The organism is Vibrio owensii CAIM 1854 = LMG 25443 (assembly GCF_000817815.1).
In the GTDB taxonomy this organism is placed as follows: domain Bacteria; phylum Pseudomonadota; class Gammaproteobacteria; order Enterobacterales; family Vibrionaceae; genus Vibrio; species Vibrio owensii.
Window position 1 is genome coordinate 1 of record NZ_JPRD01000046.1, and the last position, 57,671, is coordinate 57,671.

The following is a 57,671-nucleotide window of genomic DNA, read 5'->3' on the forward strand; positions in this document are numbered from 1 at the left end:
CGCTTCACCCGATTGAACAACTGACTGCCGGGTTTCAAGGCTGGAAAACAGGACTAGCAGCAGCCGACCGCATCAAGCAAGCCGTCAACAAAAGCCAAACAGAGCCTGAACGAATCACGTTACCAGAAGTTTCGGGAGAGCTTCGTTTTGATCAAGTGGCTTGGTCGCCAGAACACCACAAAGGTGAACCTGTTCTTAAACAGCTCAAACTCAGGCTAGAGACAGGAAATCGTGTTGCAATCATTGGGGCCAGTGGTTCAGGAAAAACCAGCTTATGTAAACTCGTTACTGGTATACATAAACCAACCTCGGGCAAAGTGTGCATTGATGGTTTAGACGTTACCCACTGGGATCGGGACCAGTTCAAACACACGGTCGGTTACCTGCCGCAAAACATCCAGTTCTTACAAGGCTCCGTTAAAGAGAATATCGCTCACTTCGATGTAGAAGTAACCGACTCGCAGATCATCAGAGCAGCCATGCGCGCTGGTGTCCATGAAACCATTCTTCAATTACCAAATAGTTACGAGACCATCATCGGAGATGGCGGCCACCAGCTATCTGGCGGGCAAGCACAAAAACTCGCTCTGGCAAGAGCTATTTGTTTCAAACCCAAGTTGTTGGTCTTAGACGAGCCCAATTCACACATGGACAAAGAGGGAGAAGAATACCTCACCTCATTATTGGCTTCTTGCCGCGAAGAAGGCACATCCGTCGTCATGATTACGCACCAACCTCACCTACTACGCCATGTCGATTGGGTAGTCGAACTCAACCAAGGTCAAATCACCAAAGCGGGGGAAGCAAGCAAAGTTTTACGATCCATGATGGATGAACGCTCTCGAACACAACCAAAGTCGGAGGCTTCGAATGAGTAAAACGACATTACAACGCTCCGGCATTGAATTCGAAGATGGACGTAAGCTCTCTTTCACTACCAAACCCGTGGTTCTCATCTCGATGCTGGTTCTATTTATCATGGTAGGCGGGTTCATGACCTGGGCTAGCCTCTCTCCGCTTAGCTCGGCCGCTATTGCCCCTGGCGTGGTAATTGTGGAATCCAAACGAAAACCAGTCCAACACTTAGAAGGCGGGATTATTGAGAAAGTGCACGTCAAAGATGGTGATTGGGTAACCAAAGATGATTTGCTCATAACGTTAAGTGCGACTCAAGCTCAGGCCAACCTAAACCGACTGAGAGCACAATGGCAGAGCGATTTAGCGCGTTTAAATCGCTTGCAATCGGAACTTGCCGATCATCCTGAAATTCAATTCGATAGCCGTTTGCTCTCTAGAAGTGACTCAGCCGATATTCAATCCATCATTCGCACACAACAAGCTTTATATGAAAAACGACGCTCACTGCGCGTTGGTGAGAGCAATATTTTAATTGAGAAGATAGAGCAAGCTCGCCTCGATATGGTGGGTTTACAAAAACGCTACCAAGCAGGAAAAGAGAGTATTCGTTATCTTTCTGAGCAAGTTGCCATGCACAAAAAACTTCTGACATCAGGCAACACATCTAAGTCTCGGTACTTAGATTTGCAACGCGAACATTCGCAATTGGAAGGACAAATTGCCGACCTTAGCGCTCAGATAGGTCGAGCTAAAGGCTTTGTTGCCGAGGCAAAAATGGAGCTCGCAAACGCAGATTTTAACTACGCAAAAACACTCGGTGAAGAGGTTCAAGAGCTTGAACGTAAACTAAACGAAACTCGAGAAGCGATGGTGAATGCGAGTGATGTCTTGGAACGCGTCGAGATCAGAGCTCCCCAAGGTGGTGTCGTTGTTGGGCTGAATGTTGTAGGCGAGCATGCGATTATTGCTCCTGGCGACACATTAATGGAAATCGTACCCCAAGAAGATGAGCTCATTGTGGAAGCACTTGTAAAACCAGAAGATATCGAAGTTCTTCATATCGGACAGGCAACACAAGTACGCCTTACCGCCTTTAGTTTTCGGAAAACACCGCCAATTGAGGGTAAGCTGATTCACGTTTCTGCTGACCGCATTAGCGATCAAGCTACAGGTTCGTCCGCTTATCTAGCGCGAGTGTCACTCGATGCCGACATGTTAAATCAACTCGGCGAGTCGGTCTCTTTATACCCCGGAATGCCCGCTGAGGTTATGATCCTAATAGAAGATCAAACCCCGTTGGACTATTTGCTCAACCCTCTCGCCGTCGCTTCATATAAAGCGATGCGAGAGATGTAAGACTTATTCAAAAAATCATAATCCCTCGACGTTACTGGCTAATTAACTGATAAACAAAAGGATGATAAAGCCAAACCCACTGCGAGGTGGGGACGGAAAGCTACAGATCTCAAATGGCATTGAGATGGCTGAGCTGCCTCTATGTATCTCGCGATATATGAGGATGACACAATGGCGGAAATAGATGTAACTCAGACAAACGCAAGTAACTCTGGAGTGCTACTAGACGGAAACACAGAAAGTCAGGGTGGTAGAGATGAGCCGAATGTACTAATTCGAAATGATGACACTAATTATGAGGTAAGAGCAGGTAAGGATGATGACGTTGTCATAACCGGTAGTGGTGACGACTTTATTGCCGGTGGTCGAGGTTCTGAAGCCATTAAGTCGGGAGACGGTAACGATGTTATCGAATCATGGAACCACAGTATTGATGCAAAAGACGAAGCTGGCGTAAATCCCAACATCGACTTAGCTCGTGATAAAGACGTAGAGCATGTGGGGTGTGTCGATGACATCATTGTTGCTGGCTCTGGCAACGACTATGTCGAAGGCGGTGGTAACAACGACATTATTTATGGTGATCGTCGAGCGAAAACGGATGACAATAACTTACTAGCCAATGGTGATTTTGATGATAGCGTAGGCGATACTCCTGTTGTCGATCATGGCGGCTGGCAAACCTACTCTAGTTATGGTGGATGGGAAGCAACCGAAGGTTTAATCGAAATCCAAAATAATGGTGGTTATGGAGCTAACAAAGATACGGCAAGAGAAAACGTATTAGAGCTTGATTCTCATAAAGATGGCGATAATACCGTAACCAACTCAACCGTCAGTCAAACCTTCACGGTTGATACCGCAGGCACATTCAAACTCTCATTTGATCACACCAACCGCACCTCTAATGCAGACACAAACGGTCTGAAGGTTCTCATTGATGGCGAAGTTGTCGGAACATACAACAACTATGGCTGGGAAACGGTCAATCTAGATCTAGATCTAGGCGCTGGCGAACATACCATTTCATTTATGGCCGATGGTAACGAAGATTCTCTTGGTTCCCTACTCGATAATGTCGCTCTTCACCAATACCAAGCTAACGATGTATTGATTGGTGATGGCACTCCTAGAGACGGAGACAATATCGATGAAAGCTCGAAACCCGGTGATGACTTAATCCGAGGTAACAAAGGCGCAGACGTACTCATTGGTGACAATTTTGATGCCCTTTCTTTCAATGAGCAGTCTGGTAAGTTTGAGTTAGATTTAGACTCCGCTGAGGCACCAGAGGGTGACGGTTTGGGTCTTGATAACGCGACAGCTTACAATCCTGATGGTTCAGAGGGCATGCTTGTCACCAAAGGAGCAGCGAACGGTGAAACCGGATACGGTGTAAAAGGCAACTCGGAAAGCGGTGTTAACTCACAGATCGGCTACTCGTACATCGACAGTGACGGTGCTGGACCAGACACAATAGGGTCAGAGATTCTGTCTGTATGTCTAGAGGAACATACGATGGCAGCCAAAGTGGGCATTTCGAATCTCTACCTCGATGAAGGTAATGATGGCGTTGATGAAACTGGTCATTGGGCAGCTTACCGAGAAGGTATTCTTGTCGCTGAAGGAGACTTCACGGCTGCTGATTTGAAAGATGGCAACAACCACAGCGGCTACTTAGAAATAACACCTGAAGACACGGGCTTCAAAGCTTTTGATGAAATTCAGTTTTCTGCTGTTGGTCCTGAATTTGACAAAGGTAATGGGCAGGACGCGAGTGATTTCTTCGTCACATCGGTAGAAGCGGTTGGTCTAACTGGTGATGGTACAGATAAGTTACACGGTGGACGCGGTGATGATGTTCTACTTGGTGGTGATAACCAAGAAACCTTGCCTACGCCAGAAAACGGCATGTATGACATCAGCGAGTTTAATGGCACTTTTGATGTCGAACTCATAGGATCAGACGCTGGATTCAACAATTCTCTTGGGTTCTATACTGCAGATTCCAATGGGGATGTAGTAAATGTAGGCATCTTGTGGTCTGACGTTAAGAACGTCGAAAGCTCATCGACTTCTATTTCAAAAGAAATGATGGGCGGCGAAGCCTGTAAGCTGGGCTTCTTCATTGTTCCAGACGGTGCCGATAACGGCATTGAATCTGAGGGATTTATTGATGTTTCAGAATTCGATCTAGATGCGCAATTACTCGGTGAAGCTGCATTTGAATTGGGTCTCCCAATCCATGCGCAAGTATCTCCGAACGGTGAAGGAACATCCTTGTTCCAATGGAACGACAATACTGACTTATCAGGTAATGATAACGACTTTAATGATGTTGAGCATACTGTAACGACAGTTGCAGAACCGGAACTACTGAAAGGTGGCCGAGGTGACGACTGGCTAGATGGCGGTGCCGGTGTCGACGTACTTAAAGGCGGCAAAGGCGATGACGTGATCATTGGTGGTAGTGGTGCTGACGAAGTCCGCGGTGGCAAAGGCAACGATACTATTGCTTACGACGCGGACGATACGTTAATCCGAGGAGGTAAAGGATTCGACGTTCTTGTCGCCAACGATAAAGATGGCCCTATCGATATCGACATGTCTAAAGGCGGAGACAATATTAAAGGCATTGAAGCTGTCATTGGTACCAATAGTGATAGTGACTCTGTAACCCTAACTCTAGGCAAAGCCTACCACCAAGGTGGAGCGAGCGATAACACCAAGAGTAAAGACGATGGCCAATCAGAATTCTTTGCACTTGGTGTAGAAGATATCAAGCTCGATGAAAGCAATGGTTGGAGCCTAGAAAGCGATACTCAAGGCGATCCCGATGATGGTGTTACTATGACGGTGGCGGACCTTATGGCGTCATCAGATTACAAGCTAGACCAAGGCATGATTGATTCCTTAGGCCTATCAGGCTCAGATGTATTAACAGCCTACACCTTTACCAAAGGTGGTAAAGAAGTCGTCATTTATACCGACGCAGCCTTTGACGGTGATTTCCAATTTGTATAGGTAAACTCACTCGCCCTTCATCTACCTAAAAAGAGCGCCAATTGGCGCTCTTTCTTTACGTATCCGAACAATAGGCATGTACTAGCTCAATGGTCTTAGATACGCCAAGAAACGTTTCTCGGCAATTTTAAAGCACCAAAGAATAATAAATGTCAACGCCATATAGAACAGGCCTGCCGTCAAGAAGGACTCAAACGGAGCGTAGTATCTTGAGTTCACCAATCGTGCGGCACCAGTTAGGTCCATGATGGTGATGATACCTGCAACCGCACTGCCGTGAAGCATAAAGATGACTTCGTTCGAATAAGCAGGTAACGCTCTGCGAAGCGCACTTGGCAAGATGATACGACGGTAAGTCATAAACTTGCTCATGCCGTATGCTTTTGCGGCTTCTACTTCGCCCTTTGGCAAACCATTGATCGCACCACGAATGATTTCCGCCGTGTAAGCCGAAGTGTTAAGAACGAAAGCCACCAAGGCACAGAACCAAGCATGCTCCCAAAGCGTGTCTTTCACTGGGAAGAATTGGTCCATACCGTAGTAAATGAGATAAAGCTGCACCAGCAATGGCGTCCCGCGGAAAAAGTAAATAAACGCCCATGACGGCAAACTTAACGCGTAATTCGTGCTGTTACGTGCGATAGCTAATGGAATTGATACACATAGACCAATCACAAGCGCTAAAGCAACTAACCATACTGTCGTCCACAATCCATCTAGGTAGACCGGGAAACTTTCAATTATCAATGAAAAATCCATGGCTTACCTCGCGTGAATACTGAATTTACGTTCCACCAGCTTAAGCAAACCGGTCGAAACGCTGGTAAAGAACAAAAAGATGATCGCGACAGCCATATAGAAGGTGAACGGCATTTTGGTTGTACCTGCTGCTAATGAGCTCATACGAACCATGTCTTCCAAACCGATGATGGAAACTAAAGCCGTCGTCTTGAGCAACACTAACCAGTTGTTACCAAAGCCGGGTAAGGCATGACGAATCATTTGTGGTAAGAGGATTCTTCGAAAAGACATTACGGGGCTCATGCCATAAGCTTTTGCCGCCTCCAACTCGCCTTTGTCTACCGCCATGATTGCTCCGCGGAATGTCTCCGCCATATAAGCGCCAAAGATAAAGCCAATGGTCAATACACCGGCAATAAACGGGCTGACATCAATGTAATCTGGCAAGTAAGACGTCCACTCATGATCAGGGTTACTTGAGGTAAACCATTCATTGAGCGTCTCATTGATAGAGTAAAGGCTGTTGTTTAATAGAATTTGACCACCAAAGAAGATCAACATCATCAGAACCAAATCTGGGATACCGCGAATGATGGTGGTGTATAACGTCGCGATTGCTCTCGCCCACTTGTAAGGAGCAAGCTTTGCCAAGGCGCCAAGCATGCCAAGAACAACGGCTAAAATCAGAGAAAGTACGGCGACTTCGATGGTTACTAGCGCCCCTTTTAAAATCGAGGCTTCATATCCTTGTAGATCCAGCATAGGTGAGTTCCTAATCCCTAAAACTCAAAAATCGACCGTTAGCGACTTCTAGGAACAAGCTAACGGTCGCTTAGCTACGGCTTAGTCGCCGTAAACATCGTAGTTGAAGTATTTACCCGCGATTTCTTGGTAAACACCTTTTTCACGTAGCGCGTTAATCGCTGCGTCTAACTTCTTCGTCAAATCTTTATCTTGTTTACGAACGGCAATCCCCATACCTTCACCAAACCATTTAGGGTCAGTTAAAGAAGGACCAACAAACTCATACGCTTCACCGCCCGCTTTGTTTAGTACGCCTTCTTCAAGGGCAGATGCATCACCCAATACAGCAGCGATACGACCGTTAGCCAGGTCTAGATACGCTTCGTCGAATGAACCGTATCGAACGATTTCGACATCGTCACCGTAGTTATCCGTCAAGTACTTGTCATGCGTCGTCGCACGTTGAACACCAACTTTCACATCTTTAAGATTATCAAAATCTAAACCTGCGCCTTTCTTAGCGATGAATTTGTTTGGAATTTGAGCGTACTTACCAGTGAAGTCGACTTTCTTTTTACGTTCTTCAGTGATCGACATTGCCGCGATGATCGCATCGTATTTACGGGCAAGTAGGGAAGGAATGATGCCATCCCAATCCTGAGCAACGATCTGACACTTCACTTGCATCTCTTCACAAAGTGCATTTGCCATATCTACGTCAAAGCCTTTGATTGAGCCATCGGTTTCTGTCCAGCTAAACGGAGGGTAAGCGCCCTCAATACCAAAGCGAACGGTTTTCCATTCTTTCGCTTGAGCCATACCAGACACTGCCGTCGCAGCAAGCGTTGCTGCTAATAACCACTTTTTCATTTCCATACTCCTGTGATTGCTTTTATTTGGTTTTGATTGTTGTGCTTAATAGGTGGCAAAAGACTGCCACCCAAGAAATATTAGTAGATTGATGAGATAAATTGCTGTAATCGTTCCGAATCTGGGTTTGTAAATAGCTTAGCTGGGTCTCCCTGTTCTTCCACTAAGCCTTGATGCAAAAACATCACATGGTTAGATACGTCACGCGCAAAAGCCATTTCATGAGTCACAACCAACATGGTTCGGCCCTCATCTGCCAAGTCTCGCATTACCCCCAAAACTTCACCAACTAGCTCAGGATCCAGTGCGGAGGTTGGCTCATCGAACAACATCACTTCAGGGTCTACTGCAAGCGCACGAGCAATAGCGGCACGTTGTTGCTGACCTCCAGAAAGATGCCCTGGGTAGTAATCTTTGCGCTCATATAGCCCAACTTTTTTCAAAAGCAGCTCTGCGTTTTCAATCGCTTGTGCTTTCGGCACGCCAAGAACATGAACTGGTGCTTCAATCACGTTTTCTAGAACGGTTAGATGTGACCAAAGGTTAAAGCCTTGAAATACCATGGCTAAACGAGAGCGAATACGCTGTACTTGCTTTTCGTTGGCAGGAACGGATTCCCCAGCTCGGTTATTTTTCATTTGGATAAGCTCACCGTTTACCCAAATTTCGCCGGCAGTTGGGGTTTCAAGAAGGTTAATACATCTTAGGAAGGTACTCTTACCAGAACCGGAAGAGCCAATGATGGAGATAACATCTCCTTTATGAGCGGCAAGTGAAATGCCTTTAAGAACTTCATTCTGTCCAAATGTTTTGTGCAGGTCTTTGATATCTAGCGCTGGTACGTCATTCATTGCGCCTTACTCCCTGTGTTTTAATCACTGCAATAAGGGACTCCGCCCTCTTTGAATTGAAACAAACTATCACCACCCTAGAGAAGTTGCAACAAATTATTAACCTAAATAATTCGAATAGATAGCCACAACAATCAAATGAATATGCAATATTTAGCGTTATATTCTTTTATTGTTGAATAATTGACATAAAAAAGCCCCTCAAGTGAGGGGCTAAATAAGATACAAAACTGTTAATTAGTTCTCTCTAAAAGCAGAGTTTTAGTTTGTGCAACTCGGTTTGCCATATCACGAACTTGTTTCTCATTCATAACAATACCAAGCACATCTTCTTTAGTGTCTGTACCATTACCGTTAGCAAAAGCTGTTAAGAAGTCTGCTGCTTGTACATCACCTTCATCTTCAGTGAAAACATAGCTTTGTGTGATCTGAGAGCTATTAGAGATCACAAGATCATCTTCAGCACCAGCAGGTACACTTGAGTAATCCAAATCTGGTACAACAATACTACGTTCAATCAGTGAGTAAACAGAGTGCCTTACCACATATGGCGTAGACCCTACAGTTGTACCTTCTTGGTAGCTTACGCGCTGCAGTCCGTTTTCGTTACCCAGACCGATACTATCTGATAGATCAACAACGCTATTTGACACACCTGGTTTTGTGTTCTGAGTGTTATTTACAGCAAACAGTGAAGCATCATCGACTACGATACTAAAGTTGTCAGAAACCTTGTCTGTGTATGCTGCTTCCCACCCCGGAGTTGAGATTGTGCCATCAACACTGAATGTCCACACATCGCCTTTTAAAGCATCAGGGTGATAAAATGCGCCAGTCTTAGGCACTTCTGCCAATCGGTATGCGAAATTTTTGTAGATGGTATCAATGTCGATGGTAGAGAAGTTAATACCTGATGCATTCACCATTGGAGTAGAAGCAGTTCCAGCAAATACCATGCGATCATCAGCCCAATCTTCAAAACCATATTGGTATAGAGAAGAACGAGTATCTGTTCGGTACTGGGCAACCATCGTTATTTCAGTGCTCACTGCTGGCAGCACTTCGCCTTTAGTAAAGCGTGATTCGTTTGCCGTTACCGTCTCTAGCTGAGAATCAAAGTAGAATGTTGAATATGGGTTACCTACGGCGTCTTCTGCCGCTTTGTAATCGAGGTTTGTTTTATTGACGATCGAGTCGTTGTTTCCTGTTAAACAGGTAGTGTTACTCACATTAGCATCGGCTGAAAGGTACACATTTCGTAACGACGAATCGGCTTCCAACAAATCTTTTGAGAATGTGATTGCGTTAATGATAGTGCCATTCACTTCTTGCACCGTCACGCTGCCGCCATCAGGAATCGACTGTAGAATGATAGTCAGTTTATCGTTGTTCGCTGTTACTAAGTCACCTTCACGGTTTCCTGACGCATCTGAGTAGTAAGCCGTAAGTTGAGTATCAAGAACGCCACCTAGACGATGGTAGTTCAACACTTGCTCTTCATTATTCACGTCAAAACGATCATAAATCGTACATGAACCGTTACTTGCCAGTGCCTGCGTCTTTCCTGCAACAAATGTGAAGTTAAAAGGGGTTTGAGGTACACCACCGCCGCCGCCACCGCCGCCGCCACAACCGATCATTAATCCCGAAATAATTGCCACTAGCGGCAGTACTTTAAGCTGTTTCATGTCTTCTTCCTAAACTGAGCGGCAATGATTAGCCAAAAAATCGTCTCTGCTCCGTACTAAGCAAGAATGAAGCCAGCTTTTTATACAATCTATGAATGACATCAATAAATATTATTGAGCACTATTTCTGCAAAACAAAGTCTAATTTTATGCAACTTGTGTAATCGAATTACACACGAAATAACCATGTTGTTCGCATGCCAGACACTTTCTGTAGTTTTCTTTCACATCTATTCTTAAAGTGATCTAAATCAATCACCCCAAAGGGCTATCTTGCTAGACTCCGCCCCAATGATGAGGAATTTTTTGTGCCTCAACACAACAAGTTATTAGCTATGCTTAGGCACGAGTTGTTCGTGCAACAAAATCTAATAATAGCTAGCATAGGAAGTGCCGCAGGAAGCGGAAAAACACAATTCAATTTAGAATTCATAACTTTTAAATATATGAGGAATCTATGTCAGACGCAGTGAATAAAGCGCACTCTGATTCGGATATCGAGACTAAAAGCTACCGCGAGCTTCACCGTCCATCATCTGAGTTCGCAAGCCGTTCAGACTACCTAGACCACGAACTACAAATCATGAAGCCACGTCGCTATGGTTTGAACTTACCAGGTCGTGACTTCCGCTTTGAGCTTGAAGACCTTGTTCCAGCACTTGCTGGTACTATCGGTATTATCGCAATGTACTCTGCGGTAATGATGTCTTGGGCTGAAGGTCTTACTGCAGCATGGGACCACGTTAACTTAGGCAAAGATTTTGCTATCGAAGTTGCTCGTGTAGAAATGCTTATCCCTGCACTCCTTTTCTGTGTACTTGCTTCTGGTTTTGTTAACCCTAAAGCCAACCTTGCAGGTAACCACGGTCCAATGATCCCTCTTATTGGTACCATCGCTCTAGCTGGTGCCCACCCTCTTGCATTGGCAATTCTAATCGGTGTATTCGGCCTTCTACTAAGTGCCTTGAAAGGCGGCTCCAAACTGGTGAACCTCACCTCAGAAGGTACAGCCGGTGGCTTGCTTATCTTCTTGGGCTTAACAGGTACCATGAGCCAAATTACTTCGATTCAAGAATGGGCGGTTGGTCTACAATCTTCTACTGTCGAAGCGGGCAGCATGGGTTACGTTGGTCTTATCGTACTAGCAGTGACTATCGCGCTATACGCGTTCCTTGCAAAAGTGAACAAGCGTTGGCTAGCAATTCCAGTATGTGCTTTCACAGGCCTTGCAATCGCGCTTGTACTAGGTGCAGGTTTCGATATTAAATTCGTAACTGAAACAGGTCTTCCTAACCTAAACCCAGTTTACTGGTGGGGCAGCACAGAAGAAGGTTGGATGCTAGGTCTTCCTAATATGGAACACTTCATCGCATCACTACCGTTTGCAATCCTAGCAGTAGCAATGTGGTCTCCTGATTTCCTTGGCCACCGTATCTTCCAAGAACTGAACTACCCTAGAAAAACTGAAAAAGTACTAATGGACGTTGATGACACAATGACTATGTGTTCTATCCGTCAGATGGTAGGTACAGCGGTGGGTGGTGGTAACATCACTTCATCTTGGGGTACTTACATGATCCCAGCAGCGATCGCGAAACGCCCTATCCCTGGTGGTGCTATCCTTCTAGGTCTTTTAGTAATGATCATCGCAATCCTTGGTTTCCCAATGGATATCGCGGTATGGCCACCAGTAATGCGTGTTGCTCTTCTTGTAGGTGTATCTCTACCTCTACTTGAAGCGGGTATGCAAATGGTGAAAGACTCGAAAGATTCTCAAGCAGCAGGTATCTGTATCTTTGGTTCAGCAGTTGTTAACCCGGTACTTGCTTGGGCACTGACGATGCTTCTAGACAACAACGGTCTAATTGGTGATAAAGAGCGTGCATCTCGCCTATCATTTGTAGACAAGATTGTGATCCCTGTAGGTGTACTTGTTATCTGTTTAGTCGCTATGCTTGCAGTAGGTATGCTAGAAGGACAATATGGCATTAAAGCTTGGCTATAATGACATTCGTTCAAAAATTGTGTGGGTAGCGCTTGTCGCTACCCAATTTTTATTGAGTTTTTTTAGTATTTATTGATTTAGTTTAAGGTTTGCAATTTTTTTTTAGTGTAACCTTGAATTGTGGTTGGGAAGAACCCACATTGTTAGCAGTGACAATATTTATAGTTTTATGAACCAAACTTTCTTATTTAAGACTATAAATATTGTTATTCATTAAGAGTGTACTGTTCTCCATTTGAAAGTGGAGATAGCTGGCTCAACGGCGAACCAGTACGTATTTTTTTCTACTACAAAGGTAGGTATGTCATGGCAGAGCAATTTGCTAAAGCTTGGGAAGGTTTTGCTGCAGGCGACTGGCAAAACGAAGTAAACGTTCGTGATTTCATTCAGAAGAACTACACTCCGTACGAAGGCGACGAATCTTTCCTAGTTTCTGAAGGTACTGAAGCGACTAACAAGCTTTGGGCTAAGGTAATGGAAGGTATCAAACAAGAGAACGCGACTCACGCTCCTGTTGATTTCGATACTTCAGTTATCTCTACCATCACTGCTCACGATGCAGGCTACATCGAAAAAGACCTAGAAACTATCGTAGGTCTACAAACTGAAGCTCCTCTTAAGCGTGCAATCATCCCTAACGGTGGTATCCGTATGGTTGAAGGTTCTTGCAAAGCTTACGATCGCGAGCTTGACCCACAAGTTAAGAAAATCTTCACAGAATACCGTAAAACGCACAACGCTGGCGTATTCGATATCTACACTCCAGATATCCTAGCATGTCGTAAATCAGGCGTTCTAACTGGTCTTCCAGATGCTTACGGCCGTGGTCGTATCATTGGTGACTACCGTCGTGTTGCTCTATACGGTATCGACCGTCTAATGCAAGACAAGCTAGCTCAATTCAAGTCTCTACAAGAGCGTTTTGAGAACGGTGAAGATCTACAGATGACTATGCAGCTTCGCGAAGAGATCGCTGAGCAGCACCGTGCACTTGGCCAAATGAAAGTTATGGCTGCGAAATACGGCTGTGACATCTCTCGTCCAGCTGAAACTGCACAAGAAGCAATCCAATGGACTTACTTCGGTTACCTAGCAGCTGTTAAATCTCAAAACGGCGCAGCTATGTCTCTAGGTCGTACTTCTACTTTCCTAGATATCTACATCGAGCGTGATATCGCTGAAGGTAAGATCACTGAAGTTGACGCACAGGAAATGATCGACCACTTCGTAATGAAACTACGTATGGTTCGTTTCCTACGTACTCCTGAGTACGATGACCTATTCTCTGGCGACCCAATCTGGGCAACAGAGTCTATGGGTGGTATGGGTCTTGACGGTCGTACGCTAGTTACGCGTTCAAACTTCCGTTTCCTAAACTCTCTATACACAATGGGTCCTTCTCCAGAGCCAAACATCACTGTTCTTTGGTCTGAGCAACTACCTGAAGGCTTCAAGAAGTTCTGTGCGAAAGTATCTATCGATACTTCATCAATCCAGTACGAGAACGATGACCTAATGCGTCCAGACTTCGAGTCTGATGACTACGCAATCGCATGTTGTGTATCTCCAATGATCATTGGTAAACACATGCAGTTCTTCGGCGCTCGCGCTAACCTAGCTAAGACTCTTCTATACGTTATCAACGGCGGTGTGGATGAGAAACTGAAGATCCAAGTTGGTCCTCAAATGCCTAAGATCACTGACGAAGTTCTAGACTTCGACGATGTATGGGGCAAACTAGACCACTTCATGGATTGGCTAGCTAAGCAGTACGTGACTGCACTAAACAGCATCCACTTCATGCACGACAAGTACAGCTACGAAGCTGCACTAATGGCTCTACATGACCGTGACGTTCGTCGTACTATGGCTTGTGGTATCGCTGGTCTATCTGTTGCAGCTGACTCACTATCTGCAATCAAATTCGCGAAAGTTAAACCAGTTCGTGACGAAGATGGCGTAGCAATCGACTTCGAAATCGAAGGCGACTACCCTAAATTCGGTAACAACGATGCTCGCGTAGATGACATCGCTTGTGAGCTTGTTGAAGTATTCATGAACAAGATTCGTCAGCTTAAGACTTACCGTGACGCAATCCCAACTCAGTCTATCCTAACTATCACTTCAAACGTGGTATACGGTAAGAAGACTGGTAACACGCCTGACGGTCGTCGCGCAGGTGCTCCTTTCGCACCAGGTGCTAACCCAATGCACGGCCGTGACGAAAAAGGTGCTGTAGCGTCTCTAACGTCTGTAGGTAAACTACCGTTTGCTCACGCTAAAGATGGTATCTCTTACACGTTCTCTATCGTACCTAACGCTCTAGGTAAAGATGAAGGTTCACAACGTGCTAACCTTGCTGGTCTAATGGATGGTTACTTCCACCACGAAGCTGGCGTTGAAGGTGGTCAACACCTAAACGTGAACGTTCTTAACCGCGAAACTCTAGAAGACGCTGTTAAGCACCCAGAGAAATACCCTCAGCTAACAATCCGTGTATCTGGTTACGCTGTACGCTTCAACTCTCTAACTGCAGAGCAACAAGCTGACGTAATCGCACGTACATTCACTGAGTCTCTATAAGACTGATTGAATTAGCACTTTGAGTGATAGAACAGAGGCCGATGCTGTAAAGCGTCGGCCTTTTTTTGTGTCTTGAACTAAAGTTGTGACATTGCCTAAGATTTTGTTCTCGATCTTCCGTATGATGCGCAAAAAGCTTGCAAACATCCTATATGAAACTTAGTAAATTAATCGTCCTTGCCTTGGTGTCTCCAGCGGCACTTGCAACCACAAAATCCACAGTCTCTTTCACTTTAGATAACGATGGCATCTTCGGCGTAGACCAAGATTACACCAACGGTATTTTCCTTTCTTACGCAACCGACAAATTGCGTGAAGACTCTGAGTGGAAATGGTTTACCTTAAATGGCAACGGTCAAAGCAACGTAGATAAAATTGAGTTGGTACTGGGCCACAAGATGTACACACCTAGTGACATTGAAGCCGACTACCCTCTTGTTAATGACCGCCCTTATGCCGGCTACCTTCATACCGAAATCAACTACATCTCACTGACGCCAGACCAAGCAGTACGTTACAACTTCACCATCGGTGCGACTGGTGAGAGCTCGCTGTCAGAAAAAGCACAGGAATTGGTTCATAGCATTACGGGTTCAACCGACCCTCAAGGCTGGGACTACCAAATTGATGATGAGATCGCATTCAGCGTAGGCTACCGTGCATTCAACAAACTGATGCGCAGCGAAGGCGAAAGTACACAGTGGGAAATCACCAACGTAAACGACATCAACGCAGGTAACTTCCGTAGTGACGTTTCACAAGGCGTGATGTTCCGTTGGGGTACCAACTTAGCAAACAGTATTGGCGCGGCAAACATCAGCGTCGAGAGTCCATTCCACGCGAGTATGCTGGCTAAGAGCACTTCGAGTTGGTTCTTGTTTACCGGATTCGAGGGCCGTTACCGCTTTAACGACATCACTATCGAAGGCGATCGTTCTGGTCTTCCTGAGCCATCAGACCAATACGATGTGACGCTACAAAACTGGCAAGCAAGTGCGGTTGCTGGTGCGACTTGGTACAACCAAAATTATGGCGCAAGCTTAACCTTCACGGTAAAAACACCGGACTATAAAGAGGCTCAAACCGATGTTTACGGCACTGGCTCTCTTTCTTTCTTCGCCTTCTTTTAATTAAATGCCCCTATGCGGCGTGTGAGTTTTCATTCGCCGCTTTCTTTGCTCACTATCTCACCAACGAAAGCCCTCTTAGACTGTTTTAACCCTGCAATTTGTAATAAAATAACGGCCAGAATTTATTAAAAAATGAGAGCAAAAGATGTCAACAACTGGTCGTATTCACTCATTTGAGTCATGTGGTACCGTAGACGGACCTGGTATCCGTTTTATCGTCTTCTTGCAAGGTTGCCTAATGCGTTGTAAGTATTGCCATAACCGTGATACTTGGGACACGCATGATGGCAAAGAAGTTACGGTTGAAGAGATTATTGCAGAAGCAAAAACTTACCGTCACTTTATGAATGCATCTGGCGGCGGTGTAACGTGTTCTGGCGGCGAAGCAATGCTTCAACCTGAGTTCGTTCGTGACTTCTTCCGCGCTGCTCAAGCGGAAGGCATTCACACTTGCCTAGACACCAACGGCTACATCCGTAAACACACTGACGTGATCGATGAAGTGTTGGATGCGACTGACCTAGTCATGCTTGACTTAAAACACATGAAAGACGAAATCCACCAAGACTTCATTGGTGTGTCTAACCGTCGTGTTTTAGACTTTGCTCGTTACCTACATAAGATCGGTCAAAAGACTTGGATTCGTTACGTGGTAGTGCCTGGTTACACTGATGAACCAGAGGCTGCACACATGCTTGGTGAGTTCATCAAAGATATGGACAACATTGAGAAGGTGGAGCTTCTTCCTTACCACAAACTTGGTGCACACAAATGGGAAGCGCTGGGTCTTGAGTACCCGCTTGATGGCGTTAACCCTCCGTCAAAAGAGACCATGGACGAAATCCAATCGATCCTTTCTCAATACCATTCAAATGTGAAATACTAAGCCTCGCTAGGCTATTGAATATTTTGAAGATACCAGCAGATCGCTGGTATTTTTTTGTCTACACATTGCCTAATACACCAAACAAACTACCACTTTCGATGCCCTGTTAAAGCCGTATCGGACGTATATCAAGGTAGTAAACAAGAAGTAAACTCGCAGGAATCAGAGTTGGGATAGTGCACATGGATTGGTTTAATTTTGTCTCGATCATCATCGTTGGTTGGGTATTCATCGCTTATTGCTTGCCAGATTGGCGCAAAGTCGTGTGGCCTAAGATGACACAAGAGAAACCTTTCCAACACTTGGTCTTCGCCACACTCTTTCTGCTCTGTATTTTGTGGTCTGCACAGGCTGGTGTGAAAGATGGCCTTCAGATTCACTTTCTTGCGTTAACAACACTGACCATGATGTATGGCTGGCGAATCGCGTTTCTACTTAGTATCCCAGCTATGCTCGTCAACCATTTGCTGCATGGTATTCCACTGTCGATGCTACCTTCAGCATGGGTGCTTTCAGCACTAGTGCCAATACTCATCAGCTACCTAATTTTTTTGCTCAGCTACCGTTACCTTCCACGTAACATTTTTGTTTTCATTTTTGTGGCAGGGTTCTTCAATGGAGCATTCACCGGCAGCCTGCATTTACTCATCAACTCGTTTTATCATCTTTCTGTGGGTCATTACGACTGGCAAACTATCCAACACAATTACTTTGTTTTCGTTCCGCTACTCGCCTTCCCTGAAGGCCTACTCAATGGGATGTCTCTAGCCGTATTGACCGTATTCAAACCAGAATGGTTGCGAGTATTTTCAGACCTAGACTATATATACAATCACTACCATAAATAAGCTGTCATCACCCATTAACACGGTGTTTGTAAACTGGCTAAATTCGACAATTCTTGCCATTTTTCATATTAAATATGTGTTGAGATCATGTTTCACCTTCGTCCGAAACGTTAACCTAAGCACATTAAAAATGTATTAGATTATTTAGTGAGGTCATCATGGAAATGTCAAACGCTCAACGTTTGATCCTATCAAACCAGTACAACCTAATGTCTCAACTTGACCCTAACAATGCGGCAAAATACAAGCGTCTACAAACTATCGTAGAACGTGGTTACGAGCTGCAAATGCGCGAGTTGAACAAAGATTTTGGCTGCATCACTGAAACAGAATGTCGTGAAATTATCGACATCATGGAGATGTACCATGCTATGCAAGAATCCAACAAAATGCTGGATGATGAAGAGCGTAGTAAAGTTGATCAGCGTCGCCTTCAGTTCCTTGGCTTCGACATCGCAACAGAAGCACAGCAAGTGCATTACGTGCGCTTCCTAGTGGATTCAGAAGGTCTTTACCCTCAATTTGATAAAGCAGACCACCACTTTAACAGCCAAATGCCAACGCTAGAGAAATACCGTCGCATGCTAAAAACATGGCGCAACTGCCCTCGTCAGTACCATCTATGTGCGAACGAGTTAGCGCAAATCTTTAGTGCATAACACAGCAAGTATTTGAAAAGGAGGGCAAAGGCTCTCCTTTTTTCTTTTGCCCTGTCACAATTAACCTCATTCCTGTCAACGCACTTTTGCCTATCTTTCCCCTTGCTTACGTACGAATCACTCATTCCCGTGATTCAAAGCCAAATATCTGATTTCTTAACCTCCTATTCACAGCACAAATTTTTCTCTCTTCAAACAGTGATTCAAATGTCACTTTTGCAATAAATTCATAATTGTTAAGCAAAATTGGAAATCCCCGACTAGGCTTAGAATGAGAAAGGGAGTGATTGAAAGGTACCTATCCATCGTTCTCCGTTGCAGTGAAAAAATGTCCATAAAGCAAAGTCTTTGGTGTTGTCTAGCTTGCATTCAGTACAAACCAAACGAGATAACAGGACGTATAAGTTCATACAACGAAGGGCATATCAAGGATGGATAAGCCTGCGTCAACGTTCGTCGGTAGACTGACTAGTTAAAGGGGAAAGCGACATGAGTATTTTCGACCACTATCAATCAAGATATGAAGCTGCAAAAGATGAAGAGATGTCGTTACAGGAGTTTTTGGCCCTGTGTAAGGATGACAAAAGCGCTTATGCCAACGCGGCAGAACGACTACTGATGGCTATCGGAGAGCCGGAAGTCATTGATACTGCTCAAGACCCAAGATTGAGCCGTATCTTCTCAAACCGAGTTATCTCACGATATGAAACCTTCAAAGACTTCTATGGCATGGAAGATGCGATCGAACAGATTGTTTCTTATCTCAAGCATGCTGCGCAAGGTTTGGAAGAGCGCAAACAAATTCTGTACTTACTCGGCCCTGTGGGTGGTGGTAAATCATCGCTTGCCGAGAAGCTAAAAGCATTGATGGAAAAAATGCCCGTTTATGTATTGAGCGCAAACGGTGAACGAAGCCCAGTAAACGACCATCCATTCTGTCTATTCAATCCGACAGAAGACGGCGAGATCTTGAAGAAAGAATACGGCATCGAACATCGTTACCTACGCTCGATCATGTCACCGTGGGCAGCAAAACGTCTGCATGAATTTGGTGGTGATATTACCAAATTTAAAGTACTGAAAGTTCGTCCATCTATCTTGGATCAAGTCGGTATCGCGAAAACTGAACCAGGTGATGAAAACAACCAAGATATTTCATCGCTGGTTGGTAAAGTCGATATCCGCCAACTTGAGCATTTCTCACAAGACGACCCAGATGCCTACAGCTACTCTGGTGCACTGTGTAAAGCGAACCAAGGCTTGATGGAATTCGTTGAGATGTTTAAAGCGCCAATCAAGGTGCTACACCCACTCTTAACGGCAACTCAAGAAGGTAACTTTAACGGTACTGAAGGTCTATCGGCGATTCCATTCGACGGTATGATTTTGGCTCACTCGAACGAATCTGAGTGGCAAACCTTCCGTAATAACAAGAACAACGAAGCGTTCTTGGACCGTGTATACATAGTGAAAGTACCTTACTGTCTACGTGTATCGGAAGAAGTGAAGATCTACCAGAAACTGCTTGAAAACAGTGAACTGTCTAAAGCGCCTTGTTCACCTAGTACACTCGAAACTCTGGCACAATTCAGTATTCTTTCACGACTCAAAGAGCCTGAAAACTCGTCCATTTTCTCGAAGATGCGCGTGTATGACGGTGAAACCCTGAAAGACACCGATCCGAAAGCTAAGAGTTACCAAGAGTACCGCGATTACGCCGGCGTTGACGAAGGTATGAATGGCCTATCAACACGTTTTGCGTTCAAGATCCTGTCTCGCGTATTCAACTTCGACCAAACCGAAGTGGCTGCAAACCCAGTTCACCTATTCTATGTGATTGAACAACAAGTGGAACGTGAACAGTTCCCTTCTGAAGTGGCAGAAAAATACCTTGAGTTCTTGAAAGGTTACCTAGTGCCTCGTTATGTCGAGTTCATTGGTAAAGAAGTTCAGACTGCTTACCTAGAGTCTTACTCTGAGTACGGTCAAAACATCTTCGACCGCTACGTCACATACGCAGACTTCTGGATTCAAGACCAAGAGTATCGTGACCCAGAAACAGGCCAACTGTTCGATCGCGCTTCTCTCAACGCTGAGCTAGAGAAGATCGAGAAAACAGCAGGCATCTCTAACCCGAAAGATTTCCGAAACGAAATCGTCAACTTTGTGCTTCGTGCGAAAGCCAATAACAATGGTCAGAACCCAGTTTGGACCAGCTACGAAAAACTGCGCACGGTAATCGAGAAGAAAATGTTCTCCAATACCGAAGAGCTACTTCCGGTTATCTCGTTCAATGCGAAAACCTCTTCTGAAGATCAGAAGAAACACGACGACTTTGTCGCTCGCATGATGGAAAAAGGCTATACCGAGAAACAGGTTCGCCTACTTTCTGAGTGGTACCTACGAGTACGTAAGTCATCCTAACCAGTTTGAGTTAGGTCGCTTGTGAAACATGAAGAGGGCTATTTCATGGCGCAATTTATAGACCGAAGGCTCAATGGCAAAAACAAGAGCGCTGTTAATCGACAGCGCTTCTTGAAACGCCATAAAGAGCAGATTAAAGAGTCGGTAGCTGACGCAGTGAATCGACGCTCGATCACGAACACGGAAACGGGCGAAGACGTCGCTATACCGCACAAAGACATCAACGAACCTATGTTTCATCAGGGTAAAGGGGGCGTGCGTGACCGCGTGCACCCTGGTAACGACCAATTTATCACTGGTGATAAGATCGAACGCCCGAAAGGTGGCGGCCAAGGTGGCGGTGCTGGTGAAGGCAATGCCAGCCCTGACGGTGAAGGCCAAGATGAGTTCGTTTTCCAAATTTCAAAAGATGAGTACCTCGATATCTTGTTTGAAGATTTAGAGCTACCGAATCTTGAGAAGAACCAAATTGCCAAAATCACAGAATGGAAAACCCACCGTGCGGGTTATCAAACAGCGGGTATTCCATCCAACATTGCTGTCGTCCGTTCGCTACAGCAATCTTTGGCACGACGCACCGCAATGACAGCAGGTAAGAAGCGTCTTCTAAACGAGTTAGAGGATGAACTTACTCGCATCAAAAACATCGAGCCCGCTCAACAGCTCGAAGAAAATCGTCTGAAGAAGGAAATAGAAGAGCTACGCAAGAAAATCGAAAGCGTGCCCTTCATTGATACCTTCGACTTACGTTTCAAGAACTATGAGAAACGCCCTGTGCCTTCAAGCCAAGCGGTCATGTTTTGTCTAATGGATGTATCTGGTTCTATGGACCAAGCCACCAAAGACATTGCAAAACGCTTCTATGTACTGCTTTACCTGTTCTTAACGCGTACGTACGAGAACGTGGAAGTGGTCTTCATTCGTCACCATACCCAAGCGAAAGAAGTGGATGAACATGAGTTCTTCTATTCGCAAGAAACGGGCGGCACGATTGTTTCGAGCGCACTGAAGTTGATGAATGAAATCGTTCAAGACCGTTACCCTGTGGGTCAATGGAACATCTACGCAGCACAGGCATCCGATGGTGACAACTGGGCTGACGACTCGCCTCGCTGTCGTGAGTTACTCGTCAATAAGCTACTGCCTAACTGCCAGTACTATTCATACATTGAGATCACGCGTCGCTCACACCAAACACTGTGGCACGAGTATGAGAAACTGAGCGAATCGTTTCCAAACTTCGCCATGAAAAACATCCGCTCCGTGGAGGATATCTTCCCAGTCTTCCGTGAACTATTCCAAAAAGAAACGGCGTAAGGAGGCTAGCGATGAATACCGCAACGACAAACCTTTCGGGGGAAGCCTCGAAGAAGCGCAGAGAAAATATGCTTCCAGATGGTCCAGATTGGACATTCGAATTGCTGGAGCGTTACCACAAAGAAATCAAGCGTGTGGCGGAGCATTATCGTCTCGACACCTACCCTAACCAAATTGAGGTCATCACCTCAGAGCAAATGATGGATGCATACTCAAGTATCGGTATGCCCATCAACTACAACCACTGGTCATTTGGTAAAAAGTTCATCCAAACGGAGCAGAACTATAAGCATGGTCAAATGGGCTTGGCTTACGAAATCGTGATCAACTCAAACCCATGTATCGCTTACTTGATGGAAGAGAACACCATCACCATGCAAGCGCTGGTTATTGCTCACGCCTGTTATGGACACAACTCGTTCTTCAAGGGCAATTATCTGTTCCAAACTTGGACCGACGCCAGCTCGATCATTGACTATCTCTTGTTTGCGAAGAACTACATTGCGGAATGTGAGGAGCGCTATGGCGTACACGAAGTCGAACAACTACTCGACTCTTGCCATGCCTTAATGAACTTCGGTGTGGACCGTTACAAGCGCCCTGAGAAGATTTCCATTAACGAGGAAAAAGCCCGCCAGGAAGAGCGTGAAGCTTACCTGCAATCGCAAGTGAACGAACTATGGCGAACGGTTCCACAATCGAAAACCAAAGAAGAAGACATCAAAGTGCGCTTCCCGAGCGAGCCACAAGAGAACCTGCTCTACTTCTTTGAAAAACATGCTCCTCTGCTTGAGCCATGGCAGCGCGAGATTGTGCGTATCGTGCGTAAGGTAAGCCAATACTTCTATCCTCAGAAGCAAACTCAAGTCATGAACGAAGGCTGGGCAACCTTCTGGCACTACACCATCCTGAATCACCTTTACGATGAAGGTTTAGTGTCTGAGAAATTCATTCTCGAGTTTCTGCACAGTCACACAAGCGTGGTTGCACAACCTCCTTACAATAGCCCTTACTTTAGCGGCATTAACCCGTATGCGCTTGGCTTTGCGATGTTCCGCGACATCAAACGCATCTGTGAAGATCCAACGGATGAGGACAAAGAGTGGTTCCCTGAGTTAGCAGGAACAGACTGGCTAGATGCGGTTCACTTTGCTATGCATAACTTCAAAGACGAGAGCTTTATTAGCCAATACTTGTCACCGAAGCTCATGCGTGATTTCAAGTTGTTTGCCATCAACGATGATGATCGTAAGAACTTTGTCGAAGTTGCAGCCATTCATGATGAAATGGGTTACCGACGTATTCGTGAAACGTTAGCAGCGCAATATAACTTGGCAAATCTAGAGCCGAACATTCAGGTGTTTAACGTGGATGTGCGAGGCGACCGTTCGTTAACGCTTCAGTATGTTCCTCATAATCGCATTCCTTTGGATAACAGTTATGAAGAAGTCTTGAAACACGTTTACCGCCTATGGGGTTTTGATGTGATTCTTGAAGAAGTGAAAGATACCGGACACAGAGAAATTCTCTCAACATGTCCGAAACGCAATCAGTACGACACCAATATATAGCTGATACAGCGTCCGAACTATCTTAGATACAAAAAGGCTCCTCAATGAGGAGCCTTTCTAATTCTAAAATCAATACTCACTTATTGTGCTTGGCTCGCGACAATGGCGCGTACTGCTTCTAAATCTTCTGGTGTATCCACACCTGCTGCTGGCGCTTCTTTTGCCACTTCAACATGAATCTTTTCACCGTACCAAAGCACGCGAAGTTGCTCCAGACACTCGATTTGCTCAAGTGCGCTTGGCTGCCAATTCACATAAGTATTGATGAAGCCAGCACGGTAAGCGTAGATGCCGATGTGACGCATCAATGGATTCGCGACGGTTTTGTCTTGCTTGGCAAAGTTGTCACGATCCCAAGGAATCGTTGCACGACTAAAGTACATGGCGTAACCACGCTCGTCCGCAACCACTTTCACCGCATTCGGGTTGAAGACTTCTTCTTCCGATTCAACCTCAACCGCAAGCGTTGCCATTGGTGCATCGCAACCTGCTAGGTTGTCAGCTACTTGGCGAATAATAGACGGCGGAATCAATGGTTCATCACCCTGAACGTTCACCACAATGTGGTCTGCAGGGATTGCCATTTTTTCTACCACTTCCGCTAGTCGCTCAGTGCCAGACTCGTGGTTTGGCGAGGTCATACAAACCTTGCCACCAAACTGCTCTGCTGCCGCTGATACGCGCTCATCGTCAGTCGCAATAATCACGTCTTCAGCGCCCGCTTGTAACGCTTGCTCATAAACCCATTGGATCATTGGTTTACCACCAATGTCTGCCAACGGTTTACCCGGTAAGCGGCTCGACGCGTAACGCGCAGGAATAACAACAATAAAAGACATTAGCGTCCCTCTTCCATGCTCATGGTTCGTGCTTCTGGCTCAAGCAGAACAGGAATACCTTCTTTGATTGGGTAAGCAAGGCGATCCAGTTTGCAGATCAACTCTTGATTATCTTTATCGTACGTCAGCTTACCTTTGCATACAGGGCAAGCTACAATCTCAAGCAGACGGTGATCCATAAGTCGCTTTAACCTCTTTTATTCGATTTAAAATTCGCTCTGCATCGTTAGATTCAAACTGAGCAGAAACGGGCAGATACCACCAATTGTCTTGCGCATAACTGTCGCATTTGACGGCATCCTTTTCTGTCATAATCACATTCGCCCCTTGTTGAGCCAATGCGTGTAATTCTTGCTGATCAAAGTCTTGATGATCGGCAAAGCCTTTCGTCACTTTGACATCCGCATTCATTGCGTTAAGTGTATTAAAAAATCGTGGTGGATGCCCAATTCCCGCAAATGCAACGAGATCACGTAATTCACTGACCTCGACCTGTTGCTTGGTCTTCAGGTTGATCGCCTTTGATGGAGCTAAAGACATTGGCATTTCGCCATGCTGAGCTTCACCACCATTAGTGATGATAAAGTCGACTTCAGCAAGACGCTCTACCCCTTCACGTAGTGGGCCAAGTGGAATAAGGCTTTCATTGCCAAAGCGGCGATTACCATCAACGATAACAAACTCGATATCTCGCTCTAGAGCGTAATGCTGGAGGCCATCGTCAGTAATAATGATGTCAACGCCAGTTTCAAGCAATGCTGTCACCGCATTGGCACGGACCGGATCTACAGCGACAGGCGCACCAGTACGGCGATAAATCAGCTTCGGCTCGTCACCACAGTGTTTTGCTGGTGTATTGTCACCCAAAACAAGCGGATACTGCGGCGCTTTCGCCCCATAACCACGAGACACAACCCCTGGTTTGTAACCAAGCTGTTGTAATTGCTCCACCAGCCAAACAACAACTGGTGTTTTACCATTGCCCCCAGCCGTAATGTTACCCACCACGACTACAGGCACTGGTGCTTTGTAAGCTTGTTTTTTACCTGATTGATATTGTTGACGCTTAGATTTACTGATCGCACCAAACAACAAGCTCAGTGGCCACAAAAGCGGCCACAGCAGGTATTTGAGGGGATGGTTTTCGAACCAGATTTTTTCAACCACAGTTCTTAGGCACCAAATTGGATTCGATGAAGTTGAGCGTACGCGCCGTCTTTCTTGGCAATCAACTCAGCGTGGTTACCACGTTCAACGATAGAGCCTTCATCTACCACTAGAATTTCATCTGCATTCTCGATAGTCGATAGTCGGTGAGCGATCACTAGTACCGTCTTATCTTTTTGCAGTTCATCCAGTGCCGATTGAATAGCACGCTCAGATTCCGTATCCAGAGCTGATGTCGCTTCATCAAGAACCAAAACAGGGGCATCACGAAGAAGTGCACGAGCAATAGCTACACGTTGACGTTGACCGCCGGATAGGCTCGCGCCATTCTCACCAATCATCGTATCAAGGCCGTCTTCCATCTTGCTGACGAACTCAGTGACGTGAGCAAGTTTAGCGGCACGTTCGATGTCTTCACGTGTGTATTGATCCTCTGTCGCGTAAGCAATGTTGTTTGCAATAGTATCGTTAAACAAATGCACGTTTTGCGAAACAAGCGCGAACTGCTCACGTAAGTTTTTCAGCTCGTAATCGCGAATATCGTGACCATCAAGCGTAATCGAACCGCTGCTTACATCGTAGAAGCGGTTGAATAAGTTCGCGATGGTACTCTTACCTGAACCTGAACGACCAACAAGAGCGACCGTCTTGCCTCTTGGAATATCAAAGCTCACGTTCTCAAGTGCCGGTTTCTCTGCACCTTCGTAGGTAAAGCTAACTTCCTTCACTGCAACGTCGCCATTTGCGCGCTCTACAGTGAACTTACCTTCATTCTTCTCTGGCTCTAGATCTACTAGTGCGAACAAGGTTTGGCTTGCTGCCATACCACGTTGGAACTGTGACGTTACGTTGGTCAGCGCTTTAAGCGGACGCATCAAACCAAACATTGCAGAGAACACAACGGTAAAAGTACCCGGCGTTAATTGATCTTTGATTGAGTCGATACTTGCTAGGTACAGAACCACAACAATTGCGATAGACGCGATCATTTGAATGATTGGGTTTGCTGCTGCTTGAGCTGTCACCAACTTCATGCTTTGTTGACGCATTTGGTTGCTGACTTTTTCGAAACGTTTGCCTTCGATATCTTGACCGCCGTAGCTTAGTACGACTTTGTGACCTTTCAGCATTTGTTCAGCAGATGCCGTCACATGACCCATCATGGTTTGCATGTTCTTAGAGATCTTGCGGAATCGCTTAGAAACGATACCAATACCCCAAGCAACAACTGGTGCAACAGCAAATAGAACCAAAGAAAGCTGCCAGCTGTTGTAGAACATCAATACAAGAAGACCGATGATGCTCGCACCTTCACGTACAATACTTACCAACGCTTGGCTTGTTGCGGCAGAGACTTGTTCTGAATCGTAAGTAATACGGGATAGCAAGTTACCTGTTTTTTCTTTGTCAAAGTAAGACACAGGCATGTGCATAAAGTGGTTGAACACCATTCGACGAATTTGCATTACCACATTGCCGGATACCCAGCTTAAGCAGTAAGTGGAAACAAATCCGCTCACACCACGAATGAACATCATGGCGAAAACAATCAGTGGAAGCGTGCGTAGAAAATCAGATTCCGCATTACCAAAACCTTCATCAAGAAGCGGTTTTAGCAAAGAAATCATATAGGTATCTGAAAGTGCATTAATGACTAACGCAATGACGGCAACGATAATGCCCGACTTATAAAGGCGAATAAATTGCCATAGACGCTTAAACGTCTGCCAGGTCGTTTCATCAGTATTTATCGACATAGAAGTGCTTCATTTTCTTACATTAAGACTCTTATTCTACTCCCTTACGCAGCATCTGCCTATACCAAGGCTCAATTGTCTCGCTACGTTTGGTTTCAAAATGCCAATTGTCTTGATCTATGAACACCGACACTTGACCGCTTGTCCCCGTATCCAACCAGTGTGCGTTTGCATTCTCATAAGCATGAATGACCTTGTCTGCAGGCATTCCCCACTGATTGGCTTTAGCTAAAGACGCGATAGCAAGTTGGGGAGAAACCGCTTTTACAAACTTAGGGTTGGATGAACTTTTGCTGCCATGATGAGGCACAAGCAACACATCACTCTCTAGCTTGTCGGGTTCACGAACCAGTATCCACTCGCTGATGGCTTCGATGTCTCCCGTCAGAAGCAGTTTAAAATCAGATTCTGTATCGACGACTCGAATAACACACGAATGAGGATTGTAAGCACGGTTTACCTGCTTAGGCGGCCACAGCACTTCAAATTTAAGCGCCTGCCAAGTCCATTTCTCTCCTGCAATACATGGTTGGTAATCAAAGTATTGCTGACTGCTGAATTTTGTTTTTGGAGAAAAATGTTGCTCTATGTAGTCTCGACCACCAGCATGGTCTGAGTCTGCGTGACTCACAATCAATACATCGATAGAACGAAAGCCTCTGCGATGTAAAACGGGCGAAACAACCTGCTGAGCGATACTGCCCGTGTTCCACGCTTTCCCAGTATCATAAAGAAGAACCTCCCCCTCCTTCTCTATCAAAACGGCCAGACCATGCCCTACATCCAACACATCGATACGCCAACGTCCAAATTGACGTTCATGAAACAGTGCAGCAGAAACAATAACAAGCAGCAAAATAGCCATCACCCCTTTGGTTAGAAATCTCGCCCCGATGAAAGCGCAAGTTATCGCAATAACCAGTAGCGTCATCTCAAGACTCATTGAATACCAACTGCCTTCAGCGAACTGCAATGACCAACTAAGGGGCAAAAGCACCCAATCCAAACATTGCCACAGCAGAGCAGCGATATCGTCAGACAAAGGAGTAGCAATGAGCGCGATAAACATCAAAGGAACGACAATGAAACCAAACCAAGGAATAAAAATGAGGTTATAAACAATGGAGGACAAACTGGTTCCTGAGAAAAACACACCACTGATGGGAACAATCAACATAGTAAGTACTAACTGTACTTTCAGTAGTGCTGTTAACTTAGCAATCCAATGCCCTTGAGCCTGTTGTACGACATTAACCGCAAACAATACCGCAACAACAGAAAGGTAAGACAACCAAAAGCTCATATTTAGAGGAGCAAACGGCTCTAAGCAAAGCTGAATCGAAACCGCAAGTAAAAGCACACGCCATGGGCTCCAATAAACCAAGCTAAATTTCAGCAACAAATAAATGGCGCAGACAGAAAACGCACGAGTTGTAGGTAAAGAGAAATTGGCTAACCATGCATAAGCAAGAGCAGTGATCAGTCCAAATAATGGCGGGAGGAAGGCGTAGTTAGGCAGCCCATACCTAACAACAAGTCCGACACTCATTCCAAACGCAAAAGCCATGCCTATGTGCAAACCGGATATCGAGACCAAATGCAGTAAGCCGCTGTCTCTCAGAGCATCCCAATCTGATTGAGTAAGCAATGAGCGGTCACTAAAGGCGAGCGCACTGATCAAAGGAAAATGTTCAAGCTCTGAGATATGTTCTTTGGTGGTCGCGATGATTTGCTGACGTATAGAAGTTTGTGTGCGAATTACCCACGTCGCATCAGAAATGACTACCGCTCTTGCAACGATACCTTTTCCAGCGGCTTGTTTCTCTGCATCATACCCAGCTTCATTCTTCAGACCCAAAATGGGTTTCATCGTGACTTGAGTAGTGAATTCGCTGTTAACAGTCAGAGGGAGTGCGGTTATCAATCGGATTTTTGGTTTAAGAAAAGGTAACAGCTTTTGAGAATTAACCTGATTGATCTGCGCAATTCCTTCATATCCGTGACTTATTTGCGTAAAAGGGCTGTCAACTTTACCATTTATGGTAATATTCACCCCTGCTTGAAACAGGGCTTGTCTTTGATGCTCCATAACATTGCCGTGGATAATGACAACCATAAAGCCCCAAATTGCGCCTATGCTCAATAAGCCACGCCGTAATTTGATTATCGAGCCAATGGCAATTATTCCCAGCAGCAACCATCGCCAATCTGGCATCGTCGGCCACCACGCAGACGAGATAACGCTTGCTACAAATAACGCCAAGGTCAAACTTTTTTCTAAGAGAGTCATGTCGTCCTATGCCTAGAAAGCTGATTAAACGCTTCATGCCAGATCATGAAATGATCAAACGCCAAAAAGCACTGAAGGTCTTCGGCAACGTTTTATACAACCCGAATCTGTGGTGTTTAAATCGTCGCTCTGCATCTGGTGCTTTTGCTGTTGGTCTGTTTATGGCGTTTGTTCCGCTTCCGAGTCAGATGATCATGGCTGCAGGTCTAGCCATCATGCTTGGCGTAAACTTGCCTCTCTCTGTTGCCCTTGTTTGGATCAGTAACCCAATCACCATGCCAGTGTTGTTCTACTTTGCGTACAAACTTGGCGCACTGGTGATGCATGTACCACCACAACCTTTCCACTTTGAGTTGTCGTGGGAATTCATCATGCAGCAAATGAACACCATTGGACCTCCGTTCTTGTTGGGCTGCGCGATTTGTGGTGTTGCTTCGGCAATCATTGGCTACTTCGGAATTCGCGGACTCTGGCGCTATTCAGTAGTGAGAAGTTGGCAAAAACGCAAAATACGATAAGTACTTATTGAAAAAATGGCAGGTTACAGCGCGTTGATTGGAAAAGAGTTAACGTTTGAAATGAAAGAAGATGTAGCCTAGGTATGAAAAATACTGAGCCAGTACAGACTTAAAAATAAAGGACCGAAATTCGGTCCTTTATTTTTTGTGTTTCGTTTATTTGGCTTGTTATTTCGAGCTCAAAACTGCAGCGGGATTAAGCTTCGCAGCTCTAGAAGCTGGGTACCAAGTCGCAAGCAAGCTCAAGATAATCGCCGTGCTTGATACCAAAGCAACATCTGGCCAATGCAGTTGTGATGGCAGGAAGTCGACAAAGTAAATGTCCCCTGATAAGAACTGGTGCCCTATCAAGCTCTCTAAGGCTTTGATGATTGGTGTTAAGTTTAATGCGACAAACACACCGACAATACTGCCAGCAATACTGCCGAATACCCCTGAGAACACACCTTGCCAAACGAAAATGCGCTTAATCAGCCCATCTTTCGCACCCATGGTTCGAAGAATCGCGATTTCTGCGGCGCGGTCTTTTACCGCCATCATTAACGTCGAAACAATATTGAAGCTCGCCACACCAATCACTAGTACCATTACCAAGTACATTATCGTGCGGACTAACTGGATATCGCGATACAAGAAGCCAAACTGTTGTTGCCAGCTTTTTAGATACACATACACATCAATCAGATTACCAACTTCTCTCACAATCGAAGGGGCGTTCAGCACATCATCGGTTTTAAGGGAAATCCCGGTGACACCATCACCCAAGCGCGCATACGCTTGAGCATCCTTCAATGGGACTAGAGCGAGCGAATGATCGATTTGGCCATTTAGCGTTAAAAAGCCTGCGACCTTAACTCGAACACGCTTCGGTGCTTGAACTTTATTGGTGCTGCCTGTTTGTGGAATCATCAATGTAATGTAGTCACCCACATCAACGTTCAGTTCATTCGCGACACCGCGGCCCAAAATCACTTGCTTTTGACCTGGATAGAAGTTTTGCCAAGCTTCTGGGTCAATGAATTCAGACATGCTTGAGACGGCCTGTTCAAAAGCAGGATCGACACCTCGAACCTCTATAGCTTTTAACTTGGTGCCTTTTTCGGCCAAACCCGTAAACCGAACATAAGGCGCTGCCGCAACGACGTGTTCGTGGTTTAGCGCTTGATTCATGGTTTTGGTGTAATTGTGCAGCGGGCCATTCACCCCTTCCAATTCACCGTGCGGGATAACCGACAGCACTCGTGATTGCAACTCACGTTCAAAGCCATTCATAGCAGAAAGACCAATGATGATCACTGCGACGCCGACAGCAATACCAATGGTTGAAGAAAGTGAAATGAACGACACCATCTTGTTACGCTTTTTAGCGCGACTGAAACGGCCACCGATCATCAATGCTAAAGATGAAAACAAAATTAGCCCTCCGCAACCGCTGTTTCAGTGATAAAGCGATCCACCAGCAAGCCATCTTGCATATGCATTTGACGGTCCATTTTCGCCGCTAACTCGTTATCATGAGTCACGACTAAAAAGGCAATGTTCGACTCTTGGTTTAACTCACGCATCAAATCATAAATTGCAAGTGCCGTGTTATGGTCGAGGTTACCCGTTGGCTCATCTGCTAATACCAGATCAGGTTTATTCACCAATGCTCTTGCAATAGCAACACGTTGGCGCTCACCACCAGACAGTTCAGATGGACGGTGATCCATACGATGACCTAAACCCACTTTTTCCAGCAATGCTTGTGCGGCTTCTTTCGCTTCAGAGACCTTTGTTCCGCCGATCAACAAAGGCATTGCTACGTTCTCTACCGCTGTGAAGTCAGCCAGCAAATGGTGGAACTGATACACAAAACCAAGGTGTTTATTACGTAATGCCGCTTGCTTATTCGAGCTTAACGCCGACAAGTCCTGCCCTAGAAAATCGACTTCACCTTCTGTCGCATCATCCAAGGCGCCAAGAATATGAAGTAACGTACTTTTACCTGAGCCTGATGAGCCAACAATAGAAACCAATTCCCCTTTGTCGATATCAAAACTCACGCCTTTCAGCACTTCAGTATCTAGCGAGCCTTCTCGGTAGACTTTACGAATATCACGACATTCTAATAGCTTATTCATAGCGAAGTGCCTCAGCAGGTTTAACAGAAGATGCTCGGTAAGACGGGTAAACAGTTGCAGCTAGACTCAGAGCAATCGCCAGCACTACCACTAATAAAATTTGGAATGAATCAATCACGATTGGCAGATGGCCACCGAAGCTGAACAAGGCAACGCCTGCGGCTTCCAGAAGCGCATTGAGGTTGAGCGATAAAGCCACACCGACAGCACCGCCAACAATCGCGCCAATCACACCGCTACTTGCACCTTGCACCATGAAAATCGCCATCACTTGAGATTGCTTCATCCCTTGGGTTTTGAGAATCGCGACTTCTGATTGCTTCTCCATCACCACCATGATCAAAGCAGAGATAATGTTAAACGCCGCAACGCCAACAATCAGACCTAGCATCAAGCCCATCATGTTCTTTTCCATTTTTACCGCTTGGAAAAGCTCACCACGTTGCTCACGCCAATCACTCCATTTCCAATCGTCCGGCAATGGTTTATCTGCAAATTCAGTCACCATAAACGGGTCAGAGAAATACACGCGCCAACCCGAAACGGTGTCTTTCGGCAAACGCATCAGCTTTGAAGCATCCGTCATGTTAACGATCATGAGCTGACCGTCGACATCAGAGCCGGTATTAAAAATGCCCGCAACAGTGAAGTTACGTTGACTTGGAATACGTCCTAGAGGCGTAAATTGGGTGGCATTGGTCACCATCAAACGCACTTTGTCACCCATAGAAACTTTCAGGGAGCGCGCTAAGCTGTGACCAAGAAAAACTTTATACTCACCCGCTTTTAGTGACGATAAGCGGCCAGCAATAAGGTGATTAGAGATAGGATCGCCCAATTTAGGTTCAATACCAATTAGGTAGCCAGCCGTCAACTGAGCAGAGCTTTGAATCACCGCTTCACCACGAACGATAGGTTCCGGTTTCGCGCTTGTCGACATATCTTGAATGAACTGAGGGGCATTTTCACTGATAGGTGTTTTACCATCATGTTGCGAAACGACCGCATGAGGAAGCACACCTAAAATACGTTCTTTAAGCTGGGCTTCAAAGCCATTCATAACGGAAAGTACGGTCACTAACGCCATCACACCGATCGTGATACCCGCTGTCGACATATAAGAAACAAATCGACTGAACCTATCTCCGGAGCGTCCCCGAAGATACCTCAAGCCGATAAACAGAGAGATAGGATGATACATATAAGGCAAACCAACTGGTTTTTTAATAATGGAGCTATTACTTAGCTAATTAATATTCGTTATCTTACCTTACTCTTACTATGAAGAAGACAAGATAATCGCCAAATTTGTCAACGACATGCAATAAGTCCCTATTTACAGCAAAAAGTTCAGCCAGAAAAACAGGTAAACTTGATAACTTAAACTGATTAGCGATAATCATTGCCCTATCCTACTCATTCTTCAATGAAATGAGAGCGCTCGTTGGCAGAAAAGGACCAAATTATGACAGAGCAAGAATACTTCACCGTACACCACAATCTGACGATCAACGTCGAAACGTTAGAGACGGGCTTTGCTCTGCCAGATGAAGAGACTTTTGTATCAGAAATCCCGGCACCTTTCATTGTCGCGAGTGAATTCAGTCATCTCGATATGTTGGCTGATAACGCAAGACTCGAGCTGCAAAGTAAAGAGCTCAAACACGTCATCTATTTGCTGGATACACAGAACTCAAAATTAAACCTGCTACTGAGTTTTATGCTTTCTCAACAAGATGATGCCAAATTACGTTTTCAAACGACTCAATTCGGCGCTAGTCAGTTGAGCTATCGCAGTGATTCTGAAGTAGAAACGGGGAAACTGGTTCGCGTAAAACTCTTCTTAGATCATCCAGCTGCAGCAATTTACTGCTACGCTCAGATAGTAGAATGCGAATCTACCGAGCAAGGCTATGTGATCACACTCAAGTACAAATTACTTAGAGAAGCTGACCAAGATTTATTAATCAAAGCCGCGCTATACCAACAGCAAAAATTACTCCGTCAGCGCTCACTAGAGCGAGATAACAAATAATTACCATGACAAAAGCAACGATTCTCTCCGTCACGAATCCGTCTGAGCGTGGCGACAAAAAACAGCTTGGCAACCTACCTGGTGCCGCATTGCCAATGGCGATTGCAGAGCTGGCTAAACAGCATTCAAGCCACTCTCTGCTTGTAGTTCCCGATCCGCAAATGGCGCTTAAGCTCCAAGCAGAAATAGAGCAGTTTACTGATCAATCGGTCAGCCTATTCCCTGATTGGGAAACACTGCCTTACGATAACTTCTCTCCGCACCAAGAAATCATCTCAGACCGTATTGCGCGTTTATATCAGCTACCAAACCAAGCCGGTGGCGTAACGATTGTGCCAGTAAGCACCGTATTACAGCGCCAGTCTCCACGTGACTTCTTGTTGCAACACACCTTGATGGTAAAAACAGGCGATCAGTTCTCGCTAGAGAAGCTTCGCGTTCAACTTGAAAACTCAGGTTATCGCCATGTCGATCAAGTGTTTGGTCCTGGTGAGTACGCAAGCCGTGGTTCGATCCTTGATTTGTTCCCGATGGGCAGCTCAGATCCATACCGTATTGATTTCTTCGATGATGAGATCGATACGATCCGAACGTTCGATCCAGAGAACCAACGTTCTATCGAAGACATTCAGCAAATCCAGTTATTGCCAGCTCACGAATTCCCGACCACAAAAGCAGCTATCGAAGATTTTCGTACTCGTTGGCGCTCTCAGTTCGAAGCACGACGCGAACCTGAATCGATTTACATGCAAGTCACCAAAGGCACGTGGCCAGCAGGTATCGAGTACTGGCAACCACTGTTCTTCGATCATACAGAAACGTTATTTGACTATTTACCTGAAGACTCGCAACTGATCATCGTTGGTGATATTGAAGCTGCGGTTGATACCTTCTTAAATGACGTCGACTACCGCTATGATCAAAAGAAAATCGATCCACTGCGTCCGCTGTTAGCGCCACACGAATTGTGGCTCAAGAAAGACGAACTCTTTGCCCAGTTTAAACAACTGCCACAAGCACAGTTAAGCTTAGAGAAAATCGTTAAGCGTGCAGGTCGCCAAAACCTCGCCGTGCAATCTCTTGCAGAACTCGGCGTTCAACAGCAGAACAAAGAGCCACTGGCACGTTTACGTCAATTCAGTGAACAGTTCCTAGGCAAAATCGTCTTCTCAGTCGAGTCAGAAGGCCGCCGTGAGGCACTAACCGAGCTTCTCCAAGGCATCAAAGTTCGCCCTGTCGTACATGGCTCACTCTATCAAGCGCTTGATTCTGACGATCGCTTCAGCTTGATTCTAGGTGCTGCAGAACACGGTTTTATCCATGATGAGCTCAACTTTGCACTGATTTGCGAAAGCGACTTGTTGGGCGATCGCGTTATCCAACGCCGCCGTAAAGACAAGAAAACCGTTAACAGTGACACTGTTATCCGTCACCTAGCCGAACTTAAACCGGGCCAGCCTGTTGTTCACATCGATCACGGTATCGGCCGCTACATTGGCTTGCAAACGCTTGAGGCTGGCGGAATGAAAACAGAGTACGTGACTCTTGAGTATCAAAACGATGCCAAGCTTTACGTGCCAGTGTCTTCATTAAACTTAATCAGTCGCTATTCAGGTGGCGCTGAAGACAGTGCGCCGCTGCATAAACTGGGTGGTGAAGCGTGGGCGAAAGCTCGTCGTAAAGCTGCAGAGAAAGTGCGTGATGTTGCCGCTGAGCTTCTGGATGTTTACGCGAAACGAGAGTTGAAACCGGGCTACAAGTTTGAATTAGACCGTGGTCAATACGCGACCTTCAAAGCGACTTTCCCGTTTGAAGAGACCGATGATCAATCAATGGCCATCAATGCGGTTCTGTCCGATATGTGCCAAGCAAAAGCCATGGACCGCCTTGTGTGTGGTGATGTGGGCTTTGGTAAAACAGAAGTTGCGATGCGCGCGGCATTTGTTGCCACAGACAACAGTAAACAAGTGGCGGTCTTGGTTCCGACGACCCTACTTGCACAACAGCACTTTGAAAACTTCCGTGACCGATTTGCAAACTTACCAATTCGCGTAGAAGTGCTTTCTCGTTTTAAATCGGCAAAAGAGCAAAAAGTGATTCTCCAAGATGTTGCCGATGGCAAAGTCGACATCGTAGTAGGCACTCACAAACTGCTCTCAAGCGACATCAAATTCAAAGACCTTGGTTTATTGATCGTCGATGAAGAGCATCGCTTTGGTGTGCGCCAAAAAGAAAAAGTGAAAGCGATGCGTGCGGATGTCGACATTCTAACGCTTACTGCGACACCAATTCCGCGAACGCTGAACATGGCGATGAGTGGCATGCGCGACTTGTCGATCATCGCGACTCCACCAGCACGCCGTTTGGCAATCAAAACGTTTGTGCGTCAACGTGAAGACTCCGTGGTTCGTGAAGCGGCATTGCGTGAAATCATGCGTGGTGGTCAGGTTTACTTCCTGCATAACCAAGTCGAAACCATCGAGAAAACAGCCGAAGATCTGCAGAAACTCATCCCTGAAGCGCGTGTGACCGTTGCCCATGGCCAGATGCGTGAGCGCGAGCTAGAACGCATTATGAATGACTTCTATCATCAGCGTTTCAATCTTTTGGTGTGTACCACCATCATAGAAACCGGTATCGACGTTCCGACCGCCAACACCATTATCATGGACCGAGCAGATAACCTTGGTCTTGCACAGCTACACCAATTACGTGGCCGTGTTGGTCGTTCGCATCACCAAGCATACGCTTACTTGCTGACGCCACATCCAAAAGCGATAACAAAAGATGCGATTAAGCGTCTTGATGCGATCGCTTCGCTGGAAGATCTCGGTGCAGGTTTCACACTGGCCACGCACGATCTTGAGATTCGTGGTGCGGGTGAGCTATTAGGTGACGAACAAAGTGGTCAAATTCAATCGGTTGGTTTTACACTGTATATGGAGATGCTTGAACAAGCGGTTGAAGCATTGAAAGAAGGTAAAGAGCCATCGCTGGATGATCTACTTCGCGAGCAAACCGAAATTGAGATGCGTATTCCTGCCCTACTGCCGGATGATTACATTCCGGATGTGAACACGCGTTTATCGATGTACAAACGTATTGCAAGTGTGAGCGACAATGAGGGCTTATCCGAGCTTAAGGTTGAACTGATTGACCGATTCGGTCTGTTACCTGATGCAACTAAGAATCTCCTATCTGTCTCAGAGCTGAAAATTGGGGCAGGAAGTCTCAAAGCGAAGAAGATTGAGGCGCATGACAAGGGCGGATTCATTGAGTTTTACCCTGATGCTGACATAAACCCAGCGTATTTAGTTAAACTCCTGCAATCACAGCCGCAAAAATTTGCAATGGAAGGTCCAACTAAGTTCAAGTTTAGCGTACCATTAACGGACCGACGTAAACGCATTCAGTTTGTTCAAGACTTACTGAATGATTTCAAACAGAATTTATTACCAACGAGCTAATAGTCGAATGAGAATACTGATCCCATTATTACTTCTTTGTGTCTCAATGCCATCTTGGGCTGCGCGTCAATTTGATATTGAAGTAATTATTTTCAAGCGAGCAGTCGACGCTGAAAGCACCAGTGAATCATGGCCAAATGAACTGCCTAAGATCGAAATGAGCAATGTCGGCAGTTTAGACAGCGAATCTTACCGCCGTTCAAAAGGCGTAACCTTGCTACCACGTTCTTCTTTCCGTTTGAACGCCCAAGAATCCGCATTAAATAATCATGCTGGTTTCAAAGTGCTTAAGCACGTGGCATGGCGTCAAGGTGACCGAGGTAAAGCAAGCGCTCCTATTTTCCGCATCGTTGGTGGTCGCGATTTCTCAGGCTCTTACAACGCTGATGGTAGCCCAATCGGTAGTAGCTCTTCGCTAACAAGCGATGGTTACAGCGAAGAGAATGTGAGCGGTCCACTTTATGAGCTAGACGGCAAGCTACAAATTTATGTCCAGCACTACTTGTTCGCTGAAACGACGATGGATTTACGTGAACCGAGTGTTCGCGAAATCCACATCGAATCACAGCCATCAGATCAGCTGACAAATGAGTTGGGTGAAGTAGACGGTAATGTACAAGTCGGTAACTTGGCAGAAGTTTCGCCAACAGTGACCGAAGAGAAGTTCTTGAAGAGCTTCCGAATGGATCAAAAGCGCCGTATGCGCAGTAGTGAAACGCACTACTTAGACAACCCACTGATGGGGATGATCATTCAAGTTCGTCGCGTTCAATAAGGCACGAATTCAACAGAAAAGCGCAGCACTGGCTGCGCTTTGTTTTATCTAGAATCTCACATGGAAGTTGTATCGATTCATGGCACCAGATTTTGAAATCATAACACCACGCTTAGCGCTCAAACTGATTCCATCAGAGCAAGCACACTCATTACAACGTTTACTCGTTGAATCCCCTTCCCTACATCAATGGTTAGATTGGTGTGACGAGGACGTCTCTCTAAAAGATGCTCAAGATTTTCTATTGGCAACCCGCTTAAACTGGGTAAAAACCGAAGCTTTCGGCTTTGGGGTTTATGAACGAGAACACAACAACCTCGTTGGAATGGCAGCTGTGAATGAGCTATACCACACCTTCAACATGGCGAGCATTGGTTATTGGATTGCTGATCGCTATCAGCGCAATGGTTATGCTCACGAGGCAATTAGAGCACTGGCAGAGTTCTGCTTTGCCAAACTGAATTTAACGCGTGTAGAGATCGTCTGCGATTTAGACAACACAGCAAGTCAGGCGTTAATTGAGTCGGTTGGAGCTCAAAAAGAAACCATTGCGAGAAATCGCTTTATCTTTCACGGAAAACCAAAAGACGGCGTAGTGTACTCGCTGCTTCCTAGCGACTTAGAATGAAAAAAGCCACCGGCATGCGATGGCTTTTGTTTTATTTATCAATGGGTTACTTCATCGAATATTCGACGCAGAACTCAATCTTCAAATTAGTGCAGCTTCAAGTTTGGACGCAGTACGCGGTTGATACGGCCAACCAACATCATTAGGCCAGTCTTAATCACACCGTGCAGCGCCATTTGGTGCATGCGGTATAGCGAGATGTAAACCACGCGAGCAATACGACCTTCAACCATCATGGAGCCTTTAGTTAGGTTACCCATCAAGCTACCTACTGTAGAGAAGCGGCTTAGAGAAACCAAAGAACCGTGGTCTTTGTATTCGTACTCTTTTAGCTCACGGCCGTTAAGCATAGCAACGATGTTAGTGAACGCTTGGCTCGCCATTTGGTGTGCAGCTTGAGCACGTGGCGGTACAAATGAACCATCTGGTTGAGTACATTGAGCCAAATCACCGATAACAAAGATGTCGTCATCACGAGTGGTTTGTAGCGTGTTTTTCACAACAAGCTGGTTGATACGGTTCGTTTCTAGACCTGCGATGTCTTTGATGAAATCTGGTGCCTTGATACCCGCAGCCCATACCATGATTTGAGCAGGGATCTTCTCGCCGTCTTTCGTTGTCAGACCATCTTTATCGGCTTGTGTCACCATCGTCGCTGTGCGTACGTTTACACCTAGCTTAACCAACTCTTGGTGCGCCGCAGAAGAAATACGTGGTGGAAGTGCAGGAAGAATGCGCTCACCCGCTTCAACAAGGTTTACGTTTAGCTTGCTAGAATCTAGGTCACCAAAACCGTATGTACGTAACTCTTTCACTGCGTTGTGAAGTTCAGCAGATAGCTCAACACCCGTTGCACCCGCACCAACAATCGCGATATCGACTGTGCCGTTACCGTTTTTCGCGTGTAGCTTTAAGAACTCGTTGTTCATTTCGCTACGGAAACGGTGTGCCTGTTCTGGGCTATCTAGGAAGATACAGTTGTCACGAACACCAGGAGTGTTGAAGTCGTTAGATGTAGAACCAATTGCCATCACTAGAATGTCGTATTCTAGTTCGCGGCTTGGCATAAGAAGTTCGCCGTGATCGTCTTTAAGCTCACTAAGAATGATCACTTTACGCTCGCGGTCGATGTCTTGAAGGCTGCCCATTTGGAAGTCAAAGCTGTGGTTTTTCGCATGAGCACGGTAGCTCAGTGCATCCACACCTTCATCCAATGAACCTGTTGCTACTTCGTGCAATAGCGGTTTCCACAAGTGGCTCGCTTTACGGTCTACCAGTGTAATTTGCGCACGGTTCTTACGACCCAGAGTGCGGCCCAGTTTGGTTGCCAACTCAAGGCCACCAGCACCGCCGCCTACAACGATAATGCGTGTCACAATGTTATCCTCTACAAAAATGAATATATGGGTTCAGCTCGATGCTGACTCACAGTACTCTGCGGTCATACATCCAACCGATGAATTCTTTGGTCTCTAGAGGTGAGCTCACTTTTGGATAAACACCGATACCATCTTGTTTTTTGCTTATTCTTATTAGCTTATTGATGTGCATCGGTTTCTTGGTCTGAAATACACGATCTCAGACAAAAAATGGGCAAGTTTCTTACTCGCTCTCAATTTTTTTTGATATTTATCAAATTATTTTTACTGAGTTCATTATATAGGGCAATCTTTTGATGGCAACAAAAATCCTTACTCGAGATACGGATTGGCTAATTTTCGTCTGTTTGACGGTAACGTTTTCGTGCCACAAAAGGTTAAATCGATAAATCACGCCGATAAATCGATACAAAATGTAAAATTTTCCGGAATCAGTGCCGCTCGTTTGAGCACTAGTAGAAACAAAAACAGCACTTCGAAAAGTGCTGTTTAAACAAAATAAGTTTGTTCGCCCTAAAGCCAGTTAGGCGCTTTTGAATGCCTTCATCGCTTGCAGATGATGAGAGATCTTCTTGAACTTATGGGTTTGGGTTTCATCCCAAATGATTTCGTAGTGTTTATCCAGTTCTGCTGCGGTTTTTGAGTTGTCGTGGATTTCATCTTCTTTCGACAAAATCACCAAACAGCGCTCTTTGTTTTTCGCACGGAATTGCTCCACACATTTGGTCGCAATATCTTCGTACTCTTCTGGACGGTCAATACGCCCTGCCATCGTCTTCTCTGGATGCAAGTTCGGGTTGAACATCACTTGCTTAATGCCGCAAAGAAAACCGATTCGCTCTGACCAGTATGCGCCAAGGCCAACACCACAAATCAGTGGGTTTGGATCGTCCGCTTGGTCAATGACCTTAGACACTTCTTTCAATAAGTGCTGCATGTCATGCTTAGGATGAAGTGTGCTGTAGTTGATGAAACGAACGTCATCATCGATGAATTGCAATTGAAGAACTTTTTCGTGGTTACCCGGGCTTGTACTATCAAAGCCGTGCAAGTAAATAATCATGTGTACCTCTCCCTGTGACTTGCTGGTACTTCACTTTAAACTACCACTATTTCTTTATGGTTAAAGAGGAAAAAGTCATGAGTTATCAAAACAGTGATCTTCCATACATAATAAGTCTTTAAACTCACGAGCACTGTCTAAGTATTGTTCATCATCCCACAATTTGTAGGCCAATAAATACCAAAGCATCGCCATCATTCGAGTTCTTGGCATCCACGCTCTCACGCCTTCCAACCATAAAGCGACGTCTTCAATGCCACGAATCTGGCAATATTGTTCTACACCTAGTTCAATAGGCACATCGGCGAGTTGCAGAATCAGCGTCAAGTCGAGCCTTGGGTCCGCTAAGCCAGCGTACTCCCAATCGATCACTTTCACGCCCTCTTCGCCACGAACTAAGTTGTAACACCCAAGATCAAAATGACACAGCGCTGCAGGAACTTGCGCCACGCTTGGCTCAGAACGCCACTTTTGATAAAGCGCTTCGTACTCAGTGCCAACATACTGGCCACTCAGTTCCAACCAATAATGGTCGATGCGCGAAAGATACGAGAACGGTACTAGAGGAACTGCCGTTGCAGGATATTCATGAACCCTAGCAGCAATCGGTAATAGCTCTTCAATATCAATACCTGGCTTCGTCAGCGTTTCACCCGGCACCCACTCCACTAACAAACCTTGCTCATGTACAAAGACGGGCTTTGGACCTAGGTTGAGAGGGGTAATCGCATTGAGTACTTGATATTCGTTGTGACGAGAAATAGCAAAGGCCTTGCACACGTTACTGGTCGGTCGCCAGACGTAAGCAAGACCTTCTGAGGATTCCAACCGCCAACAGCGATTGGTAAGCCCACCAGTGACGGTTTGAACCTTCACTGGTGGTGATGCAAAGAAGCCATCAAGCGCATTTAAACTCGGGTCTAATTGTTTCGCTTGTTGCCAAGAAAACCACGCCATGAACGACTTTTCCACTTAGGTCATAAGACCAAACTGAATCAATTAAAGACCAAATAGGCTCTTAGATTGTTCTTTACGGATTTCCGTTTCATCCGCCCATTCGATCAGACCCGTTTCTAGATCCATTAGGCGCATAGTCATTTTGTAGTAAACGTCTTTGTCGCTGCCTGCGTTTTTCACGATGCTAGAAAGGTTACCGTAAAGCATGTATTGCGCACCTACCATTTTACCGAATTGGATTGCCGTGCTTTGGTTTACTAGCTCATCAGTGTTTTGGAAGTTAAGTTGCTCACGAACAGACTCAACACGATCCATGTCTACGAAACGGAACTTACCAGAGTTCAGCATCTTAGTAGAAATAGTGTCAGTGATAGACTCCGTATCGATGTGTTCGCTTGTCTTGTTCTTGATGCGCTCAACAAACACGATAGGACGTTGGTCACGAGTAATTGCTGCCACTGAACCTGACATCATCATGCTGTCTACCATTTCGCCAGCAATTTTTTGTAGATCCGTCGAGCCGAAGTCGATCGTTGTGGTTTCTGTCGCTTGCGCATCACCGTAAGAGACTTTGTTTGAACAACCACCCAGAATGACGGCAAGACCTAAAAGAGCAATAATACTTTTTTTCATGAGAGTTCCTTAGTTTGTGTTTCATTCCAAGGCGTCTCCACCTTGGCAAAGCAGCATAGCCGCCGAAATTGTATTACTCGAAACGAGTTAGTTATCTTGTGCTTCGCGAATTTGTACGCGGAATTGAGTCCCGTTAGGGTTCACCGTCACTTCAGACAAAGTCACTTGTTCAAATCCACGCACGATCATTTTGCGCCATGGCCCCGGTTTGGTATTCACCTCAAGACCAGTGTTGTCGTACCAGTAAAAGCGGTAAAGGATCTCTTGGTCACCTTTATAGTTACTGCTCAACTGCACAACGCCACGCGGACGGTCATCCACATAAGTCGTGGTAATGTTGTCTACCAACAGGCGACTACCCATGACGTTATCGTGGAAGAAAACCTTTTGGGTTTGCCCATCGATTCGGATACCAGCGGTGTTGTCAGCACAACCCGCTAAACCAATGATCACTGCCAAGCCAATAAGCCATGCTCTCATTACAACCTCCCTAGTTGTTTATGCCAAACTGTGGAATGCGATCCCTGACGAGATACCCAAACCAACGTTGTTTGCTGTGCTGGCACTTCGAATTGATACACCTGATCGCCAACGTTTAAGCTTTGCTGCCCCGGTTTCACGACTTTCGACGCCGTTTTCACCGTACCTGGTAGCGTCTGCCAACTTCTGGTATCAGGTTGTTCGGTTAATGTATTCCACACATTGAAAAGAATGTTGCCGACATCATCGCCTTTTGCCGCTTCTTTTCGGATTCTGTCTTTTGCCCAAACACGAATCGCTTGGCGAATCACAATCGTAGTCAAACGTTCGTGCAAATCGTTTTGCGCCATCGCGTTCACATCGGCCAATGTGCTTGAAGGTAGCTTGTTACCATTTAGCGCAACATCGCCAAAACGCTGTGTTCCACGTTTCGGGTAGTAAGGCAACGCAAGCGAGTAAATCGCACCGTCGCCTCGGCTATCATAAATCGGCAAATCAATGCGCCAACCTTGCAGCGCTTCCACCACGCCTTGCTCGTCTATCACGATCACGCGACCTTGTGACTTACTCAGTCCTGAAGGTGCTTTGCCGTAACGTTTTTCCAGCATACGAAGATCTTGACGCATGCCGAGTTTTTTCGCGGCATACATTGTACTTTCAATCACTTGCTTGTTATCTGGCATCACAGCGAGCGCGCGACGATAGTCTACGTACGCACTGTTCAAATCTCGTGACGCTTCATAAAGCAAACCAGAAAGGTAGAACAAGTAACCATTTTGCACTGAGCTAAGCTTCTTGCCTGCGTCTGGGTAGTTAGCTAACACGCTACCTAGGTTCGCTGACATACCTTGCTTCTTAAGATCCTTCTCTGCCTGCTTTAGTTCCTTTTCACGTGCTTTCTTTGCCGCTTCTTGCACTTGGTTTGCACGACGCATTTCAACCAATGCCCCTTCAAGGTCATTCTTTTGTAGGTAGTTCAGACCGAGGTACAAATGCAAAAAGCCGAGTTCATAGTCGGCAGGTTGGTATTCGTTTAGGTTGTCGTTAACGGCAAGAGACCCAACACTGGTCGCCGTTTCCGTTACAGAAATGGTTGCGCGATCTTGTTGTTTACGCACTGCACGATCGCTGTCTTCAAGTGAACTCAGGCTTTTTGGGTAGTCTTGGGCAAGAAACGAGATTCGACCTTGCTCAAAGTTGCCAAGTATATCGCCACCAACATCACTCGATTGCAGTTGCTCAGCTTTGGCATATTCACCCGCAACCACTGCCTGATAGACTTGTTTATTTTGGTCGCTGTAATGACTGAAGAGGTTGCCAGCGGACAAGTTTGCACATCCTGTAGCAAGCAGGACCCAGCTCATTAATCCGAATAGCTTCACACCATGTTTCACATTTATCTCCACAAATGTGTTGTTCGTCAGGAATAAAGAAGTGGATGAATCACTTCACCCACTTCTAATAGATTAGCTCAATACCATAGGACCTAAAGGACGACCGCCCACTAGGTGCATATGAATATGATAGACTTCCTGACCGCCATGTGAGTTACAGTTTACGATCAAACGGTAACCGTCTTCTGCAATGCCTTCTTCTTTAGCAAGCTTCTTCGCTACCGTGAACATACGTCCCATCATCGCTTCGTCTTCCGCTTCCACGTCATTTACTGTCGGGATCAGCTTATTTGGAATGATAAGGATATGGCTTGGCGCACGCGGATTGATGTCACGAAATGCCGTTACTAAGTCATCTTGGTAAAGGACATCTGCTGGGATTTCTTTGCGAATAATTTTGCTAAAGATGGTTTCTTCCGCCATGGGTACTCCATTTTATAAGGTGTGTAACCTATTTAGTATGCGCTAAGCCAAAAGCGAGCTCAATAAAAAACAGTGTTCACTTAACATTATCAATATAAGTCGTGACGTTGAAGCTTTTTTTGTCGTGTGCGTCATAAAACGTGCGTCGCAAACTCAATACAATCCAGTGAATTTTGTTACTTTTTTAAGACAATTCTTATTTATATTGTCTATTTTTGGGAGAGGAAGCTCACTTATGCGAGGTTCAGTTATTAAACGGATGTATGCAGGCTTCGCACTGATCATCGTCCTGTTTGCTGTCACGATTGCCATTATGATGGGGGGCATGAATGATATTCACGGTAAGTTTGAGACGGTATCTAAGTCTTCATTACCACTTGTTTCATTATCTAACCAAACCAGTGTTGAACTGCTTTCTGCAGACAAATCTTTTAAAGACTTCCTGACCACAGAGAATAAACAACGCATGGACGAGATGCGTCAGGAATTTGCCAAATCTCAACAAACCTTTGAAGCGACCTTGAGCCAACTTGAAGTCGCGAGCCAAATCTACCCTTCTCTTGCCGAACCTTTTTCTCAGCTTAAAGAACTTGAGCAGAGCTATTTTACTGAAGCAAAAGAAGCCATGAATAACTACGAAGCCATGTTCGCTGCACAAGAAGAAGTGCAAAAGTCTTCTCGTCGCTTCCAGCAACTTAACACTGAGCTTTCTGTTGGTCTGAAAGAGTACGTGGCGGACCAATCCAGTATCTCTGTAAAAGTGATGGCAAAGAGCTACTTCATCAAATTGAAAGATGCAGAAGTCATTACGTCCGATGCCTTAGCAAGCTCGAACCCTGAGTTTGTAACTGAAGCCGTAGCGAAAAACCGCAAGGCCGTCACACACCTCAACTACGCATTCCGTGGTTTGGTAACTCAACTTCCTGAGCTTCAAAAAGCTTTTGGTGAATCAGTAGAACAATTCACACGTGACGTCGGTATGCGTGGCGGTGTGTTAGACCAACACAACAACTACCTTTCGGCTCGTGCGGCGCTTTACAACAACATTGCGAACCTTGCCACCAAAGTTGACTCAAGCATGTCGATTCTTGAGCAGTTCACAACAACCGCAACAGACAAGCTCAACGAATCTTTAGCGGATGCAGGAGACATTTACTCAGCAGGCGTGACCAAAGCGATTGTAATTGCTGTGATTGTCGTTCTGTTTGCAACCGCCATCGGTTACCACATCGCACAAAGTGTCCGTGAGCCACTAACACGCATCTTGAAAGTGTTAGAAAGCCTGACAGAAGGCGACATGACACAGCGTATTGAAAACCGTCACAACAACGAATTTAGCCGCGTAAGTGGGCATATCAATACCCTTGCAGACAGTTTGCACAACATTCTTGTGAAGCTTAACGACGCTTCAGAAAACCTTGCTTCAACCGCTTCAACGAATGAGCAAACCTCTTCTCAAGCGCAAGGTCAGTTGAACTCACAGCGTGAGCAAACCGCAAATGTGGCGACAGCGATGACAGAGATGTCTCACTCGGTTCAAGAAGTCGCACAAAGTGCACAAGGCTCACTAGAAATGGTTCAGCGTGTAGAAACGGCTTCTGACCAAGGTCGCAACGTTATGAACAGTAACATCTCGACCATTAACCAGTTAGAAACGCGTTTGAATGAATCTGTGTCTGCGGTTTCTGAGCTACAGAGAATGAGCGGCCAAATCGGTTCGATTCTCGACGTGATTCGTAACATCGCTGAACAAACTAACTTGTTGGCACTCAACGCTGCCATTGAAGCCGCTCGTGCGGGTGAACAAGGTCGTGGCTTTGCGGTTGTTGCGGATGAAGTTCGCGTGCTGGCTTCCAAGACCACACAATCGACAACTGAGATTGAAGCAATGATCAGTAACCTTCAATCGAGTTCGCAGTCTGCTAGCCAAGTTATTCAGAGCTGTATGAGTGATATGGAAATGTCCGTTGAGCAAGCTTCAAAAGCAAACAGTTCAATGGAAGAAATCCAAGCGCTTATTATCGAAATCAGCCAGATGAGTACCCACATATCTCAAGCGGCAGCAGAGCAGAGCGAGACTTCAGCGGATATTGCGCGCAGCATTGAAGACATCAATAGCATTGCCGATCAAAGCTACCATGCGATGTCGAGCATTGCTCAAACTAGTGAATCTTTGACGCAATTAGCGCATCAGCAAAACGAACTGGTTCATCGATTTAAGCTATAAAATCCGCGGCCAAATTTAACGGATTTATTGCAACCAACTGTATAAGGGTGACTTTTTATTGAAGTCGCCCTTGTTTTTTATGAGCTGTGTCTACATATGGTTTATATGGCTTGCTCATCCCTTTTCTTTTCTCTTTTCGAGCAAGCCAAATAAGAAGGAAAACCTATGGCTGTTCATGTTGGTATTATCGACCAAGATCCAGTGAGATTAGTCACTCCTCTTTTGGATAATCGCACTGTAAGTACACATATCGTCTTCATCGGCGACAAGAGCCAATCCGATATGTACGAGCGACTGAGCGCAGTATTAGAGCAGCGAGAAATTACGTCTGAATTCTTTGAAATTCCTTCTGCAGTAAACACTTCTCTGATCAAACAATCTGTCCACAAATTGGCAAAAGACCTCCACGACCGAGGTGAAGAAGTTAAACTCAATGCAAGTTGTGGCCTACGTCACCGCCTGCTTTCCGTGTACGAAGTCTTCCGTACTTACCGTTGGCCTATCTTCGTAGTAGAACCAAACAGTGACAAACTGTGCTGGCTTTACCCAGATGGCAAAGAAGATACACAAGTAGAAGACCACATTACCATCTCTGATTACCTCACTATTTTCGGCGCACGCGGTGAATTCCACCACGTAGACCTTCCTCCTCAACTTGACCAAAAGCTTTACGAACTGGGTGAACGCTGGGCATCTAACGCACTTGAGCTTGGCCCTGGCCTTGCTACGTTGAACTACCTTGCAACCACTTGTCGTAAAGAGCAGAAGCTGGATGTTGAGCTTTCTGAGAAACAACAAGGCTATCGCGAGCTGAACATGCTGCTGACCGATTTGGTCGAGGCACAAATCGCGACATACGAAAATGGCGTGCTGACGTTTGCGGATGAAGACGCTCGTCGTTTCTCTAACGGTGAATGGTTAGAAACGCTAGTGCACAGCACTGTGAAGCAGATTCAAGACACCATGCCGACGATCCAAGACCGTTCATTGAACGTGCAGGTTTATCGCAAACTCGGTGAAAGCGAAGTTCGCAATGAACTTGATGTCGCAACAGTGGTGAACAACAAACTTCACATCATCGAATGTAAGACCAAAGGCATGCGCGATGATGGCGATGACACCTTGTACAAGCTTGAATCTTTGCGTGATCTGTTAGGTGGTCTACAAGCTCGTGCCATGCTGGTCAGCTTCCGTCCGCTGCGTCATAACGACATCACTCGTGCTGAAGACTTAGGGTTAGCACTTATCGGCCCAGACGAGCTGAAAGATCTCAAAACTCACCTAACTGCTTGGTTTGAAGCCGCAGGTGGTTCTGACGAAATCTAATCGTCAATATCGAACAAAAATCAAAAAGCAGCCTCGAGCTGCTTTTTTATTGCGTCAGATTTGTTGTATGAATACTCAGACAAAACTGCCAGATAGAAAAAACCAGAGGCGAACCTCTGGTTTTTCCCGTTTGTTTAAATGCCAACTAAATGTTGTGCTTAAAGCATCTTACGCGCTGCTTCTACTACAACTTTAATTGAGCGAGCTTCCGTTTCTTTCAGCGTTGAATGATCTGGAATCTCTTTTTGTGTACGGTTGATGATTACACCCGCCACACAACCTGCTTTCAGGCCAGAGCTTGCACACATGGTTAGCAGTGTTGCTGACTCCATTTCGAAGTTCAAAACGCCCATGTCTTGCCACTCTTGCATAGAACCTTGGAAGCGCTTAACAACACGACCAGAGAACGTATCGTAACGCTCTTGACCAGGGTAGAAAGTGTCACTTGAAGCAGTCACACCCATATGAACGGTTGCACCAGACTCTTCAACAGCTGCTTTCATTGCTGTTGCGATTTCGAAGTCTGCTACTGCTGGGAACTCCATTGGAGCAAAGTGTAGGCTCGCGCCGTCTAGACGAACAGAACCTGTAGTAACGATCATGTCACCTACGTTTACGTGTGGCTGGATTGCGCCAGTCGTACCAACACGTAGGAAAGTGCGAACGCCAAGCTGCGCTAGTTCTTCTACTGCGATAGACGTAGATGGACCGCCGATACCTGTAGAACAAACCACAACAGGTTTACCGTCTAGCTCTGCACGGTATAGCGTGTATTCACGGTGACTTGCTAGAAATACTGGGTTTTCCATTTCTTCTGCGATTTTTTGTACGCGCGCTGGATCGCCTGGAATGATTGCTAGAGTAGCACCATTAAGATCCGCTTCAGTAACACCTAAATGGAATACAGCTTGAGACATAAGTCGCTCCTTGTTGTGGCTTATTTTGTAAACAATAAGCTCATTAATAAGTTGTTGGGTACAGATGCACTGTAGCGAACCTTTCACCAACATTGAGTGATCACAGTCACAATGAAACAATGTAATAAATCTACACTTTCAAATAAAAACGGTTTAGATCACACTTTAATAGCCAAAAGATCATTTCGTTGCATACTAATGAGTGATTTGCCAAACGAATTATTCAGCACAGTGATTACCGTTTTATGGACACAAAAAAGCCCAAGACACAATTGCCTTGGGCTTCTTATTCATCGCTCAGCTGTTAACTGATTTATTTCACTTGTTTTGATTCAAAGCGAAGCAGACGCAGAGCATTCAGTGTAACTAATGCCGTTGCACCACTGTCGGCAAGTACCGCAACCCACAAGCCAGTAATACCTAGTAAGCTTGTTACCAAGAACACACCCTTTAGACCCAGCGCAAGTGCAACGTTCTGACGGATGTTATTCAGCGTCGCACGAGATAGCTCGATCATGCCTGCTAGCTCGATCAAACGGTTGTGAGTCAGTGCAGCGTCAGCCGTTTCAAGTGCAACGTCAGTACCACCGCCCATCGCAATACCAATGCTGGAAGCTTTCATTGCTGGCGCATCGTTAATGCCATCACCCACCATCGCGACAGTGTGCTGCGCTGAAATCTCTTCTACGTAGTGCACTTTGTCTGCTGGTAGCAAACTCGCTTTGTAATCAAGGCCAATTTGATTCGCAATTGCTTCGGCACTGCGAGGGTTATCGCCAGTTAACATCACTGATGAAATACCAAGCTTTTTCAGTGCAGCAACCGCTTGTTGAGCGTCTTGGCGAAGTGTGTCTTGCCACGCAATCAAACCAATAACTTCTTCATCGTGGCGAGCGATAACCACCGTCTTACCTTGGTCTTCCAACGCCACGACTTGCTGTTCGATGTCAGACGCGATGGCAAAATCGGCTTTCGATGGCGCAATCACTTGAACCAATTTGCCTTCAACAAGCCCTGTCACACCAGAACCAACCTGCGCCGTTTTGTCTGCCGCTTCAGGAATGTTGATGCCTTGCTCTTGTGCTTTGTTCACCAAAGAAATTGCTAGCGGGTGGCTTGAGCCAATCTCAATCGACGCCGTTAAGCTTAATAGCTGCTCTTCTGTTACATCGAGTGGAACCACATCAGTTACTTGCGGTTTGCCTTGTGTCAGTGTGCCCGTTTTATCGAATGCTACAGATTCAACACGACCCAGTAGCTCAAGCGCTGCACCACCTTTGATCAGTGCGCCTCGTTTTGCCGCTGCCGCCAAGCCAGAAGTGATCGCCGCTGGCGTAGAGATGACGAGCGCACATGGACATGCTATCAACAGCAATGCTAAGCCACGGTATACCCACGTTTCCCAAGGTTGAGCAAACAACAATGGCGGTGTGATGATGACTAATAGAGAGACAAGCATCATCAATGGTGTGTACCAACGGCTGAACTTATCTAGAAAACGTTCAAGTGGTGCTTTGCGTGATTCCGCTTCTTCAATCAAATGTAGGATGCGGTCAATCGCGTTCTCACCTTGGCGAGACGTTACTTTCACCTGCACGACTTTGTCGACAACCACGGCACCTGCCATGATTTTACCGCCTTCGTTGTGCTCTACCGGAACAGACTCGCCCGTTAACGCACTTTCGTCAAAGCTTGCCGCTTGAGTCATCAGTACGCCATCAGCTGGCATACGACCACCCGGCGCGACTTCAATCACGTCACCCGGCTGTAGTTGTGACGCAGGCACTTCTTGACGTTCGCCATCCACAATCAGAGTGGTATTTTCTGGAACGAGATCCATCAATGCTTGAACGCCGCTACGCGCACGAGATGATGCGTATGCTTCTAACTTTTCACCAATAAGGAAAAGCAATAGCACCATCGCCGCTTCAGCGGTTTCACCAAGGTATAGAGCACCCAGCGCCGCGACACTCATCAGCGTTTCAATCGCGAATGGCGTACCACTACGAGCTAACTTGACCGCCTTCATCGCAACCGGATACAAACCAAGCAAACACGTCAACGTGAAGAGCCACGTGCTGAAAGTTGGATGTAAATCAGAGATAAGACCGGCTAACGCCATCGCACCTGCGATAGACAGGATTTGAACATTGTCTTTCATAACGCCTAACCAACCTTTTTTCTCGGCTTTTGGTTTTGGCGCATCTGTCGAAGTCAGTGGGAAACCGGTTTGTTGAGAAACTTGCTCAATGACAGGCGCGAGTGCACGGTTATCAAAATCCACTACCAGTTTTTCAGTCGCGAATAAGACTTTAGCGTTCGTGACACCTTCAACAGAAGAAATGGCTTTTTCAAGTTTTTGAGCACAGGCAGGACAATCCATGCCTGACACTAACCAGCTATGGCGAATCGAGGATTCAAGGGGTTCGGCAGGGCCTTCATCTTCAAGAGAATCCGAGCTACAGCTTCCGCCACTGCAACAAGAATCCTCTGAAGTGATTACGCTTGCTTGCGTAATATTAAGAGCAGGTTTTGCCGGTGCGCAGCAAGAGTCGTTTGCACCTAGCGCCACCGCAGAGTTGATTTTGCCTGATTGGCAACCTTGATGTTTCGTACACATAATTCGCTTTCCTTATTGGTGATAAGTCTCTATCTACCGCTAAGAATAAACCTTAGAGCTAACTCCAAGGTCAAGCGTATTTATGTGAAATTAGGAAAATTTACGCTTTTTCCTCTTCCAAAGCGGTGGCGACCTCATCAATCAATACCGCATCGTGAGAACAGAAAGGCTGAGTATTAACGCAAGTGATGGCGGGATCGTCTTCCACCAAGTCTTCACCAAAGTTCTGCATCAGATCTTTGATGTGCTTGTTCAGCACTACCAGTGCAAGTAAACCAAAAACAATCGTACCCACTGCTTGGCCGTAAAGCACACCAAGAGCGCCATACCATTGAGAACCGAAGTAAACGAAAGGCAACGTGCCGATGGTCGCTTTGCCCAAATTCAACGCCGTTGAGTACAGCGGTTTACCAAGGTTATTGAAGGACGTGTTGGCGACAAACAAAGTACCATTGAACACAAACGTAATCGCCACATAGGTACAGAAAGCAGCAACAATAATCGCAGCGTCACCCGTTAGGCTGAACATGGCAACAATGTAATCTTGCAGGACGTAAAGAAGAGCACATACGGCGAGAGTATAAATAGTAGTCACCAGCAAAGAGTCGGTCAGAGTTCGCTTCACGCGATCCATCCGCTCCGCACCAAAGTTCTGACCAATGATTGGGCCGACCGCACCAGACAAAGCAAAAATCACCGCAAAACACACTGGAGTTAAACGCCCTATCACGGCAAAACCTGCCACAAAATCCTCACCAAATTGGGCAATGTGAGTGGTCACAATCGCATTACCAATCGGCGTAGCAGTGTTCGTAATAATGGCGGGCACGGCAATCGCCAAAATCGGCTTAAGGTTAATTTTAACGATATCGAGATTAGGGAATGAAACCAGCTTGTGCACTTTTACTAGTGGGTAAAGGGAGAAAGCCAATACCGTAAAACGCGCAATAACAGACGCCGCTGCTGCTCCTTCTACGTTCCATTTGAAGACGAAGATAAACAGCGGATCAAGAATCGCGTTAACAATACCACCTGCCAAAGTCGCCCACATAGAGCGCTTCGCATCTCCCGCTGCACGCAGTCCAGCACCGGCTGACATACCCAGTGCGAGTATCGGTGCACTTGGTAATAGAATATTGAGATAAGCTTCAGCACGCTCGGCAGCGACCCCTTCTGCACCTATGGCAGCTAATAACTCTGGGATGTGGATGAACATACCAATGGTAATGACCAAGCTGATCATAAAGGCCACCAGCATGATACTGCCACTCATCAACCTTGCTCGTTCAAAATCCTTTGCGCCAATCGCTTTAGAGACCAAAGCCCCCATAGCAATCGAAGTACCGATGGATGCAGAGGTTGAGAAAAAAATCAGCGTTCCTGCAAAACCGACAGCCGCAGCAAGCTCTACCTGCCCTAGCATACTGATGAACAACATATCGAGCAGATCGACGACAAACAGTGCCATCAAACCGACAGAACCAGCGCCAGACATCACTAAGATGTGGCGCATCGTAGAACCTTGGACAAACTTCGCGTCTTGCGTGGACATATTCTTCCTCAACGACAAAAAGACGCCGAGGCGTCTTTCGTCTTAATACTTATTGTTTTGTTCTTAAACGGGATGTTTGAAACATTCGTTCAGTGTTTTGCCGATGGCTCTTAAAACATCGCGTCTTGTAATCACACCAACGAGCTTATCTTTGTCATCCACCACCGGATACATCTTAGGTTTACCGACTTTCATCATGTCAGCTAATTCGATGATCGACATTTCAGGCGATACCGATAGCGCGTCTAAGTGCATGCACTCTTCTACTGTGTGTGTGTCCTGACAGTGGTAACTGGCTTTAACGAGTTTGTCTAAAAGGTCTTGTTCAGAAAGGAATCCGATGACTTTCTCGTTTTCGTCGATAACAGGCCCACCTAGAGTAACACTTTGCATCACCTTGTCCAAAGCCGCCGTCAACGACATGTTCTTGGTGAAAGTCACTGCCTGTAACGTCATGTAATCTTTAACTTTAAGTGAATGCATTCTTATCTCCTTAGCGGCACGTTTTTGCTGCCTTTAAGATAAGTGTCGTCTAATTTCTTGATTTTACTAAATGGAAATTAGCAATTTTATTTATAGGTGTAGTCTATTGATCTTTATCTGAATTGATACATAACGCAAAGCAATGAATACTAAGTTGCATATTTATTTAAAGTTCCATCGACCACCTGCTTGGCTGTGAGCAAAGAATATACAAAGCTTGAACATGGTTCGAGTCAGGAGTGAGTCAATATAAGAAGGGTGAAAAGAAATAACTAGCTATGCAGCAGAAACAAAAAAGCCAGCCTTAGATTTAGGCTGGCTTTCGATGCTATATCACGCGATTAAATTATGCGTTTTCCATTGAAGCGACGATGTCACGAGCTACCGCTTCGGCCACTTTAATGCCATCGATACCCGCAGAAAGGATACCACCCGCGTAGCCTGCGCCTTCACCCGCAGGGAAGAAACCTTTCAAGTTAATGCTCTGGAAGTCTTTACCACGCTTGATGCAAACTGGAGAAGACGTACGCGTCTCAACACCCGTCAGTAGACCATCTTCTGATGCAAAACCTTTGATCTTGCGATCGAATGCTGGGATTGCTTCACGAATCGCTTCGATAGCAAACGCAGGTAGCGCTTTTGACAGGTCAGTCAGTTTGATACCCGGAGTGAATGATGGCTCAACATCACCCAGTGCACTTGGATCGCGACCTTTCAGGAAGTCACCGATTTTCTGTGCTGGTGCGTCGTAGTTCTCGCCACCGAGTGTGTAAGCGCCCGATTCTAGTTCACGTTGGAAACGGATACCTGCTAGAGGATCACCTGGGTAATCAACTTCTGGAGAGATGCCCACTACGATTGCGCTGTTCGCGTTACGCTCTGCACGAGAGTATTGGCTCATACCGTTGGTTACTACGCGACCTTCTTCAGAAGTCGCCGCAACAACAGTACCACCAGGACACATACAGAAACTGTAAACCGTACGGCCATTCTTACAGTGGTGAACCAATTTGTAGTCTGCCGCGCCAAGAATTGGGTGACCTGCGTTTGGACCAAAGCGTGCTTCGTCGATCATCGACTGTTTATGCTCGATACGGAAACCAACAGAAAACGGCTTCGCTTCCATGTAAACGCCACGGTCGTGCAGCATTTCAAAGGTATCACGAGCACTGTGACCTACCGCTAGAACAACGTGACGAGATTTAATCTCTTCACCGTTTGATAGCGTTACGCCTGTGATTTGGCCATCTTCCATATGCAGATCGTCAACACGAGTGCTAAAGCGGATCTCACCACCTAGCTCGATGATTTTCGCGCGCATCTTCTCGATCATAGTAACCAGTTTGAAGGTACCGATGTGTGGCTTACTTACGTATAGAATTTCTTCTGGTGCGCCTGCTGCTACAAACTCAGTGATCACTTTACGACCGTAGAAGTTTGGATCTTTCACTTGGCTGTAGAGCTTACCATCAGAGAAAGTACCCGCGCCGCCCTCGCCAAACTGTACGTTTGATTCTGGGTTTAGTGTGCGCTTACGCCAAAAGCCGAACGTGTCTTTAGTACGCTCACGTACTTCTTTACCACGCTCAACGATGATTGGGTTAAAGCCCATTTGAGCCAAAACCAAGCCTGCAAATAGACCACAAGGACCAAAACCGATCACCACTGGGCGTTCTGTTAGGTTCTCTGGTGCTTTCGCTACAAACTTGTATTCCATATCTGGTGTTTGGCGAACGTGCGGATCTTTTTCAAATTTCGCTAGCAACGCTTCTTCATCACCTTCAACGATGATATCTAGCGTGTAAATAAGATGAATATTGGTTTTCTTACGAGCATCGTAGCCGCGTCTAAAGACATTAAAAGAGATAACTTTCTCAGCAGCAATGCCAAGCTTTTTAGTAATCGCGTCCAATAGCGCGCCTTCCTCATGATCAAGAGGAAGTTTAATTTCATTAATACGAATCATGTGATGTCTCGTTATGGTAGGTGTCTTAGCCAGAACTGCTATTTTCTCCTCGTTAATATCAAGGGTGAAAAAGCAGTCAGCTCACAATGGCGCGCATTTTACGAGAAATTGATTTGTCTGTCATACTAAATCCAAGTTGCGCGGCGGAATTAACGTAGCGAATGTTGAATTTTGCCTTGGGATGAGTATTATCCCCATTCTTCAATTTTGACTAACTTAAGAGCTGATTATCATGGCGTTTGTCGTAACCGATAACTGTATCCAATGTAAATACACTGACTGTGTCGCGGTATGCCCTGCTGATGCCTTCCACGAAGGCCCAAACTTTATGGTAATCAACCCGATTGAGTGCATCGACTGTGGTTTGTGCGTGGACGAATGTGCCGCAGCCGCCATCTTCCAAGAAGACGAGCTTCCAGAAGATCAAGTGATCTACAAAGAGCTCAACGCAGAACTTGCAGAAATCTGGCCGGTACAAACTGAAGTGAAGCCAGCAATGGATGAAGCGGAAAAGTGGAACGGCGTGCCAAACAAGTTGGACATGCTAGAAAAATAAGCGCATTAAAACGAAAAAAGCGTAATGAACCTCAACTTGAAAAAGTCTGGCTCGTTACGCTTTTTTTGTATCTATGATTCGTTGCTGCGATTAGCTGTGTTGACGACGCATGTTATCCAGAATAATACCTGTCGCCATTGCCACGTTTAGAGACTCAGCACCGCCAAACGCTGGAATGGTAATCTTGTCGGTCACAAACTTCGATGCCGCTTCACGCACACCGTGAGATTCACTGCCCATCAACAAAATGCCTTCTGCTGAGAATTCCGTCTTGTGCACACTCTCGCCTTCAAGGAAAGCGCCATACACTGGCAAATTTGCCTCTTCTAGGTAGCTTGGTAAATCCACTAGGCTCACTTGCACGCGACCAAAGCTGCCCATGGTTGCACTGATGGTTTTTGGGTTGTATGGATCGGCACAATCTGTACTCGCGATGATGTGCTTGATACCGTACCAATCCGCTACGCGAATGATCGTACCTAGGTTGCCCGGATCAGAAACGCCATCCAATGCGATCATCAAGCCTTTTGCCTGAGGCACT

Annotated in this window: 46 protein-coding genes and 1 riboswitch (1 of these 47 running past the window's edge); of the genes, 20 read left to right on the top strand and 26 right to left on the bottom strand. The window is 45.8% G+C overall.

Annotated features, from left to right (window positions below; all coding sequences use genetic code 11):
- The 3 genes from H735_RS21690 to H735_RS21700 all read left to right on the top strand — a co-directional run.
- Window positions 1-878 (top strand): ATP-binding cassette domain-containing protein (locus tag H735_RS21690; RefSeq protein ID WP_042980405.1); only part of this gene is annotated, 878 nt, incomplete at its 5' end.
- Entirely contained in the window at window positions 871-2,214 is a 1,344-nt protein-coding gene (locus tag H735_RS21695) for an HlyD family type I secretion periplasmic adaptor subunit (RefSeq protein ID WP_020195021.1), read from the top strand. The genes H735_RS21690 and H735_RS21695, both read left to right, overlap by 8 nt.
- Window positions 2,215-2,273: 59 nt before the next feature.
- Window positions 2,274-2,355: riboswitch (cyclic di-GMP riboswitch) on the top strand.
- Window positions 2,356-2,385: 30 nt separating this feature from the next.
- Window positions 2,386-5,238: a calcium-binding protein gene (locus tag H735_RS21700; RefSeq protein ID WP_020195022.1), complete on the top strand. Its 2,853-nt coding sequence runs from the start codon at window positions 2,386-2,388 to the stop codon at window positions 5,236-5,238.
- 81 nt (window positions 5,239-5,319) lie between these two features.
- Here the strand turns inward: H735_RS21700 and H735_RS21705 are convergent, their stop codons facing one another.
- The 5 genes from H735_RS21705 to H735_RS21725 form a co-directional block, all read right to left on the bottom strand.
- Window positions 5,320-5,997 carry an ABC transporter permease gene (locus H735_RS21705; protein WP_005437460.1) on the bottom strand — a complete coding sequence of 226 codons (678 nt, stop codon included), beginning with the start codon at window positions 5,995-5,997 and terminating at the stop codon, window positions 5,320-5,322.
- A gap of 3 nt (window positions 5,998-6,000) precedes the next feature.
- Window positions 6,001-6,741 (bottom strand): ABC transporter permease, encoded by a 741-nt coding sequence (locus tag H735_RS21710; RefSeq protein WP_005437461.1) that lies wholly within the window; start codon window positions 6,739-6,741, stop codon window positions 6,001-6,003.
- An 81-nt stretch (window positions 6,742-6,822) separates the two neighbouring features.
- Window positions 6,823-7,593 carry an ABC transporter substrate-binding protein gene (locus tag H735_RS21715; protein WP_009707114.1) on the bottom strand — a complete coding sequence of 257 codons (771 nt, stop codon included), beginning with the start codon at window positions 7,591-7,593 and terminating at the stop codon, window positions 6,823-6,825.
- 80 nt (window positions 7,594-7,673) lie between these two features.
- Window positions 7,674-8,444 (bottom strand): ABC transporter ATP-binding protein, encoded by a 771-nt coding sequence (locus H735_RS21720; RefSeq protein ID WP_005446708.1) that lies wholly within the window; start codon window positions 8,442-8,444, stop codon window positions 7,674-7,676.
- Between the two features lie 233 nt (window positions 8,445-8,677).
- Window positions 8,678-10,132 (bottom strand): hypothetical protein, encoded by a 1,455-nt coding sequence (locus tag H735_RS21725; protein WP_020195023.1) that lies wholly within the window; start codon window positions 10,130-10,132, stop codon window positions 8,678-8,680.
- A 457-nt stretch (window positions 10,133-10,589) separates the two neighbouring features.
- Between H735_RS21725 and H735_RS21730 the strand changes: the two genes are divergently transcribed.
- The 9 genes from H735_RS21730 (at window position 10,590) to H735_RS21770 (ending at window position 23,555) form a co-directional block, all read left to right on the top strand.
- Window positions 10,590-12,137: a DUF3360 family protein gene (locus H735_RS21730; protein ID WP_005437465.1), complete on the top strand. Its 1,548-nt coding sequence runs from the start codon at window positions 10,590-10,592 to the stop codon at window positions 12,135-12,137.
- Window positions 12,138-12,443: 306 nt separating this feature from the next.
- Window positions 12,444-14,720, top strand: a complete 2,277-nt coding sequence (pflB, locus tag H735_RS21735; protein ID WP_009707116.1) for a formate C-acetyltransferase — start codon at window positions 12,444-12,446, stop codon at window positions 14,718-14,720.
- A 152-nt stretch (window positions 14,721-14,872) separates the two neighbouring features.
- Window positions 14,873-15,850, top strand: coding sequence for a lipid A deacylase LpxR family protein (locus H735_RS21740; protein WP_005437468.1), 978 nt, complete (start codon window positions 14,873-14,875; stop codon window positions 15,848-15,850).
- A gap of 145 nt (window positions 15,851-15,995) precedes the next feature.
- A complete protein-coding gene (pflA, locus tag H735_RS21745; RefSeq protein WP_005437470.1) occupies window positions 15,996-16,736 on the top strand; it encodes a pyruvate formate lyase 1-activating protein in 741 nt (246 codons plus the stop codon).
- A 182-nt stretch (window positions 16,737-16,918) separates the two neighbouring features.
- Window positions 16,919-17,584: an energy-coupling factor ABC transporter permease gene (locus tag H735_RS21750; RefSeq protein WP_020195024.1), complete on the top strand. Its 666-nt coding sequence runs from the start codon at window positions 16,919-16,921 to the stop codon at window positions 17,582-17,584.
- A 158-nt stretch (window positions 17,585-17,742) separates the two neighbouring features.
- Window positions 17,743-18,243, top strand: coding sequence for a YfbU family protein (locus H735_RS21755; RefSeq protein WP_020195025.1), 501 nt, complete (start codon window positions 17,743-17,745; stop codon window positions 18,241-18,243).
- 489 nt (window positions 18,244-18,732) lie between these two features.
- Window positions 18,733-20,667, top strand: a complete 1,935-nt coding sequence (locus tag H735_RS21760; RefSeq protein WP_005437480.1) for a PrkA family serine protein kinase — start codon at window positions 18,733-18,735, stop codon at window positions 20,665-20,667.
- 45 nt (window positions 20,668-20,712) lie between these two features.
- Window positions 20,713-21,984 (top strand): YeaH/YhbH family protein, encoded by a 1,272-nt coding sequence (locus tag H735_RS21765; protein ID WP_009707120.1) that lies wholly within the window; start codon window positions 20,713-20,715, stop codon window positions 21,982-21,984.
- Between the two features lie 11 nt (window positions 21,985-21,995).
- Window positions 21,996-23,555, top strand: coding sequence for a SpoVR family protein (locus H735_RS21770; RefSeq protein WP_020195026.1), 1,560 nt, complete (start codon window positions 21,996-21,998; stop codon window positions 23,553-23,555).
- A gap of 80 nt (window positions 23,556-23,635) precedes the next feature.
- Here the strand turns inward: H735_RS21770 and kdsB are convergent, their stop codons facing one another.
- The 5 genes from kdsB to H735_RS21795 are packed head-to-tail and all read right to left on the bottom strand — an operon-like array spanning window position 23,636 to window position 29,608.
- On the bottom strand, window positions 23,636-24,394 hold the full coding sequence (gene kdsB / locus H735_RS21775; RefSeq protein WP_020195027.1) for a 3-deoxy-manno-octulosonate cytidylyltransferase: 759 nt from the start codon (window positions 24,392-24,394) through the stop codon (window positions 23,636-23,638).
- Entirely contained in the window at window positions 24,394-24,573 is a 180-nt protein-coding gene (locus H735_RS21780) for a Trm112 family protein (RefSeq protein WP_005431692.1), read from the bottom strand. The genes kdsB and H735_RS21780 overlap by 1 nt, the downstream gene beginning before the upstream one ends.
- Window positions 24,554-25,561 (bottom strand): tetraacyldisaccharide 4'-kinase, encoded by a 1,008-nt coding sequence (lpxK, locus tag H735_RS21785; RefSeq protein ID WP_020195028.1) that lies wholly within the window; start codon window positions 25,559-25,561, stop codon window positions 24,554-24,556. The genes H735_RS21780 and lpxK overlap by 20 nt, the downstream gene beginning before the upstream one ends.
- Window positions 25,562-25,566: 5 nt before the next feature.
- On the bottom strand, window positions 25,567-27,318 hold the full coding sequence (msbA, locus tag H735_RS21790) for a lipid A ABC transporter ATP-binding protein/permease MsbA (protein ID WP_020195029.1): 1,752 nt from the start codon (window positions 27,316-27,318) through the stop codon (window positions 25,567-25,569).
- 31 nt (window positions 27,319-27,349) lie between these two features.
- Window positions 27,350-29,608: a DNA internalization-related competence protein ComEC/Rec2 gene (locus H735_RS21795; RefSeq protein WP_020195030.1), complete on the bottom strand. Its 2,259-nt coding sequence runs from the start codon at window positions 29,606-29,608 to the stop codon at window positions 27,350-27,352.
- Between the two features lie 8 nt (window positions 29,609-29,616).
- Between H735_RS21795 and H735_RS21800 the strand changes: the two genes are divergently transcribed.
- Window positions 29,617-30,126, top strand: coding sequence for a DUF2062 domain-containing protein (locus H735_RS21800; protein ID WP_009707126.1), 510 nt, complete (start codon window positions 29,617-29,619; stop codon window positions 30,124-30,126).
- A gap of 168 nt (window positions 30,127-30,294) precedes the next feature.
- Here H735_RS21800 and lolE read toward each other — a convergent pair whose 3' ends face one another.
- From lolE to lolC, 3 genes are read right to left on the bottom strand one after another with little or no spacing between them, the layout of a single operon-like run.
- Entirely contained in the window at window positions 30,295-31,539 is a 1,245-nt protein-coding gene (gene lolE, locus H735_RS21805; protein ID WP_027726601.1) for a lipoprotein-releasing ABC transporter permease subunit LolE, read from the bottom strand.
- Window positions 31,540-31,541: 2 nt separating this feature from the next.
- A complete protein-coding gene (gene lolD / locus H735_RS21810) occupies window positions 31,542-32,249 on the bottom strand; it encodes a lipoprotein-releasing ABC transporter ATP-binding protein LolD (protein WP_005437497.1) in 708 nt (235 codons plus the stop codon).
- Window positions 32,242-33,450, bottom strand: a complete 1,209-nt coding sequence (lolC, locus tag H735_RS21815) for a lipoprotein-releasing ABC transporter permease subunit LolC (protein WP_027726602.1) — start codon at window positions 33,448-33,450, stop codon at window positions 32,242-32,244. Before lolC ends, lolD begins: the two co-directional genes overlap by 8 nt.
- Before the next feature lie 264 nt (window positions 33,451-33,714).
- On the opposite strand from lolC, the gene H735_RS21820 reads away from it, so the two are divergent.
- The 4 genes from H735_RS21820 (at window position 33,715) to H735_RS21835 (ending at window position 39,154) form a co-directional block, all read left to right on the top strand.
- Entirely contained in the window at window positions 33,715-34,284 is a 570-nt protein-coding gene (locus H735_RS21820; protein WP_009707129.1) for a PilZ domain-containing protein, read from the top strand.
- Between the two features lie 5 nt (window positions 34,285-34,289).
- Window positions 34,290-37,751, top strand: coding sequence for a transcription-repair coupling factor (gene mfd, locus H735_RS21825; RefSeq protein ID WP_020195033.1), 3,462 nt, complete (start codon window positions 34,290-34,292; stop codon window positions 37,749-37,751).
- 7 nt (window positions 37,752-37,758) lie between these two features.
- Window positions 37,759-38,526 carry a peptidoglycan binding protein CsiV gene (locus H735_RS21830; RefSeq protein ID WP_005437502.1) on the top strand — a complete coding sequence of 256 codons (768 nt, stop codon included), beginning with the start codon at window positions 37,759-37,761 and terminating at the stop codon, window positions 38,524-38,526.
- 79 nt (window positions 38,527-38,605) lie between these two features.
- A complete protein-coding gene (locus H735_RS21835; protein ID WP_020195034.1) occupies window positions 38,606-39,154 on the top strand; it encodes a GNAT family N-acetyltransferase in 549 nt (182 codons plus the stop codon).
- Between the two features lie 86 nt (window positions 39,155-39,240).
- On the opposite strand, the gene H735_RS21840 is transcribed toward H735_RS21835, so the two are convergent.
- The 7 genes from H735_RS21840 to hinT all read right to left on the bottom strand — a co-directional run bounded on the left by H735_RS21840 (window position 39,241) and on the right by hinT (window position 45,483).
- Window positions 39,241-40,530, bottom strand: a complete 1,290-nt coding sequence (locus tag H735_RS21840; protein ID WP_020195035.1) for an NAD(P)/FAD-dependent oxidoreductase — start codon at window positions 40,528-40,530, stop codon at window positions 39,241-39,243.
- A gap of 526 nt (window positions 40,531-41,056) precedes the next feature.
- Window positions 41,057-41,596, bottom strand: a complete 540-nt coding sequence (ycfP, locus tag H735_RS21845) for an alpha/beta hydrolase YcfP (protein ID WP_005437506.1) — start codon at window positions 41,594-41,596, stop codon at window positions 41,057-41,059.
- 75 nt (window positions 41,597-41,671) lie between these two features.
- Complete coding sequence (gene thiK / locus H735_RS21850) at window positions 41,672-42,553, bottom strand: thiamine kinase (protein ID WP_020195036.1); 882 nt, start codon at window positions 42,551-42,553, stop codon at window positions 41,672-41,674.
- 42 nt (window positions 42,554-42,595) lie between these two features.
- Complete coding sequence (lpoB, locus tag H735_RS21855; protein WP_005431666.1) at window positions 42,596-43,186, bottom strand: penicillin-binding protein activator LpoB; 591 nt, start codon at window positions 43,184-43,186, stop codon at window positions 42,596-42,598.
- A gap of 87 nt (window positions 43,187-43,273) precedes the next feature.
- The gene (locus tag H735_RS21860) at window positions 43,274-43,666 is read right to left on the bottom strand and encodes a YcfL family putative periplasmic lipoprotein (protein WP_005437509.1); all 393 of its coding nucleotides are present in this window, start codon (window positions 43,664-43,666) and stop codon (window positions 43,274-43,276) included.
- Complete coding sequence (locus tag H735_RS21865) at window positions 43,666-45,060, bottom strand: COG3014 family protein (RefSeq protein ID WP_020195037.1); 1,395 nt, start codon at window positions 45,058-45,060, stop codon at window positions 43,666-43,668. Before H735_RS21865 ends, H735_RS21860 begins: the two co-directional genes overlap by 1 nt.
- A gap of 72 nt (window positions 45,061-45,132) precedes the next feature.
- Window positions 45,133-45,483, bottom strand: coding sequence for a purine nucleoside phosphoramidase (hinT, locus tag H735_RS21870; RefSeq protein WP_005437511.1), 351 nt, complete (start codon window positions 45,481-45,483; stop codon window positions 45,133-45,135).
- 235 nt (window positions 45,484-45,718) lie between these two features.
- Between hinT and H735_RS21875 the strand changes: the two genes are divergently transcribed.
- Together H735_RS21875 and H735_RS21880 are read left to right on the top strand one after the other, a co-directional pair.
- Complete coding sequence (locus H735_RS21875) at window positions 45,719-47,710, top strand: methyl-accepting chemotaxis protein (protein ID WP_027726603.1); 1,992 nt, start codon at window positions 45,719-45,721, stop codon at window positions 47,708-47,710.
- Window positions 47,711-47,875: 165 nt separating this feature from the next.
- The gene (locus tag H735_RS21880; RefSeq protein ID WP_020195039.1) at window positions 47,876-49,036 is read left to right on the top strand and encodes a DUF1887 family protein; all 1,161 of its coding nucleotides are present in this window, start codon (window positions 47,876-47,878) and stop codon (window positions 49,034-49,036) included.
- A gap of 158 nt (window positions 49,037-49,194) precedes the next feature.
- Here H735_RS21880 and udp read toward each other — a convergent pair whose 3' ends face one another.
- The 5 genes from udp to H735_RS21905 all read right to left on the bottom strand — a co-directional run bounded on the left by udp (window position 49,195) and on the right by H735_RS21905 (window position 56,574).
- Window positions 49,195-49,953 (bottom strand): uridine phosphorylase, encoded by a 759-nt coding sequence (gene udp, locus H735_RS21885; protein ID WP_005437517.1) that lies wholly within the window; start codon window positions 49,951-49,953, stop codon window positions 49,195-49,197.
- A gap of 313 nt (window positions 49,954-50,266) precedes the next feature.
- On the bottom strand, window positions 50,267-52,573 hold the full coding sequence (locus tag H735_RS21890; RefSeq protein ID WP_020195040.1) for a zinc/cadmium/mercury/lead-transporting ATPase: 2,307 nt from the start codon (window positions 52,571-52,573) through the stop codon (window positions 50,267-50,269).
- 100 nt (window positions 52,574-52,673) lie between these two features.
- On the bottom strand, window positions 52,674-54,125 hold the full coding sequence (locus H735_RS21895; protein WP_005437521.1) for an MATE family efflux transporter: 1,452 nt from the start codon (window positions 54,123-54,125) through the stop codon (window positions 52,674-52,676).
- A 63-nt stretch (window positions 54,126-54,188) separates the two neighbouring features.
- Window positions 54,189-54,608, bottom strand: a complete 420-nt coding sequence (locus tag H735_RS21900) for a CBS domain-containing protein (RefSeq protein WP_005437523.1) — start codon at window positions 54,606-54,608, stop codon at window positions 54,189-54,191.
- A gap of 346 nt (window positions 54,609-54,954) precedes the next feature.
- The gene (locus H735_RS21905; protein ID WP_009707141.1) at window positions 54,955-56,574 is read right to left on the bottom strand and encodes an NAD(P)/FAD-dependent oxidoreductase; all 1,620 of its coding nucleotides are present in this window, start codon (window positions 56,572-56,574) and stop codon (window positions 54,955-54,957) included.
- Between the two features lie 232 nt (window positions 56,575-56,806).
- Between H735_RS21905 and fdxA the strand changes: the two genes are divergently transcribed.
- Window positions 56,807-57,130 (top strand): ferredoxin FdxA, encoded by a 324-nt coding sequence (gene fdxA, locus H735_RS21910; protein WP_005431654.1) that lies wholly within the window; start codon window positions 56,807-56,809, stop codon window positions 57,128-57,130.
- Window positions 57,131-57,220: 90 nt separating this feature from the next.
- Here the strand turns inward: fdxA and H735_RS21915 are convergent, their stop codons facing one another.
- On the bottom strand, window positions 57,221-57,671 hold the 3' portion of the coding sequence (locus H735_RS21915; protein ID WP_020195041.1) for an RNA methyltransferase. 284 nt of this gene lie beyond the right edge of the window; the window shows 451 of its 735 coding nt (coding positions 285-735); its start codon lies off the right edge, out of view; its stop codon occupies window positions 57,221-57,223.

Bases quoted from the DNA above. Each gene is read 5' to 3' on its own strand.
- H735_RS21695 (WP_020195021.1), top strand. From the start codon at position 871: ATGAGTAAAACGACATTACAACGCTCCGGCATTGAATTCGAAGATGGA.
- H735_RS21700 (WP_020195022.1), top strand. From the start codon at position 2,386: ATGGCGGAAATAGATGTAACTCAGACAAACGCAAGTAACTCTGGAGTG.
- H735_RS21705 (WP_005437460.1), bottom strand. From the start codon at position 5,997: ATGGATTTTTCATTGATAATTGAAAGTTTCCCGGTCTACCTAGATGGA.
- H735_RS21710 (WP_005437461.1), bottom strand. From the start codon at position 6,741: ATGCTGGATCTACAAGGATATGAAGCCTCGATTTTAAAAGGGGCGCTA.
- H735_RS21715 (WP_009707114.1), bottom strand. From the start codon at position 7,593: ATGAAAAAGTGGTTATTAGCAGCAACGCTTGCTGCGACGGCAGTGTCT.
- H735_RS21720 (WP_005446708.1), bottom strand. From the start codon at position 8,444: ATGAATGACGTACCAGCGCTAGATATCAAAGACCTGCACAAAACATTT.
- H735_RS21725 (WP_020195023.1), bottom strand. From the start codon at position 10,132: ATGAAACAGCTTAAAGTACTGCCGCTAGTGGCAATTATTTCGGGATTA.
- H735_RS21730 (WP_005437465.1), top strand. From the start codon at position 10,590: ATGTCAGACGCAGTGAATAAAGCGCACTCTGATTCGGATATCGAGACT.
- pflB (WP_009707116.1), top strand. From the start codon at position 12,444: ATGGCAGAGCAATTTGCTAAAGCTTGGGAAGGTTTTGCTGCAGGCGAC.
- H735_RS21740 (WP_005437468.1), top strand. From the start codon at position 14,873: ATGAAACTTAGTAAATTAATCGTCCTTGCCTTGGTGTCTCCAGCGGCA.
- pflA (WP_005437470.1), top strand. From the start codon at position 15,996: ATGTCAACAACTGGTCGTATTCACTCATTTGAGTCATGTGGTACCGTA.
- H735_RS21750 (WP_020195024.1), top strand. From the start codon at position 16,919: ATGGATTGGTTTAATTTTGTCTCGATCATCATCGTTGGTTGGGTATTC.
- H735_RS21755 (WP_020195025.1), top strand. From the start codon at position 17,743: ATGGAAATGTCAAACGCTCAACGTTTGATCCTATCAAACCAGTACAAC.
- H735_RS21760 (WP_005437480.1), top strand. From the start codon at position 18,733: ATGAGTATTTTCGACCACTATCAATCAAGATATGAAGCTGCAAAAGAT.
- H735_RS21765 (WP_009707120.1), top strand. From the start codon at position 20,713: ATGGCGCAATTTATAGACCGAAGGCTCAATGGCAAAAACAAGAGCGCT.
- H735_RS21770 (WP_020195026.1), top strand. From the start codon at position 21,996: ATGAATACCGCAACGACAAACCTTTCGGGGGAAGCCTCGAAGAAGCGC.
- kdsB (WP_020195027.1), bottom strand. From the start codon at position 24,394: ATGTCTTTTATTGTTGTTATTCCTGCGCGTTACGCGTCGAGCCGCTTA.
- H735_RS21780 (WP_005431692.1), bottom strand. From the start codon at position 24,573: ATGGATCACCGTCTGCTTGAGATTGTAGCTTGCCCTGTATGCAAAGGT.
- msbA (WP_020195029.1), bottom strand. From the start codon at position 27,318: ATGTCGATAAATACTGATGAAACGACCTGGCAGACGTTTAAGCGTCTA.
- H735_RS21795 (WP_020195030.1), bottom strand. From the start codon at position 29,608: ATGACTCTCTTAGAAAAAAGTTTGACCTTGGCGTTATTTGTAGCAAGC.
- H735_RS21800 (WP_009707126.1), top strand. From the start codon at position 29,617: ATGCCTAGAAAGCTGATTAAACGCTTCATGCCAGATCATGAAATGATC.
- lolD (WP_005437497.1), bottom strand. From the start codon at position 32,249: ATGAATAAGCTATTAGAATGTCGTGATATTCGTAAAGTCTACCGAGAA.
- lolC (WP_027726602.1), bottom strand. From the start codon at position 33,450: ATGTATCATCCTATCTCTCTGTTTATCGGCTTGAGGTATCTTCGGGGA.
- H735_RS21820 (WP_009707129.1), top strand. From the start codon at position 33,715: ATGACAGAGCAAGAATACTTCACCGTACACCACAATCTGACGATCAAC.
- mfd (WP_020195033.1), top strand. From the start codon at position 34,290: ATGACAAAAGCAACGATTCTCTCCGTCACGAATCCGTCTGAGCGTGGC.
- H735_RS21830 (WP_005437502.1), top strand. From the start codon at position 37,759: ATGAGAATACTGATCCCATTATTACTTCTTTGTGTCTCAATGCCATCT.
- H735_RS21835 (WP_020195034.1), top strand. From the start codon at position 38,606: ATGGCACCAGATTTTGAAATCATAACACCACGCTTAGCGCTCAAACTG.
- ycfP (WP_005437506.1), bottom strand. From the start codon at position 41,596: ATGATTATTTACTTGCACGGCTTTGATAGTACAAGCCCGGGTAACCAC.
- thiK (WP_020195036.1), bottom strand. From the start codon at position 42,553: ATGGCGTGGTTTTCTTGGCAACAAGCGAAACAATTAGACCCGAGTTTA.
- lpoB (WP_005431666.1), bottom strand. From the start codon at position 43,186: ATGAAAAAAAGTATTATTGCTCTTTTAGGTCTTGCCGTCATTCTGGGT.
- H735_RS21860 (WP_005437509.1), bottom strand. From the start codon at position 43,666: ATGAGAGCATGGCTTATTGGCTTGGCAGTGATCATTGGTTTAGCGGGT.
- hinT (WP_005437511.1), bottom strand. From the start codon at position 45,483: ATGGCGGAAGAAACCATCTTTAGCAAAATTATTCGCAAAGAAATCCCA.
- H735_RS21875 (WP_027726603.1), top strand. From the start codon at position 45,719: ATGCGAGGTTCAGTTATTAAACGGATGTATGCAGGCTTCGCACTGATC.
- H735_RS21880 (WP_020195039.1), top strand. From the start codon at position 47,876: ATGGCTGTTCATGTTGGTATTATCGACCAAGATCCAGTGAGATTAGTC.
- udp (WP_005437517.1), bottom strand. From the start codon at position 49,953: ATGTCTCAAGCTGTATTCCATTTAGGTGTTACTGAAGCGGATCTTAAT.
- H735_RS21890 (WP_020195040.1), bottom strand. From the start codon at position 52,573: ATGTGTACGAAACATCAAGGTTGCCAATCAGGCAAAATCAACTCTGCG.
- H735_RS21895 (WP_005437521.1), bottom strand. From the start codon at position 54,125: ATGTCCACGCAAGACGCGAAGTTTGTCCAAGGTTCTACGATGCGCCAC.
- H735_RS21900 (WP_005437523.1), bottom strand. From the start codon at position 54,608: ATGCATTCACTTAAAGTTAAAGATTACATGACGTTACAGGCAGTGACT.
- H735_RS21905 (WP_009707141.1), bottom strand. From the start codon at position 56,574: ATGATTCGTATTAATGAAATTAAACTTCCTCTTGATCATGAGGAAGGC.
- fdxA (WP_005431654.1), top strand. From the start codon at position 56,807: ATGGCGTTTGTCGTAACCGATAACTGTATCCAATGTAAATACACTGAC.